Origin of the sequence: Dolichospermum sp. UHCC 0406 (genome assembly GCF_009712025.1) — a bacterium.
In the GTDB taxonomy this organism is placed as follows: Bacteria; Cyanobacteriota; Cyanobacteriia; order Cyanobacteriales; family Nostocaceae; genus Dolichospermum; species Dolichospermum lemmermannii.
The window spans coordinates 104,281-161,951 of the sequence record NZ_VILA01000004.1 but is presented as its reverse complement, the minus strand read 5'-3'; the positions used below and the strand labels follow the sequence as shown (position 1 = coordinate 161,951).

At 37.3% G+C, this 57,671-nt stretch carries 47 protein-coding genes and 1 pseudogene (1 of these 48 running past the window's edge); 15 read left to right on the top strand and 33 right to left on the bottom strand.

Features of this window, described 5'->3' with window-relative positions; all coding sequences use genetic code 11:
• Together FJR09_RS05510 and FJR09_RS05505 are read left to right on the top strand one after the other, a co-directional pair.
• Window positions 1–344, top strand: partial view of an EAL domain-containing response regulator gene (locus tag FJR09_RS05510; RefSeq protein ID WP_015079906.1) — the final stretch only. The gene continues 883 nt to the left of window position 1, outside the view; only the last 344 of its 1,227 coding nucleotides appear in the window; the start codon falls outside the window, past its left edge; its stop codon occupies window positions 342–344.
• A 113-nt stretch (window positions 345–457) separates the two neighbouring features.
• Window positions 458–3,454, top strand: coding sequence for a diguanylate cyclase domain-containing protein (locus tag FJR09_RS05505; protein WP_015079905.1), 2,997 nt, complete (start codon window positions 458–460; stop codon window positions 3,452–3,454).
• 54 nt (window positions 3,455–3,508) lie between these two features.
• On the opposite strand, the gene FJR09_RS05500 is transcribed toward FJR09_RS05505, so the two are convergent.
• The 9 genes from FJR09_RS05500 to dndC form a co-directional block, all read right to left on the bottom strand.
• On the bottom strand, window positions 3,509–4,267 hold the full coding sequence (locus tag FJR09_RS05500) for a HEAT repeat domain-containing protein (protein ID WP_168653174.1): 759 nt from the start codon (window positions 4,265–4,267) through the stop codon (window positions 3,509–3,511).
• 42 nt (window positions 4,268–4,309) lie between these two features.
• Window positions 4,310–4,834: a GNAT family N-acetyltransferase gene (locus tag FJR09_RS05495; RefSeq protein WP_015079903.1), complete on the bottom strand. Its 525-nt coding sequence runs from the start codon at window positions 4,832–4,834 to the stop codon at window positions 4,310–4,312.
• An 18-nt stretch (window positions 4,835–4,852) separates the two neighbouring features.
• The gene (locus FJR09_RS24585; RefSeq protein ID WP_168204386.1) at window positions 4,853–4,990 is read right to left on the bottom strand and encodes a hypothetical protein; all 138 of its coding nucleotides are present in this window, start codon (window positions 4,988–4,990) and stop codon (window positions 4,853–4,855) included.
• 49 nt (window positions 4,991–5,039) lie between these two features.
• Window positions 5,040–6,383, bottom strand: coding sequence for an RNA-guided endonuclease TnpB family protein (locus tag FJR09_RS05490; protein ID WP_015079902.1), 1,344 nt, complete (start codon window positions 6,381–6,383; stop codon window positions 5,040–5,042).
• 311 nt (window positions 6,384–6,694) lie between these two features.
• On the bottom strand, window positions 6,695–7,099 hold the full coding sequence (locus FJR09_RS05485) for a hypothetical protein (RefSeq protein ID WP_015079901.1): 405 nt from the start codon (window positions 7,097–7,099) through the stop codon (window positions 6,695–6,697).
• Window positions 7,084–8,613, bottom strand: a complete 1,530-nt coding sequence (locus FJR09_RS05480) for an AmpG family muropeptide MFS transporter (RefSeq protein WP_015079900.1) — start codon at window positions 8,611–8,613, stop codon at window positions 7,084–7,086. Before FJR09_RS05480 ends, FJR09_RS05485 begins: the two co-directional genes overlap by 16 nt.
• A 15-nt stretch (window positions 8,614–8,628) precedes the next feature.
• A complete protein-coding gene (dndE, locus tag FJR09_RS05475; protein WP_015079899.1) occupies window positions 8,629–9,024 on the bottom strand; it encodes a DNA sulfur modification protein DndE in 396 nt (131 codons plus the stop codon).
• An 86-nt stretch (window positions 9,025–9,110) separates the two neighbouring features.
• Window positions 9,111–11,099 (bottom strand): DNA sulfur modification protein DndD, encoded by a 1,989-nt coding sequence (gene dndD, locus FJR09_RS05470; RefSeq protein WP_168653176.1) that lies wholly within the window; start codon window positions 11,097–11,099, stop codon window positions 9,111–9,113.
• A gap of 210 nt (window positions 11,100–11,309) precedes the next feature.
• Window positions 11,310–12,935: a DNA phosphorothioation system sulfurtransferase DndC gene (dndC, locus tag FJR09_RS05465; RefSeq protein WP_148760508.1), complete on the bottom strand. Its 1,626-nt coding sequence runs from the start codon at window positions 12,933–12,935 to the stop codon at window positions 11,310–11,312.
• A 180-nt stretch (window positions 12,936–13,115) separates the two neighbouring features.
• On the opposite strand from dndC, the gene FJR09_RS05460 reads away from it, so the two are divergent.
• On the top strand, window positions 13,116–14,714 hold the full coding sequence (locus tag FJR09_RS05460; RefSeq protein ID WP_168653173.1) for a DGQHR domain-containing protein: 1,599 nt from the start codon (window positions 13,116–13,118) through the stop codon (window positions 14,712–14,714).
• A 10-nt stretch (window positions 14,715–14,724) separates the two neighbouring features.
• On the opposite strand, the gene FJR09_RS05455 is transcribed toward FJR09_RS05460, so the two are convergent.
• From FJR09_RS05455 to FJR09_RS05435, 5 genes are all read right to left on the bottom strand, one after another.
• A complete protein-coding gene (locus FJR09_RS05455; protein WP_148760504.1) occupies window positions 14,725–15,663 on the bottom strand; it encodes an HNH endonuclease in 939 nt (312 codons plus the stop codon).
• A 35-nt stretch (window positions 15,664–15,698) separates the two neighbouring features.
• Window positions 15,699–16,172, bottom strand: coding sequence for a DNA phosphorothioation-associated protein 4 (locus FJR09_RS05450; protein ID WP_168633477.1), 474 nt, complete (start codon window positions 16,170–16,172; stop codon window positions 15,699–15,701).
• Window positions 16,173–16,285: 113 nt separating this feature from the next.
• On the bottom strand, window positions 16,286–16,846 hold the full coding sequence (locus FJR09_RS05445) for a Uma2 family endonuclease (protein ID WP_015079893.1): 561 nt from the start codon (window positions 16,844–16,846) through the stop codon (window positions 16,286–16,288).
• A gap of 59 nt (window positions 16,847–16,905) precedes the next feature.
• The gene (locus FJR09_RS05440; protein WP_168653172.1) at window positions 16,906–18,972 is read right to left on the bottom strand and encodes an AAA family ATPase; all 2,067 of its coding nucleotides are present in this window, start codon (window positions 18,970–18,972) and stop codon (window positions 16,906–16,908) included.
• Complete coding sequence (locus FJR09_RS05435) at window positions 18,969–19,142, bottom strand: hypothetical protein (RefSeq protein WP_015079891.1); 174 nt, start codon at window positions 19,140–19,142, stop codon at window positions 18,969–18,971. Before FJR09_RS05435 ends, FJR09_RS05440 begins: the two co-directional genes overlap by 4 nt.
• Window positions 19,143–19,433: 291 nt before the next feature.
• Between FJR09_RS05435 and FJR09_RS05430 the strand changes: the two genes are divergently transcribed.
• Complete coding sequence (locus FJR09_RS05430) at window positions 19,434–19,997, top strand: Uma2 family endonuclease (RefSeq protein WP_015079890.1); 564 nt, start codon at window positions 19,434–19,436, stop codon at window positions 19,995–19,997.
• A gap of 246 nt (window positions 19,998–20,243) precedes the next feature.
• Window positions 20,244–22,241 carry an excinuclease ABC subunit UvrB gene (gene uvrB / locus FJR09_RS05425; RefSeq protein WP_168633486.1) on the top strand — a complete coding sequence of 666 codons (1,998 nt, stop codon included), beginning with the start codon at window positions 20,244–20,246 and terminating at the stop codon, window positions 22,239–22,241.
• 177 nt (window positions 22,242–22,418) lie between these two features.
• On the opposite strand, the gene FJR09_RS05420 is transcribed toward uvrB, so the two are convergent.
• The 12 genes from FJR09_RS05420 to FJR09_RS05365 form a co-directional block, all read right to left on the bottom strand.
• A complete protein-coding gene (locus FJR09_RS05420; RefSeq protein ID WP_053540430.1) occupies window positions 22,419–23,030 on the bottom strand; it encodes a hypothetical protein in 612 nt (203 codons plus the stop codon).
• A 3-nt stretch (window positions 23,031–23,033) separates the two neighbouring features.
• Complete coding sequence (locus FJR09_RS05415) at window positions 23,034–23,381, bottom strand: STAS-like domain-containing protein (protein WP_027404595.1); 348 nt, start codon at window positions 23,379–23,381, stop codon at window positions 23,034–23,036.
• 18 nt (window positions 23,382–23,399) lie between these two features.
• The gene (locus FJR09_RS05410) at window positions 23,400–24,314 is read right to left on the bottom strand and encodes a hypothetical protein (protein ID WP_217357023.1); all 915 of its coding nucleotides are present in this window, start codon (window positions 24,312–24,314) and stop codon (window positions 23,400–23,402) included.
• A 282-nt stretch (window positions 24,315–24,596) separates the two neighbouring features.
• Window positions 24,597–25,010, bottom strand: a complete 414-nt coding sequence (gene arfB / locus FJR09_RS05405; protein WP_015079888.1) for an alternative ribosome rescue aminoacyl-tRNA hydrolase ArfB — start codon at window positions 25,008–25,010, stop codon at window positions 24,597–24,599.
• A gap of 171 nt (window positions 25,011–25,181) precedes the next feature.
• Entirely contained in the window at window positions 25,182–25,439 is a 258-nt protein-coding gene (locus FJR09_RS05400; RefSeq protein WP_015079887.1) for a hypothetical protein, read from the bottom strand.
• 74 nt (window positions 25,440–25,513) lie between these two features.
• Window positions 25,514–25,783 carry a hypothetical protein gene (locus FJR09_RS05395; RefSeq protein WP_015079886.1) on the bottom strand — a complete coding sequence of 90 codons (270 nt, stop codon included), beginning with the start codon at window positions 25,781–25,783 and terminating at the stop codon, window positions 25,514–25,516.
• Between the two features lie 140 nt (window positions 25,784–25,923).
• A complete protein-coding gene (locus tag FJR09_RS05390; RefSeq protein WP_015079885.1) occupies window positions 25,924–27,462 on the bottom strand; it encodes an HlyD family efflux transporter periplasmic adaptor subunit in 1,539 nt (512 codons plus the stop codon).
• A 70-nt stretch (window positions 27,463–27,532) separates the two neighbouring features.
• A complete protein-coding gene (locus FJR09_RS05385) occupies window positions 27,533–30,253 on the bottom strand; it encodes a peptidase domain-containing ABC transporter (protein ID WP_015079884.1) in 2,721 nt (906 codons plus the stop codon).
• A gap of 21 nt (window positions 30,254–30,274) precedes the next feature.
• Entirely contained in the window at window positions 30,275–30,871 is a 597-nt protein-coding gene (locus FJR09_RS05380; protein ID WP_015079883.1) for a helix-turn-helix domain-containing protein, read from the bottom strand.
• Window positions 30,872–32,302: 1,431 nt separating this feature from the next.
• Window positions 32,303–32,686, bottom strand: coding sequence for a HetP family heterocyst commitment protein (locus FJR09_RS05375; RefSeq protein ID WP_015079882.1), 384 nt, complete (start codon window positions 32,684–32,686; stop codon window positions 32,303–32,305).
• 2,435 nt (window positions 32,687–35,121) lie between these two features.
• Window positions 35,122–37,509, bottom strand: a complete 2,388-nt coding sequence (locus tag FJR09_RS05370; RefSeq protein ID WP_015079881.1) for a GH116 family glycosyl hydrolase — start codon at window positions 37,507–37,509, stop codon at window positions 35,122–35,124.
• A gap of 302 nt (window positions 37,510–37,811) precedes the next feature.
• Window positions 37,812–38,285, bottom strand: a complete 474-nt coding sequence (locus FJR09_RS05365; RefSeq protein ID WP_158310519.1) for a DUF5320 domain-containing protein — start codon at window positions 38,283–38,285, stop codon at window positions 37,812–37,814.
• Between the two features lie 470 nt (window positions 38,286–38,755).
• Between FJR09_RS05365 and FJR09_RS05360 the strand changes: the two genes are divergently transcribed.
• Window positions 38,756–40,117 carry an NAD(P)/FAD-dependent oxidoreductase gene (locus tag FJR09_RS05360; protein WP_015079879.1) on the top strand — a complete coding sequence of 454 codons (1,362 nt, stop codon included), beginning with the start codon at window positions 38,756–38,758 and terminating at the stop codon, window positions 40,115–40,117.
• Window positions 40,118–40,254: 137 nt separating this feature from the next.
• On the opposite strand, the gene FJR09_RS05355 is transcribed toward FJR09_RS05360, so the two are convergent.
• Together FJR09_RS05355 and FJR09_RS05350 are read right to left on the bottom strand one after the other, a co-directional pair.
• On the bottom strand, window positions 40,255–40,611 hold the full coding sequence (locus tag FJR09_RS05355; protein WP_254433040.1) for a type II toxin-antitoxin system PemK/MazF family toxin: 357 nt from the start codon (window positions 40,609–40,611) through the stop codon (window positions 40,255–40,257).
• Window positions 40,589–40,819: a hypothetical protein gene (locus FJR09_RS05350; RefSeq protein ID WP_015079878.1), complete on the bottom strand. Its 231-nt coding sequence runs from the start codon at window positions 40,817–40,819 to the stop codon at window positions 40,589–40,591. Before FJR09_RS05350 ends, FJR09_RS05355 begins: the two co-directional genes overlap by 23 nt.
• Before the next feature lie 223 nt (window positions 40,820–41,042).
• Here FJR09_RS05350 and FJR09_RS26100 point away from each other — a divergent pair, with 223 nt between their 5' ends.
• Together FJR09_RS26100 and FJR09_RS26095 are read left to right on the top strand one after the other, a co-directional pair.
• Window positions 41,043–41,324, top strand: a complete 282-nt coding sequence (locus FJR09_RS26100) for a transposase (protein ID WP_371416409.1) — start codon at window positions 41,043–41,045, stop codon at window positions 41,322–41,324.
• A gap of 76 nt (window positions 41,325–41,400) precedes the next feature.
• A complete protein-coding gene (locus FJR09_RS26095) occupies window positions 41,401–41,586 on the top strand; it encodes a hypothetical protein (RefSeq protein ID WP_371260327.1) in 186 nt (61 codons plus the stop codon).
• 28 nt (window positions 41,587–41,614) lie between these two features.
• Here the strand turns inward: FJR09_RS26095 and FJR09_RS05340 are convergent, their stop codons facing one another.
• The 3 genes from FJR09_RS05340 to FJR09_RS05330 all read right to left on the bottom strand — a co-directional run bounded on the left by FJR09_RS05340 (window position 41,615) and on the right by FJR09_RS05330 (window position 44,402).
• Window positions 41,615–41,896, bottom strand: a complete 282-nt coding sequence (locus FJR09_RS05340; RefSeq protein ID WP_015079877.1) for a hypothetical protein — start codon at window positions 41,894–41,896, stop codon at window positions 41,615–41,617.
• A gap of 63 nt (window positions 41,897–41,959) precedes the next feature.
• A complete protein-coding gene (locus FJR09_RS05335) occupies window positions 41,960–43,204 on the bottom strand; it encodes a hypothetical protein (RefSeq protein ID WP_015079876.1) in 1,245 nt (414 codons plus the stop codon).
• A 7-nt stretch (window positions 43,205–43,211) separates the two neighbouring features.
• The gene (locus FJR09_RS05330; RefSeq protein ID WP_015079875.1) at window positions 43,212–44,402 is read right to left on the bottom strand and encodes a hypothetical protein; all 1,191 of its coding nucleotides are present in this window, start codon (window positions 44,400–44,402) and stop codon (window positions 43,212–43,214) included.
• Window positions 44,403–44,575: 173 nt separating this feature from the next.
• Here FJR09_RS05330 and ileS point away from each other — a divergent pair, with 173 nt between their 5' ends.
• Together ileS and FJR09_RS26090 are read left to right on the top strand one after the other, a co-directional pair.
• On the top strand, window positions 44,576–47,494 hold the full coding sequence (ileS, locus tag FJR09_RS05325; RefSeq protein ID WP_168653169.1) for an isoleucine--tRNA ligase: 2,919 nt from the start codon (window positions 44,576–44,578) through the stop codon (window positions 47,492–47,494).
• Window positions 47,495–47,542: 48 nt separating this feature from the next.
• Window positions 47,543–48,261, top strand: a pseudogene (locus tag FJR09_RS26090) (Uma2 family endonuclease).
• Between the two features lie 158 nt (window positions 48,262–48,419).
• On the opposite strand, the gene FJR09_RS05315 reads toward FJR09_RS26090, so the two are convergent.
• Window positions 48,420–48,668, bottom strand: a complete 249-nt coding sequence (locus FJR09_RS05315) for a hypothetical protein (RefSeq protein WP_015079873.1) — start codon at window positions 48,666–48,668, stop codon at window positions 48,420–48,422.
• A 344-nt stretch (window positions 48,669–49,012) separates the two neighbouring features.
• On the opposite strand from FJR09_RS05315, the gene ppsA reads away from it, so the two are divergent.
• Window positions 49,013–51,448 carry a phosphoenolpyruvate synthase gene (ppsA, locus tag FJR09_RS05310; protein WP_168652261.1) on the top strand — a complete coding sequence of 812 codons (2,436 nt, stop codon included), beginning with the start codon at window positions 49,013–49,015 and terminating at the stop codon, window positions 51,446–51,448.
• On the opposite strand, the gene FJR09_RS05305 is transcribed toward ppsA, so the two are convergent.
• A complete protein-coding gene (locus FJR09_RS05305; RefSeq protein ID WP_217361111.1) occupies window positions 51,416–51,601 on the bottom strand; it encodes a hypothetical protein in 186 nt (61 codons plus the stop codon). The two genes, ppsA and FJR09_RS05305, sit on opposite strands and share 33 nt — an antisense overlap.
• A gap of 23 nt (window positions 51,602–51,624) precedes the next feature.
• Here FJR09_RS05305 and FJR09_RS05300 point away from each other — a divergent pair, with 23 nt between their 5' ends.
• The 4 genes from FJR09_RS05300 (at window position 51,625) to FJR09_RS05285 (ending at window position 57,642) form a co-directional block, all read left to right on the top strand.
• Window positions 51,625–53,133, top strand: a complete 1,509-nt coding sequence (locus FJR09_RS05300; protein ID WP_148760441.1) for a pyruvate kinase — start codon at window positions 51,625–51,627, stop codon at window positions 53,131–53,133.
• Window positions 53,134–53,729: 596 nt separating this feature from the next.
• Window positions 53,730–56,819 carry a PAS domain S-box protein gene (locus tag FJR09_RS05295; RefSeq protein WP_015079870.1) on the top strand — a complete coding sequence of 1,030 codons (3,090 nt, stop codon included), beginning with the start codon at window positions 53,730–53,732 and terminating at the stop codon, window positions 56,817–56,819.
• A 415-nt stretch (window positions 56,820–57,234) separates the two neighbouring features.
• Window positions 57,235–57,408, top strand: coding sequence for a hypothetical protein (locus FJR09_RS05290; RefSeq protein ID WP_168654028.1), 174 nt, complete (start codon window positions 57,235–57,237; stop codon window positions 57,406–57,408).
• A 30-nt stretch (window positions 57,409–57,438) separates the two neighbouring features.
• Complete coding sequence (locus FJR09_RS05285; protein ID WP_015079868.1) at window positions 57,439–57,642, top strand: hypothetical protein; 204 nt, start codon at window positions 57,439–57,441, stop codon at window positions 57,640–57,642.
• Window positions 57,643–57,671 lie beyond the last annotated feature (29 nt).

Sequence of the window (57,671 nt, the reverse complement as noted above, 5' to 3'; positions counted from 1 at the left end):
TAGGGGTAAAGATTGCCCTGGATGATTTTGGTGTTAGTAATAATTCATTGCTTACTCTCAAGCAATTACCAATGGATACACTCAAAATTGATCGTGATTTTATCCAAAATATTAATGATGATTACCGCAAAGCAGCAATTACAAAAAACTTGATTCAACTAGGACATGATTTGCAGCTAAAAATTATTGCTGAAGGGGTAGAAACTGAAGCAGAACTAGCATTTTTACGAGAAAATAACTGTGATGCTATTCAAGGCTTTATCTGTAGTCCACCATTACCTGCATTAGAATTCCAGAAGCTCTTATTGACCAATAAATCTTTATTTATTTATCCTAATGGTTAGAATAGATTTAAGTAGGTTAGCATTGAAAATCGTCGTTATGGCACTAGGCAAGAGGCAAGAGGCAAGAGTGAAGAGGGTTTGGGCGGCTCGTTTCCCACTTACCGCGAGGTTTTATGAATTCTCCCTCTCTTAATTGGTTCGCTAAAATATTCATCAAAGTCCCGCTAAAAACCTTGTTGATAGTGCCATTTGTTTTGCAAACCGTGGTGGTAGTAACACTGGTGGGTTATTTTTCCTACCGTAGTGGACAGGAGGCTGTGGAAAGTCTAGCAGATCAATTAATTACCGAGGTAGATAATCGCATTGAACAACATTTAAATAGTTATTTAGGCAAAGCCCAGGAAATCAACCGCACTAATATAGATGCTTTCGAGTCAGGAGTCTTAGATTTAAATGATTTTAACGCCCTGGGAAAATATTTTTATCGTCAGGTGCGATCTTTCAATTTTGCCTATGTTAACTTTGGCACTAAAGAGGGAGGATTTATCGGTGCTGGTTATGGGCTGGGTAATAAATTCGACATTGGAGAAATTCCCATATCGGACCAAAGCAAAAGCCTCAGCTACTCAGTAGATAACCAAGGAAATCGCCTCAAGTTAGTAGCTACTCTCAAAAACCCGCAATATAATAATGCTGCCTGGTACTTAGATGCGGCCAAAGCTGGTAAACCGATTTGGAGTTCTATTTATACATGGGCAAATGTACCTGGTCGCATCTGCATTTCCGCCAGCACTCCAGTTTATGACCAGCAGAAAGGATTATTAGGTGTACTTGGTATTGATCTCGAACTTTCGCACATTAGTGAATTTCTGAAAAAACTGGATTATGGAAAATCAGGTCATATTTTTATTATCGAGCGATCAGGGTTGATTGTTGCTAGTTCCCAAGGTGAATCTTCTGCCCCTACTGTCAATGGCAAAGCGACAAGATTACAAGCCCTGCATAGCCGTGAACCTGTGATTCGTGACATAACTCAGGATTTAATCCAGCGGTTTGGCAATTTGCAAGCTATCTCCAAAACCCAACTTTTTCACCCGTCTTTGTCACAAAAACTCTTTGTGAGAGTGACACCATACCGCGACGATTACGGCTTAGATTGGCTCGTGGTGACGGTGATTCCGAAATCGGAATTTATGGCAGAAATTCATGCTAATGCCCACAGAACCCTGATTATCTGTAGTTTATCACTGCTAATTGCTGTGGGAACGGGTAGTTTCACTGCAAACTGGATAGCTAAACCAATTTTACGCTTGAGTCGAGCTAGTCAAGCTATGTCCAAAGGAGTATGGCAAGAGTCTTTATCTGAAGATATAACAATTGCAGAACTCAAGGTTTTAGCAACATCCTTTAACCAGATGTCCACTCAAGTCAAAAAAGCTTTTCAGGAATCAGAAACTAAATTTTCGACCATTTTTCATACTACTCCTGACCCTGTTTGGATTGCCACCTTAGCAGAAGGAAAATTTTTGAATGTTAATGAAAGTTTTTGCCAATTTTGGGGAGATACACCAGAAAATATCCTTGGCAAAACCAGTGAGCAATTAGGATTGTGGAAGAATATAGAGAATTTACACCACTTCAAAGAGAGACTAATTAATGAAGGCAGTATCGTCAATTTTAAACTGGTAATTTGTACTCAATCCCAGCAAACTAAAACCGTTCTCATCTCAGCTAAGGTGCAATACTTGGGTGAACAGGATTGTCTGATTGGTGTCATCAGAGATGTTAGCGATCTCTACGATGAACTTCGTTTACGCAAACAGACAGAAATCGCCTTGCACAAAAGTGAAGCTATGTTGTTAGAAGCCCAGCAGCTTGCTCACATTGGTAACTGGGACTATGATGTGATCACAGGTAAAATTACTTGGTCTACTCAGCTATTCCAGATTTTAGGACGTGACCAGACACTGGGTGAACCTACTTACGAAGAAATTCTCCGGCTTCACTATCCCCAAGATGCCGAACAGTTACACCAGGCAGTTGAGCGATCGCTCTCTACAGGAGAATCCTATCAATTGGAACTGAGGGTTGTCAAGGCAGATGGCTCTTTTCAGTATACAGAAGCTAGAGGCAAGGCCGAACTCAATGCCCAAGGACAAGTGATTCGGCTGTTTGGCACAACCCAAGACATGACTGAGCGCAGACAAATAGAAGATCAACTGCGAGCGAGTCAGCATTTTATTGAACAGATTACAGAACTAACGCCAAACCTACTGTATATTTACGACCATATCGAACAGCGTAATGTTTACATAAATCGTTCTGTTGCCGAAATATTGGGCTATTCTGCCACAGCGATTCAGTCCATGGGAGCTAACTTGTTTCCTATTATTTGTCATCCCGATGATCTATATCTGGTCTATCAGTCCATGCAACAGCTTGATAGTCTGCAAGATCGTGAGTTCGTGGAAGTAGAGTATCGCGTTAAGAATGCTCAAGGGCAATGGTGTTGGCTTTATAGTCGAGATATGGTGTTTTCTAGAACTGCGGATGGTAGGCTAAAGCAAACTTTAGGAACGTCCCAAGATATCAGCAAACGCAAAAAAGTAGAATTAGCTTTGCGAGAAGCAGAATATAACCTCAGATTAGCAAATCAGGAACTGGAAAAACTAGTCAATATTGATGGGTTAACGCAAATTGCCAATCGTCGCTGTTTTGATCATCGTTTAGAGCAAGAATGGCAGCGACTATACCGAGAACAGGAATTTTTATCTTTATTGTTATTTGATGTTGATTATTTTAAACGCTATAATGATGCCTACGGTCATCTACTAGGGGATGAATGCTTGATTAAAATTGCTCAGTCTGTACAACAGGTTATATTCCGTCCGGCGGATTTATTGGCTCGCTATGGTGGGGAAGAATTTGTGGTTATTTTACCCAATACGGACATTGATGGGACGATGGTGATCGCTCAACGAATTCATACTGCAATTCAAGATTTAGCAATTCCTCATCAAGCCTCGAAAGTAAGTAATATAGTTACTATTAGTATCGGCATTAGCAGTTTGATACCTACTTCCGAATTATCACCATCAAACCTGATTGAACAAGCTGATCAAGCACTCTATCGAGCTAAACAACAGGGACGCAATCAGTCTGTACTGTGATTTTTGGGATTTTGATGATTTTGATGATTTTTTATTAATGACTCCTGATTCCTCCTAAAACCATCCTTCTTGTTCGAGGGTTTCGATTAATTGTAAACCGCGAGGATCTCCTACGCCTAGAAGTGAGGCTTTGGTATCTGCTCTCACTCCTAAGTCTTTATCTTCGGCAAAAGCTTGGATTAATGCGTCTATAGCTGTGGCATAGACGACGTTAGATGGTAGTTCTTTACAAAGCTGGCCAATTGTCCAAGCGGAGTTACTTCGCACAGCGGCGATGGGGTCTGTAACTAAGGCTTCAATTAGGGCAGGAATTGCGCCGACGATGGCTTCATAACCTACTTCTGTCATCTGTGCTAGGGCGCTGGCTGCCCAGAGACGGACGGCGGGAATATCGGTTCTCAGGGCATTAGCGAGGGGTGCTAAGGAACGGCGATCGCGGCAATTACCCAAAGCCCAAACTACACCTTTACGAACATAACCATTAAAATCGCGGTTAAGTTGCATAATCAACGGTTCTACGGCTTCCTTGGCGGGGTTGCGGCCAATACCGTAGGCTGCACTGACTCGCACTAGGGGACAATTATCTGTTAGAAGATGGATGAGATAAGGTGTTGCCCGTTCATCTTGAATATCACAAAAAGCACGCGCTGCTAACATCCGTTGTTGAGGCTGGGGATTTTCTAAAAGTACCAGCATTAATTCGGGATCAGGTTTTTCCACTTCTGATTCATCAGCAAGTGGTTCTATTTTATCTAAGGGGCTTCCTAGCTCCGCTTCGGTATCGAGTAGGCTGAGTTCGTATTCGTCGTACATAATTATTTCACTGTAACCCTATTCCCCGTTCCCTGTTCCCTGTTAAGAGTTCCCTAACTCAAGTGATTTTACCATCCAGAGGGATTGTTCTTGATAACCAAGTTGATGATAAAGATTTAATGCGGGTGTATTTGATTGAAATACTTGTAGTCCGATTTGGCGATCACCTTTTTGTGTAGCCCAATCTTCTATATAAGCCATCAATCCTTTACCAATGCCTCTGTGTCTATATTCTGGGATGACATAGAGGAGAAAGATGTGCGGATGGCGATCGCCACTAACCTGATCTATCGCATTCCCCACCCATAAACAAGCTACGGGTGATTGGTAATTGGTAATTGGTAATTGGTGAATAATTTCCTCCCCTACCTCCCCTACCTCCCCTGCCTCTTCATAAACCCACCATACAGGGGTATCACGACAGAAGTATTGCTCAACTGTATGTGCCAAGTGGGAAAAATCTTGATCAGGGAATTGTTCTTGGTAACTCCTTTGCATAAACTTAACCAAGAGGGCTTTATCGAGAGTAGAACCTTGGCGAAAAGAATAGCCTGGAAGTAAATTCACAATAGACCTATTCCCCAATTACTTGATTATCATCCCAATGGGGGCAGGGGCTGCCATATCGGAGGGTAAAAAGATGCGGGCGCTGACTGCTACTAAGGCAAAGGTAAATATCAAGATTGCCAGCATTGGGGCGATGTATTGACGAAGAATAGCCATGTTGTTGATTGTAAATAAATAGCAGAAGTTATTGAACTGATTCTAGCAATTATTTGGGTTTAGCAAAGCATGGCTTTGACACTCTCAGGGAGCCAAGCCACTGAGATTCTGCGGACAGAATAGACTTGGGTAACACCCAAAGCCTGATTCTCGCTACGGTCGTCAAACACCGTCTACCCAGTAAGCCTAAGTCTAAGCTTAGATTGCTGGCTACTTTTTTTAAAATATTCGCACTGCCGTTTAAATCGGCGTTAACTATTGAGCCATTACTTGACTGATATAAGCCACGTTTAAGACGCTTTCCTGATGCTTTCCACCCTTCTGGCTTTTCGCCATACTTGGGTAGGGAGTCTCCATCTAGAAAACTAGCTTTTGACGTATATGCTTCTTCAGTTTCTTGAAATCTAATACCGTGCAAATCACAAAGTTGTTTCAACCTATCTTTGAGTTTACCCAAAGGCATTTGAACGAACTTTTGGTTATTGATTCTACCCATGGTGGCATTAGATTTAAAGCCTTCGTTCCAACCAATTACTAATGTGCCAATGCCATATTTTAAGCAATGGTCAATAATTAGTTTCGCTGCTTTATTAATACCATCACGCATTTGATGGTTACGTTTACGGGTTACACGGTCTAACCAAGCATCCCAATAAGCTTCTGATTTCCCCTCTTTTCTTGTTGATATTTTCTTGTTCCAAAGCTGATTCATGGCTTTCATTGACCGGGCATCAATCAATAGGGAATTACCCAATGTATCAACACAAGCCGCTAAATTATCAGCCGTTCCCAAGTCAATAGACAGAGCTTGATTAATGTCTAAATCATGCTGTTGTTTCTCAACTTCGTAAGACATCTCTAAATAAAAAGTACCATTTTTAGGTATGATAGTAAACTCTTTAACATTTGCTATGTTTAAATTTGACGGCATTGGTAGAAAAAATTCAGAAATTCCAAACCATCTTTTAACTGTTAATCCCAACGAAAATCTAAGTTGTCCATTAACTAGAGTTGGTTTTTGTCCACCGCTATTAGGATAGGCGACTTTAAAAAGTTTAGAACTTGTTAGATATCCGGGTACTTTGGGTTGAAAGTGTAATTGTCCTTTAAGAAACAAAGAACGCAATTCTTTAAATGATTTAAATGCCTCAATTACAGACAATAAAGTTTGTTGTGCGGGTGTAGAAGGCAAAGATTTCGCAACCATAGTTTTAGAAACTGAAGGTTCGTAAGCTAAATCAAATTTACCCGTTAACAACTTTCCAGTTTTAAAAAAAGTTTGTCTAGCGAAATAAATACCGCTGTTGTACAACTTCCCTGACTGCTGACAGAGATAATCTAATACCGCTTTTGTTTCATGATCGGGAGACAACAAAATCTCCTGTACTCCCATTGACTTTTTGAGTTTAGACATTGAGTTTAGACATTGTTTCGACCGCCAATGCTGTGACAATATAATCATATCATATTAATAGCAGATTGAGTGTATGTCTAGAAAAAAAGGAACTGTTATTTATTTGTCTGACGAAGATAAGGCAAAGTTAGAAAGAATTGCCGCAAACTGGGGAGTGTCTCAGTCATCGGCTACGCAAAGATTGATCAGAGAATACAAGCTAGAGTAGAAAATACCACAGCGGTTAAAACCGCTCGTGCCGTTTTCCTCTCAGCACTAAAGTGTCTGAGTTTCCCACTTACCGCGAGGTTCTATGATTGCTGATCCTGGTCTAATTCATTTAAGACTTTTTCACAGTACCAATTTTCTGGCATTCCCGGAACATTTTGTTTGGCTTGTTCAATTAGTCTTTCGGCTGCCGCAACGTCTCCAGATAATCTAGCGATCAGGCGATTCTTGAGGTAGTTACCAGTAACTTCTTCATCTGGTTGGTTGGGGATGGTGGGACTGATGACTTGCAGCGGTTCACGGCGCAGTTGCCAAAATAATACGTAATAAAGTGTCCCAAAAATTAGAATCAAGCTAATAGTTCCCAAGAGTGTGAGGAAATTAAAAGCCAGATTTTGTAAAACTAATTGTGAGAGGACATAGCCCAGTAATAGACCTGTGACTATCAGAACGAATGTACCGACCAGAATAACTACTTGTGTTCCCATATATCTTCTTCTTCTAGTCCTGGTCTAGTTGCTGCCAATACTTTGGGATTCCAAGGGGCAACAATAGGTAATAGTAGCAAACCAGGTAGCGCCGCCACAAGAGAAAGTAAGAAAAATGTCGGCCAACCTGTGGCTTTTGCCCAACTTCCTGCGGGTGCGGAAAGTACGTCTCGACTAATGGCCATGAGGCTGGAGAATAACGCAAACTGGGTGGTTGTGAATCGGTGGTTACAGAGACGCATTAAAAAGGCGACTGTAGCGACTGTGACTAATCCAGCCGAGAAGTTTTCAATGTTTACGGCTATGACTAACAGGGAATAATCTTTTTTATCAGCGATGCCTTCGGCGCGCGGAGCTATCGCTAGGGCATAATAACCTAAGTTACTCAATAATTGCAGCCCCCCAAATACCCACAAACTGCGATTTAAGTTAATTTTGGTCATGATCACACCCCCAGCTAATACGCCGACAGTGGTGGCAAGAAATCCCATCCCAGCTTGAATTGCGCCGATTTCGGTTTTGGTAAAGTCTATTTCTCTCAGAAATAAGTTGGCTGTGATGCCGACGAGGGAATCACCTAGTTTATAAAGTAATATAAAACCTAGTGTTAAACTCGCTTGTTTGATACCAAAGCGGTGAAAAAATTCTTTGAAAGGTAGGAAAATAGCTGTTTGTAAGTTTTCAGGTGGACTATCTTCGCTAACTTCATTTAGGAGGGAGTTTGGTAATAATACGGATGTCGTTATCCAAGCCACTAATAATCCTGCTAATAACCAATAAAATACAGGTTGGGGAATGAAGCCGACAAAAACGCCAGCTATTAACCCTGCTACTAGTAACGTGATCATGACTATAAAAATCACGTCTTTTCCAGAAATGGGGGCTAGTTGTGTTTTATTTTGTAGTTTGTGTTCTGCGGGCGACCACAAAGTAGTAAATATACTTCCCGCCATAATCACTGCCATGAGCAAATATACTACATTCCAAGGTAGATAATCTGCTAACACTAAGGCGAGGGAACTGGTAATAAATAGGGCGATCCGGTAGCCTAATACCCACACAGATGCCCCTGGTTGCGCCTCTAGGGGGTTTAAAATGTCTGTCCGGTAGGCATCACCAGCGATGTCCTGAGTGGCACTGAGGAAGGTAATAATCAGGCAATTGATGGCGAGGATTTGTAATACTTGTTCGCTTTGGGCTGGTTGTTGAAGGGCAAGGGCAGCGATCGCTAATACTAACCCAATTTGGGTAATAATTAACCAACCTCTTCTCCCACCTAATAATGGTGGTGTAAATCTATCTAATAGCGGCGACCAGAGAAATTTTAAGGAATAAGGTAAACTTAATAAACCAAATAAGGTGATTTTGGCAATATCAACTTTGGCATCTTGCATCCATAGTTGTAGGGTTCTACTCGTGAGGAATAGTGGTAAACCTGATGCAAAACCTAGTAATAATAAAGCACCCATTTTCTGGCTTTGGAAGGCCTGTCGGAGTGCTTGAATTTCTTTCATACAATAAGTGCAAAATCAGGATTTTACTTTTTTTGTGGCCTGTTCAATTAGATCTTCAATTTTCTTAATATTCTGATCTCCGGCTAAGTAACCAATACCTCGATGTAAATGTAAGCGAAATTGCGTAATTAGGGTTTCTCTATCTGTATCTAATCCGTCGTTGTAGCAGCGTTGTTTGAGGGCTAAAAGTAAAATATCGGACATTTCTCCCCCAAAAACCCGCCATGTCATTTCGACGTTGCTATCTTGGGGGATAGGTACGGGGGAAGGTGCAGCGGTTTCTGCTAGGGAACGACAAAACGCCCACCGACATAATATGTTCCATTGTTCTATTTTGGTGCTGCGTTTGAGTTTGAGGAGTTGTTCTTTGGCTGTTTGGGAGAGTTTGATTCTTTCTATTGGTGATTCCATGATTTTGGTAAAAAATATGAATTGAGTTTCGCGCAAAGGCGCTAAGGAGCAAAGACGCAAAGGAAGAAATTAAGAGGAGTTGGAGTTTACCAAAAATAACCGGCTTTGATTGTGGTTTCTCTTTTGTTGGAGTTATATTGGAGTAGGTATTCGCGGGCTATGGCTTCGGTTTCTTTCAGGTTTTGATATTCTTTTTTGCCGATTTCGGTGTCAGTGGAAAGGAGGATTACTTGATGGCTGGCTGAGGGAAAGTATCTTTCTACTAGGTTGTTGCGGTGGGAGGAGTCTAGTCTTCCTAATGGGGTGTCTATGGCTATGGGTAAGCGTCTTCCTGATACTTTGGCTAATCCCCACAAAAATGCGATCGCTAATAGTTGTTTTTCACCGGCGGAAAGCCGATGTTTGGGGACTTGTTTTCCGTTTAAATCATATAATGATAAGCCGAAGGTTTTACTATCAATAGCTATGCGATGTACTAGGTCTGATTTATGTAATAAATATAGAAAACAGTTTTTGACTTCTTCTTCTAATTTATTCAATTTTCTCAAAGTCAATCTTTCTCGAAATACTTTTAATGTTTGTTGAACTTTTAATGCAGAATCAATAATATGTTCACTATTTTGATATTTGATATTTTGTACAGTATATTCATTTAGTTCTTGTCTCAATTTTTTGGTTTCTGTATCTAATTCTATCAGTTTTTGAGTCATTATGTCTGACTGAGATTTAATTTTATTAAATTCAGTTTGTGCCTCTTTTACTGCTTTTTGTAGTTTTGTATATTCTTCGGGTGCAGCCGCAGTTTGTACTTGTCTTTCTAAGGTGAGAATTTCTTCTTCATAATTAGTTAATTCATCTAATTGCTTTTGGGCGGTGTTTTGGGAAACCTGTAAACGATAAGTTATATTGTCAAGTAAACTTAAACTTTCTTCATCTCCATTTAACCAATTATTTTCTGTTGATAAGTTATTGGTATATAAGTTATTGATATCTTCAGCTAAAAAAGATTGAATATTAGTAACTTTATTATTTTCTAGATTTAATTGTTGTAGCCAATTCAATAATCTTTCATCTCTAGCAATTAAGACATCTTTCGCTAATTGAATTTGTTGAGTTTTCAGTTCTTTTTCTCCCTGTCTTTGCACTTGAGATAATAAAGGACTAATTAAGGCTAAAGGTAAAACATCAGCAGCTAGTTCACACAAAGATTCACGGACATTATTCGCAACTTTAATTTTCTCTTCCTTTTGTTGTTCTAACTGACTACGTTCAGCAGCAATTTTACCACCTTCATTCACAAATCTATCTAAAGCCTCTTCATGAACTTTTTCTAATTCTGTAACTTGAATATTTATATCTGCTAGTTTTATCTGATTGTTTTCATATTCTGCCTGTTTTTCCTGAAGTCGGGTTTCAATTTCTGCTAATTTTTCTAAATCTTTTGTATCTGCAAATTCTCGTTTTTTGCGATTTACTAATATCTCTAAATCAATTGCCAATTTATCAGCTAATTCTAAACCCAAAAGTCCGTTAATCGCATCTACAACTATGGGCGGGGGTATTTCCTGTTCTGCAAGTTCTTTAACTTGTTCACCGTCAAAGAGAAATAAATTGGAAATGCCTAAAGGTAAAATATTTTCTATATATTCATCCCAAATATTTACTAATGAATCAATTGGCCATGTTTCATCATCTCCTAATATTCCTAATTGGTCTTTTCCGTCTTTAGGATTTTTTTCCCAAGTCCGCACAACGCGATATTTTATTGGTCTATCTTCTTCGATATGTTCAAAAACTAATTCAATTCTGGTTTTTTCTGTGGGGGTACTTTTACTATTCACGCATTGGGTTAAAAAATCACTATAACTCAGATTTCCTCTTGTTGAACATTGGGCGCGTTGTCCATATAATGCAAGGCGAATGGCATCCATGAGGGTGGTTTTTCCGCCGCCGTTCATTCCTCCTAAAAGGATAATTGGGCGGGCGTTATCTTCGTCAATTTCGGGGTTGAGGTTGATGATTTGTTTTCCAGCATAAGGACCGAAGTTTTGCAGGACTAATTCTAGGAAGATCATGGGTTTTTGGGTTGGGTATTCTAGTTTTTTTAAACGAACCACAGAGGCACAGAGGACACAGAGAAAGAGAGAAAGGAGATATTTATCTCGTTCCCTGTCTCTGACAGGGAATGCTGTCAAGAGGCTCTGCCTCGGTTATAATGAGTTGAGGTAGAACCTCAAGATTGGCATTCCCAGCCAGAGGCTAGGAACGAGGGTGGGGAGGATATTCTATTGGTCTGGGTTATCATCTGGGTTCTTTTGTGCATATTTGAAGTTAGCCCAAGTTTGTGGTTTACTCTCTTGTTTTTCGGCGGTATCTCCTAAACTTAATTGTTTGAATTTTTCCCGAATTGTCGCAACATCACCTTCTAATGCTGCTTGTCGTAAATCCCGTTTTAAATGGGCATTTGCGATCGCTTTTTCTGGTGAACGGGAACTTGTATCAAAGCATTTTTCTAGGCTTTCGTAGATACCCACACGGCGAGTTTTTTTCTTAAATTGTCTTTCTGTATCTAATAGTCTGGCCATTAATTCTAGGTGCATTCCGTCACCTTCACAGATTTCTTCTAATACTCCCCATTCATCACTACCAAGTATGCTTTGATCTGCACCAGGACGAGGATCTTTAAATACTTCTCCTGTGACTTCTTCGTATATGCGGGGGACACTATCATCAAATTCGTGTTTTTCTTCTAACCATATTCGGCGAATCTCACTCAATTCTGCTTGAGAAATAAGGGTAATATCGCGCATATTTTCGGGCGCATTTTCACGCATTTCTTTTTGCGCTGTTAATAATTTTCTTAACCAATATTCTCGCCAATATTTTGTATATGGACCATGTATAGGTTCAATAGATGCTTCACCATTTACATTACGTTCAAATAATTGAACTTCTCCCCAGATACGACGGAAATCTCTTTTTTCGCGGTCACGGTCAACATCTAATTCAGCACGAAAATCCACTAATGGTTGTAACCATTCTTTTTCTTCATCATTTTGAATCATTGCTTGCATAGATTTATCACTGTTAACCAATGTGCAAACCCAGCAACCGAAGCGAGAACTTCCACAACTAGGAGTAGAAGTATCAACAACTAAAGGACATTCATTATCTGCTGTTGCACCTCTATACATAGTAAATAAATCTTTATTGCTATATCCCCAAGGGTTTGAAAACTGCATTAAATATAGCCAAACTTCATCAGTTCGCCAATCTTCAATAGGTGTGTAAAGTAGAGAATTTATCAAATTAGGATGAGGACAAAGACGCTCTCTGACCCGACCTGCTTCACGTTTCATCATTATCAAACCGCGAGTTATGCTTTCAGTTTTGCGAGTTCCTAAAATAACTATTGTTTCACCATTAGCCCTCACAACGTCACGAATAAAAAGATTAGAAGGCTCAATTTTTAGCCGTCCGGTACACCAGCGGAATTTATTGCGCGGTGCTGGGTAGCCTTTACCAATTAAACCTGCCCAATATGTTTGTTTAGTTTCTGGTTGCAGCAAATGAGGTTGTATTGGCATTTTTTGCTCTTCAGCCGCTACTTCCATTTGTTTTAATGAGCTTTTTACCCAAGCAGAAACATAGGGATTTTCTACACCTGTATCTGTCGTAATTACATGAATTGGTTTAGTTCTTTTTTCCGCTGGAAGTCCAGAAATTGCATTCCAAATAAGCTGTAAAGTAGCAGTGCTGTCTTTTCCACCTGAATAGCCTACTACCCAAGGTATCTCATCTAAACAATACAATTCTTGAATTTCTGTCGTCAAAGCTTGGATATACTCCACTAACTCTGGTACAGTACGATTCGGCTGATTTTTATTTTCTGGCTGTTGTGTTGTAGTCATTTTTCCTTACCTGTGGATACATGAACATAGAATCAATACTTCCCTTTGGGGGCATGAAATCATCTAGTATATAAATAAATCTAAGCTATGCGTGCAGCATATTTTTAAAAATCGCATCCCTAGTATCCATCTTTTTGGACAATAAAGCAAGATTTAGTCACCAAGTTTTCAAAAATTAACATGAATGATAATACAGATACACTCAATAATCAACTCGCTAACGAGTATTTAGAACGGGAAAATCAGGATAAACAGGTATTAGCTTTACTGCTAGACAGGTTTTTAGAGAAAAAAGACCAAATTCTTGTCCAAAAAACAGAAATGGGTGGTACGGAGGCTTATGTAGGTTCTGTGACATTGGAATGGTTCGCGGGACGGGTACATTTTGCGTCTGGTTTACCCCTGCTGCAAAAAAAGTACAACCCAGAGACAGAGAATATTGAAATTGACGCTGATAGTATTGATGACATTCAACAACGTCCTGTTGATTGGTCGCGTCAAGCACCGTTAGTACAGTATTTAGCAGCGAGGAAAAATCATAAATTTCCGGCTGTGTTGGTGGTAATTAATCAACCTTGGGTAGATAACCCCAAAGCAGCGGAGTGGGATAGTCAAGGACGAGCTAAAAAAGCGACTACTGATTTTATACCTTTAGATAAAGATGGTAAAGTCGGTTTACTGAATATTTCTGAAGACAATGTGACAATTTATGCTTTAGATGGTCAGCATAGATTAATGGGTGTCCAAGGTTTAATGGAGTTAATTAAATCAGGTAAACTGCAACGTTATAAAAAGGATAAAACTGCTGATGATAGTTTTATTACCTTATCTGATTTGATTGAGAAATATCAAGTAGAACCTGCTTATTTACAAAGTTTATCTAAAGAAAAAATTGGCATTGAATTTATTTGTGCTGTGAATACCGGGGAAACTCATACAGAAGCAAAACGACGGGTAAGATCAATTTTTGTTCATGTAAATTTAATGGCTGCACCTTTAACTAAAGGTCAGTTAGCACAATTAAATGAAGATGATGGTTTTGCTATTGTAGCACGAAAAATTGCGGTTACACATCCACTTTTAGAACAAAAACCAAATCGCAATCCCCGTGTTAATTGGAATAGTGCCACAGTAGCCGCTAATTCTACAGTTTTAACCACTCTGCAAGCCTTACAAGATATGTCTGAAAGATATTTGGGACAAAAGTTCCCCCATTGGAAACCTTTGGAAAAAGGGTTAATTCCCATGCGTCCAGAAAATGAAGAAATTCAGGAAGGAATTGCCGATTTTAGACTACTTTTTGATCATTTAGCTAATCTTCCCAGTTATAAAATATTGGAACACGAAGATACAACTGTTTTGCGGCGCTTCCATTTTGAAAAAGACGGAGGTGAGGGAAATATGTTATTTCGTCCAGTTTCTCAAGTTGCTTTAGCGCAAGCTTTGGGAACTTTGGTATTTAAAAAAGGTTTTGCTTTGACGGATATTTTTAAGAAGTTGGAGAAATTTGACCGTCAAGGGGGTTTTAGTAGTATGGAATATCCTCAATCTATATGGTATGGGGTTTTATATGACCCCAATAAAAAGCGGGTACAGGTAGTAGGAAAAGATTTAGCTGTGAAGTTATTCATTTATATGTTGGGAGGAATGACTGAAAAAATGGAAGTTACGGCTTTACGTAAAGCTTTAGCTAATGCTAGGACAATGGAAGAACAAACTATAGGTTTTGATGGAAAATTGGTAAAACCGCAAGATGTAGGACTTCCGATTATTTTATAATAATAGCTAATTATGGCTGAAATATATGATGACGATGCCATTGTAAAGCTTCAATATCTGGAAAATATTTCTCTACTTTCGGTAATATGAGTATTTCCCCATGAAATTCCGTTATTGTTCTAGCATGGGGAGATACTTCTTCTAATTCTTTACTAACGATTATTTTGTATTTATCGTCAACAGCAAACCAACCTCTATCAAAAGCCCAATGATGATTTTTACAAAGTGCTATTCCGTTATGTATTCTACTGTCATAAAAAGCAGAAAATGGTTTTATATGTGCGCCGTCAACAATATTTTGATTACCAGTTTTAGTAACTTTTAAACCACAAAAAGCGCATTGACAATCATATACAGAAACAACCGCTTTTCTAAAAAAGGCATTTCTAATTAGTGTTTTTTTTAAACTCCATTTAGGGTTGTTAGGTAAATTTTCAATATCATCTAGTTTTTCTACTTCTGGATAATCTTGAAAAGTTTGATTAATTTGTAAAAATTCTTCAATTTCATCTTCATTATCCGAGAAAAAAGCGGATACAAGTGCATCAATTAATTCTTTTCGAGAAGATTCATCTTGTAAATAGTTAAATAATTCACTGTCTAAATATGCGTATTCAACAGCCTGTTTTAATTGGTTAGTTGTTTTTGGTTGTAAATTATTAAAACCTGCTTTTATTTGTACGTGCCAAAATCCCTCATTTTGAAGATGAAAAAATGGATAGTGTAAACCTCCTTTATAAGATTGTGAGCCAATAACATTCCAATATTTATTAAAAGCTTGAATTAATTCATCTGAGACAAAAATTTGATTATTGGTAATAACTCCTTTCATAATCAAATCAATTACGGTTAAAAGTAATATTGGTTTATATTGAGCATTACCACGTTTTCGGCTACTACTTACTTTTAACTTAGAAAACTTTTCACAATAAAAACGAAGACTATTCATATCTCACTACTTTATAAAAACGCGAACAAAATGGATTATTTTAAAAATCTAGTTAAATTAAATTCTCCTTCTATATTATTTTCTTGATAATCTATTGCTTTTCTTAAAATCAATAGAAATTGTATTTCATAATCAACAACTCCGCGCAATTCACTTTGTAATATTTCTAATCCCCCATTAGCATACTCTTCAAATACTTGAGTCCGTTTATCCTCATATACATCTTCTCTAGAAGCAAGTATTTGGATATCACTTGTCTCAACAATTCCTAATAATTTGATAATTTTGTCATAACCCAGTGAAGCAAAATTTTCTTGTGGAATTGGAGAAGGCTCTCTTTTTGTAGTATCTCCCAGAGGAACACTTTTTTTATACTTTACTCCTAATGCTGCCGCAAATATCATCACCTCCACATAAGTTTGGAAAAGTCCCGGTGTTTCCTTAGACGCTAGTAACGACTTCACCAACTCAGCCTTATCCTGAGCAATTTTGATTCTATTTGCAGCCATAATTATAAAATATACACCCTTAACATCATAAACCAAACCTAACCTACTAATACTACAATCTTATCCTCTTCTTTGCGCCTTTGCTCCTTAGCGTCTCTGCGCGAAACAAAAAATCAAAAAACATCCTCATAAACCAGAGAAAGAGGAAAAGTAAAATCAACACTAACTAAATGTACATCATCACCCTCAACAAAAGGATGTAACTCCCATAAACCCCTATCATTTAGGCGAAAACAATCCAAACCGATTTTATCAGCACTAATTAAAACATATTCCTGCAAAGTTTGAATCCGTCTATATAGCTGAAACTTACCCCCCCTATCATAAGCCTCCGTACTCGGAGAAAGCACCTCAACAATTAAGCAAGGAAATTGAATAAACTTAATAGCTTGTTTATCCCGTTCATCACAACTTACCATGACATCAGGATAATGAAACGGACCATTTTCCGATATACCCACTTTAGCATCTGCCATAAAAGGACGACAATTACCACCCCGCAAATGATTTTTTAACCCAGAAGCCAAATTTAAAGCAATAGTAGAATGGGGAATAGTTCCCCCAGTCATAGCAAAAACTTCACCATTGATATATTCATATTTAATATCTTGCTGTTCCTCCCATTCCAAATACTCCAGAGGACTCATATAACTTTTCTCAAAATTAGCAACCATTTCTTTCTTCCTCCTTTGCGACTTTGCTTCTTAGCGACTTTGCGCGAAACAAAAATTATTTATTCAACCTCAACAATTTCAGTATATTCAAAACCATTCAAACTCTGACGAACCAAAGCATATCGTTCCCTCCCCAACTCAATAAAATCCTGTTCACAATTAGGCTTAGAAGAATAATAAACCAAAACATATTCCTTCCCAATCTTATCAGCAATTTCCTCCTCAACCTCAACCCTCCACTGAGTCTTAGTCACCAACACAACCAACTGATTTGCTAACTTAGGAATAGTTCGCGCAATGTGACGACGAGAATTAGCATCTAAACTCCCAAAAGGAGAATCCATAACAATAGGAAAAGTGCTACTATCAGGAACCATCATCATTTTCCGCTTCTCACTCCAGTCACGCACCTTATCAATAATACTAGCGATAAAAGATAAACTGAGAATTTGATTTTCTCCCGTAGAAGCTGCGACTGGTGCTTCAAATCCCGTCGTATTTTCCACCAAACTCAACTCATACTTTTCGCTAATCTTGGGAACATAAGGAGTAAAAGAAATATCTGAGAAAATTTCCTGTACCCGCTGTTCCAATTGGAGACGAAACTGATTTTCTTGACGGTTTTTAACTTCCGATAATCTGTCAATTGCATCTTGAGTAGCATTAATGCGACGCTGTGCTAAAGATTGTTTTTCCTCATTTTGTTTTTGCTTAGATATTTGTTTTATCAAAGCATCAATAGCTGTTTTTAGATGAGAAACTTCCTGTTGATTTGCACCTTGTTCTCGATTTAAGTCATCAATTTTAGCTTCAATTTCATCCAGACGTTTTTGTAAACTACTAATTTCCTCATTGGGATCTTTTCGGAGTTGTTCTTGAATAGTTGCTAATTCCAATTCAACTTGATTAAGATTTTCCCGTAACTGTTGAATTCGTACTTGTTCCCTGTCCGCTTCTTCCCAAAAAGCAACTGCTTGTTTATCAATTTCATCAACTTGCGCGCTCATTCTAATTGCGGTTTCTTCTACAGTCGAAGAACCAGATTTTCTCATTAAATTCTTGACATGAAAATGGGTGTGAGTTCCTTCTCTTAAATCTGCACCACAAATACAACGTCCACTATTGAGTAAATCATTGACAAATTCCCGGGAAATTCCCGCAGTTAATTCACCTTTTTGTTTTAAATCTGTAAATATTTCCCGAAACTTAGCGGTAGTTTCCGATAACAGAACAGTATAACCCCGTGCAGAAATAACCTTTTTCAAATTCTCCCGTGTTTTCTTCAACTCTTCCCGCAAACTATCTTTTTGAGATTCTAAACTTTGCTTTCTTTCCTGTAATTCCTTAACAGCACTCAATTCTCGTAACTTGTTACTAACTTCCTTTTTGAAAGTCTGTTGACATTCCAACTCTTGATTTATTTCCGTTTGACGTTTATTAATATTGTCAATTTCCAGTTCTTGCTTTTCTTGCTGATTCAATAACTGTTTAGTTTCCGCGTCACCAATATGTTTTAACTCAGTTTCTAAACTCTTTTTAGCATCTTTCAAGTGTTTAATCGAAAGTTCAATAACTTCCACACCCAAAAAAGTTCTAATGGCTTCAGAAATTTCCGCTTTATTATCAGAACGGACAATTTCTTCAATGCGTTCACCGTCAAAGAAAAAATATTGATGTAAACTTGCTGGTAAAATCTGAGTTATAATTTCCTCAGCTTGCTGAAGTGGGAAATACCATTTTCCGTCATCTCCAGCAACTTGAATTTTTAACTGAGTTTTCCCAGCTTCAATCACATCACTTTCATTTTTATAAACCCGACAACCACGAGTAGCACGATAACGATTACCTTCATGTTCCCAACCAACTTCCACCCAACATTCCACAGGTTGACTAGGTTGAGATTCTGAAATTGCGCGTTTATTTACTAACTGTTCCGTTGACGCAAAAGCCGCACTAAATTTTTCATATAAAACCCAAGTAAACGCATTCAAAATACTAGTTTTACCTGCACCGTTACTACCATAAATCATCGTAGTATTGCGAACATCTCCACCAGCCAAAGTTATCTCTGGAGTTTTCCCATAAAAAGAACGAAAATTACATAATTTAATCGAAGTTAGCTTCATTGTACCGCTTCCTTCACAATAGTGAGAATATCATCATTAATATGACCCTTACTCTTTCTATCTAACCGACTTTTCTCCAACCTCCATACCTTCTCAATAATTTGCTTCACTTCCGGTGGTGCGCTGGTAATTGGTTCTTGAACATCTTCAATATTTGCTTCTGGTATCATTTCAAAACAGCAATAGATTTATTTTCTATTTTAACCAGTTCTGATACTATTTTTATCTATCTGCTCTTATCCCATTGCACTTGATATAATCGGTATACACAACCAGCCTTTAGCATATTACAAATTTTAACGCAGTCAGAAGCCAGAAGCCAGGGAATAAATTCCCTGTCTAATAGCTCAAGTCGGTTAAAACCGACTATTATAGGGGTATGCACTTGGATTAGATACACAGTTGCTGTATCAAATTCAAGTTAAAATCAAAATCGTACCCTAGCTTTAGGAAAACTAACCATGACAGTTACTATTGCTAAATGGAGTTTAGACGACTATCATCGTATGATTGAAATTGGCCTTTTAGCTGGTCGTCAAGTTGAACTACTAAATGGAGAAATTATCAACATGGCACCAGAAGGACCAGAACACGCGCAAATTAATACTGATTCTGCTGAATATTTGCGGGAATTACTCGGTTCAAAAGCACTGGTAAGAGATGCAAAACCGATTACAATACCTAATAGCAATTCAGAACCAGCACCAGATTTAGCAATAGTTGAACCACTGCGTGCTATTTATCGCAGTCACCACCCTTATCCTGAAAATATATTTTGGTTAATCGAATATTCTAAAACTACTCTAAGTAAAGATTTAGAGATAAAACGCAAAACCTATGCTGCTGGATTAATTAATGAGTATTGGGTAGTAGACTTAAAAAATCAACAATTAAAAGTGTTTAGAGAACCAATAAATGGTAATTATTCTAGAGAATTAACCTTTACTTGCGGTGAAATATCTCCATTAGCATTTCCAGAAATTAAAATTTCTATTCAACGATTACTACAAGGATTTTCACAATAAATCAATTGGGTGCGGCTTTTTTGAGCCGGCAAAAATAAATTCAGGCTTTGGGGGTTGACTTGCGCCGCCAGGCGTGATATTATGATAATGGGAATGTGTGCTTTTATAAAAATTTTATCACCACTCCATTATATTAATATAGCACATCGCCGGCGATGTTGCAAGCCAAACCCCGAAAAAAAAATTTCGCGCCAAACGTAAAACTGAGAAATTGTGTAGAATTGCTAGGTGTAACGTTCAAGCTAGATAATGGATTTTAATCTGCAAGCGCCTTTTGTCCCCACCGGTGATCAACCACAAGCGATCGCACAACTTTCTGCTAGTATTCAAACAGGAAATCATTATCAAACATTACTGGGTGCGACAGGAACCGGTAAGACATTCTCCATAGCCGCAGTCATTGAAAAAGTCGGTAGACCTACCCTAGTATTAGCCCATAATAAGACATTAGCCGCCCAGTTGTGTAACGAACTGCGGGAGTTTTTTCCTCATAATGCAGTTGAGTATTTTGTCAGTTATTACGATTACTATCAACCCGAAGCATATCTACCCGTTACTGATACTTATATAGAGAAAACATCAGCGATAAATGAAGAAATAGATATGTTACGACATTCCGCCACCCGTTCCTTATTTGAACGCAAGGATGTGATTGTTGTGGCTTCAATTAGTTGTATTTACGGTTTAGGAATGCCGGCGGAATACCTGAAAGCCGCAATTCGATTACAATTGGGAATGGAAATTGATCCGCGTCAAGTTTTACGGGATTTAACAGCAGTTCAATATACTCGCAATGACATAGAAATGGGGAGAGGAAAATTTCGAGTTCGGGGTGATGTTTTAGAAATTTCTCCTGCTTACGAAGATAGAATTATTAGAGTGGAATTTTTTGGTGATGAAATTGATGCAATTAGATATGTAGATCCTGTGAGTGGGGAAATTCTCCACAGTTTAGAAGCAGTAAATATCTACCCTGCGCGTCACTTTGTTACTCCTAAAGAAAGAGTAGAAATAGCTTGTGAAGATATAGCCACCGAATTAAAACAGCAACAATTAACATTAGAATCAATGGGGAAATTAGTGGAAGCACAACGCATTGATCAACGCACCCGTTATGATTTGGAAATGTTAAGAGAAGTGGGATATTGTAACGGCGTAGAAAATTATTCCCGTCATTTAGCAGGTAGACAAGCAGGAGAACCACCAGAATGTTTAATTGATTATTTTCCCAAAGATTGGTTATTAGTGATAGATGAATCTCATGTTACCGTTCCCCAAATTCGCGGAATGTATAATGGAGATCAAGCGAGAAAAAAAGTATTAATAGATCATGGTTTTCGGCTTCCCAGTGCTGCGGATAATCGTCCTTTGCAAGCCGAAGAATTTTGGCAAAAAGTCAATCAATGTATTTTCGTTTCTGCAACTCCAGGAAATTGGGAATTGGAAATTTCGGAAGAGAATATTATTGAACAAGTAATTAGACCGACGGGAGTAATTGACCCAGAAATATTTGTGCGTCCCACGGAAGGACAAATTGATGATTTATTAGGAGAAATAAAAGATCGAGTTGACCGTCAAGAAAGAACGTTAATTACTACATTAACTAAACGCATGGCGGAAGATTTGACTGAATATTTAGCAGAGAGGGGAATTAAAATCAGATATTTACATTCAGAAATCAATTCCATCCAACGGATTGAGATTTTACAGGATTTGCGAAATGGTGTTTTTGATGTGTTAGTCGGTGTAAATTTATTGCGGGAAGGTTTGGATTTACCTGAAGTTTCGTTAGTTGCAATTATGGACGCAGATAAGGAAGGATTTTTGCGGACTGAACGTTCTCTAATTCAAACTATCGGCCGCGCAGCCCGTCACATTAGAGGAAAGGCAATTTTATATGCTGATAAATTAACAGGTAGTATGATTAAAGCCATTGATGAAACTGATAGAAGAAGAGGAATTCAAACGGCTTATAATAAATTGCATGGAATTACACCGCAACCGATTATTAAAAAACAAACTAATTCAATTTTATCATTTTTAGATGCTTCCCGGCGGTTAAATGCAACTGATTTAAAAATGGTTGATGAACATTTAGATGAATTATCGGTGGAAGATATTCCAGAGTTAATTACAATTTTAGAAAAACAGATGAAGGAAGCAGCGAAGAAGATGGAATTTGAAGAAGCTGCAAAATTGCGCGATCGCATTAAGCATCTTCGAGATAAAATGTTAGGACGTTAGAAAGCTGGAAAATTGCGCGTTAGCCTTGCGCTGCGTCAGCAATCCCATTAAGCATTTGCGAGATAAAATGTTAGGACGTTAGAAAGCTGGAAAATTGCGCGTTAGCCTTGCGCTGCGTCAGCGATCGCATTAAGCATTTACGAGATAAAATGTTAGGTAGATAAAATAAATGTATAATTAACGCCTTACTAACTTCTTTTGCATAGCAGCATCTTGAATAACATATTTATTGCTAGTAAACACCTGAATACCTGGAACAACACTATAATCCATATCATCAGTAATAATCTTAACTGTTCCTGCTCCTGCTTTGCTAATAGCTTCAAGCATCAGCAAATCATAACCATCAACTGCTTGAGTGGTAAATCGGTTAATAGCAGCATCAGTTGTTGCGTCATCTACTGTTAAATCAATAGGAATTGCAATTTTTTTGATTCGTCGCCAAGTAAACTGAACTTCAGCGACTACATTAGCTCTTTCTGTTGGATAATCATGACGGTATTTCTTAAAGTGTAAATATCCATTAGATTGAACATAAATATCATATTCTGTTTTCTCAATAATATGAGCAAGTTCAGCTAAAGTGAGTCCAGAATAAGTAAGAGTAGCTCCATTTTGGCGTGTTTTGTTGATATAGTTGGGATAATCTGTAATTTGGTAACGTTTAGCCGTAAATGCAGCATTTGTATAAGTTTGCCAAAACCAGATGTTGGTATCTACAAAGAAAATGTCACTTTGCTGTGGGGTATCAGTTTTGATATCTATGATATCAGCTTGAATAATCGCCATACTTCAAAAACTTGCAGCCATATCTGTTATCACCGTATCCACAGCATTACGATATTTTTCATCAGAGTAATAACGTTTAGCTCTAGTCATTACGTGATTAATAACATCCCATCCATCAGCATTGAGAGAAGTAAATTCAAGCAATTGATTCAACTTCTCAGATGGGATATCTTTTAACAATTGACCAAATGCAAAATTCACAAATGGAGATGCAAAAACCTTCACTCCTGCAAAATCTAACTCCACAGTTTCATCAGTTAGTAAACATGGATGAATCTGATCATATAACTTTTGTCCACCATCAGGAGTGATGGCATACTCGCCAACTATATCGTAAACTTTATACATCATGTCCTTATCTCCCTCTCTCTAAAGCTTCAGCTTCTTGAGTTTAGGAACTTCTGAAGCTAAACAGTAGTATTTTTCATCACATCGAAAAGCTATATTGACTAGCGTTCCCGAAAAATTAGTACAAACGTTTTCGTATTTCACTCCATTATCCCCTATATTGACATAGCTGTCATTACTGAAAATCATCAGAGTTCCATGATTTTTTCTGACAAATTCCTGTAGTATGTGTAAACCTTCACCCTGGCGGATACCTTGCTGCTTGGTGCTATTTCCCGGCTCAAATGCCCACTTTAAAGCCTCAATAGATGTCATTGCTGCATTTTCGGGTAAAGTACGAACACTATTAGGGATACCAATTCCAAAGTCAACCACCGTTAACTGAAGAGTACCTGACTCAGGATAATGTTGACCGCAAGTAAATACACCTATTGAAGATTGGCTATGTTCAAAGGCATTAAAATATATTTCTACAACTTTACCTGCGATTGCATCCTGTAATCCAGGACTGATATTAACCCAACCTTTACCTAGCCATTTATATCCTAAGTAGTCAGCTATGGCTATAGGGTCATGTTTGATATCTCTTCGATAAGGTACTGAGTTACCATCCCAAGGTTTCTGATTGTGGCTAAAATCATACAGGAATCCATTTTGAGCCAAATTCACACGAATTTTCTCTATAAGCGTATTCCATAGGAACTTGACATTTCCACCCCTGTATTCAAATAGACGAACTATTCCGCCTAAAAATGTAACACCGATGTGTCCCAGGAATCCGCAATAGTGGAAATCAATTATCAATTCTAAGCAATCTTCAGGAAGTTGCAAAATATCATACCAGTCTTGCAGCAGCATTTTTACATGACGAGGATAGTCTTCTACCGTATCCACATACAGAATGGGGGGTTGATTCTTGGTAATTACTAATGACAAAACAACTCCAAATAATTATGATTCTCTATAATTTTGACAATTAGAGCCAATAATACTAGATTTCATAACCTCATTGGTTATTTTTGGCTAGAGTAGTATATTTTTATTCTTCGCATTAAGCATTTGCGAGATAAAATGTTGGGACGTTAATATATAGCATTTATGTACAAGATTTTTTTCAACGAACCACAGAGGCACAGAGAACACAGAGAAAGAGAGAAAGGAGATGTTTGTATTTTATTAGGATTGCTATATATTATCATCACAGTAATAGCATCGTGATTATTCTGTAATTTTTCCTCTAGTCAACTTAATTTGTCCGCGCTTATTTTTACTATCAAGACGTTTTCTTTGAGAATTGCGACTTGGTTTAGTTCGTTTGCGTTTTCGCGGTAAAACAGACACACTTTTAATCAGTTCCTGAAGTCGTCGAAAAGCTTCCTCCTTATTCTGTTCTTGACTGCGGTATTCCTGCGCTTTAATCACCACAACTCCCTCAAGAGTAATGCGGTTATCTTTCAACTTCAAAAGCCGTTCTTTATAGATTTCTGGTAAAGAAGAAGCACAAATATCAAAGCGCAAATGAATAGCAGTAGCCACCTTATTAACATTTTGACCACCTGCACCCTGAGAACGAATCGCAGTAATTTCCATATCGCTATCAGGAATAATTACTGTCTGGGAAATTTCTATCATTTATATACAGTAATTCATACCTACAATACTATATCTTAACATAAAACAATTTTCACATAACTGTAAACAATTATCAGCTATCAGCAAAAACAACAAAAAAGGAAGTTGTTACTTCCTCAGAAATAAGCATTATGGGGTGTAAAGAAGAAAAAACAACCAACTAAAAATTATTCACAATACTAAATAAACAGCACTTCTGGCAAGATCAAGAGTAAAAATCTTATTATCGTAGAAACTAAATGGACCACGATATGCTGTTTCCAGGGTATTTATACCATCATAAACAGTGGTTAAAGCAACATTAGAACCACGTCCACCCAAGAAAGGTAAAGGTAAAATACCAGTACCTAAAATTTGCTGTATTTGCTCTGAATTTAAGTCATCCAAAAATGTCTTTTCCTGTAAGTCAGAAATTATGATTGTAGCCATGATCTTATTGCCTCATCAAACAGTGAATAGTTCTGGTAAACTTGACAAAATTGCCCTTGAATCTGCTAAAATAATTACCGATTTACCCAAGCATTAACTGTCCGAGCGTAATCTATCGTATTAAATTTATTATCATGAAAACTACCGGCTCCTTCATAAGTTGTTGATATGCTGTTTAGTCCATCATAAACGGTGGTTATAAAAACATTAGGACTTAGCCCTAAACTGGGATAGCCTCCCCAAAAACCTCCCCCTAATAAAATACCTAATTTTGATATTTTTAAATCATCAATAAAGGTTACTAAATGACTAGGATATAAGTCATTAATTACTATTTTCTCCATTATCGTATCCTCGAAATCCTTAATTCATTTAACTACTTAATTCTGACATTTTTCTTTTAGGAATAATCAAAAAGTTGCATATTAACGTCTATTAAAAAAGACATAATTTATTGAATTATGTCTTCAGTATAATACCTTATTTAAAGCTCTAAACCATTTTTCTGTAACTTCTTAAATGGATCTAAAATAAAGTCAATAACTCGACGTTGACGAATGATTACTTCCGCACTTGCTGTTTGTCCAGGTGTAAGAGGAATTTGTTTGCTACCAACTTGAATATAAGGATTTTCTAAAGCGATATCTAATTCATAAGTTTCTATTCGGTTAGAACTATTTTCTTGAATTTTAGAGTTAGGTGAAATCCAACTAATCCGTCCTGATACAATTCCATATTCTTGGAAAGGATAAGCATCAAATTTAATTTTTACTGGCATTCCTACCTTGACAAAACCACTATGTTGACTGGGCATACGGGCTTTCAAAATCAAAGCGGTATTTTCGGGAGCAATTTGAGCAATCATTTGTCCTAATTGTACCACAGAACCAGGTTTTTTAATAGGTAATTCAAAAATTATTCCATCAATAGGAGAGCGGACAATTCGCTGTTTTAGTTGTAAATTTAAAGATGCAAGCTGTCCTTTTGTTTGCATCATTTCTGATTGAAGAGAAATTATTTGATTTTGGATGTCTTTAAACTGTTCCTGACTTTTTAATAAAACTAATTCTCCTCCTTGCATAGAACTTTTATAACTATTTTCTTCTTCTTGTAAACGTAGTTTTGCCTGTTCAATATCTGAGCGAACTTGATTCATTAGTGACTGATAACGGCTGACCTCTTCTTTTAGCCGTAACTGTGCTGTTTGCAGATTAAATTTTGCTTCTTCTTGTGAACGTTGACTTTCTTCGGCAATTTTTTCCAATTCTACTACTTTAGTTTGAGAAATTATTCCTTGCTTTAACAACAGCCGATAACGTTCAACTTCAGAAACATCTCGACGTAACCGACTTGTAGCTAATCTATAGTTAGTTTGAGTAGATCGTATATTCTGTTTTACCTGATCAATTTGGGCTAATTTCTCCAAATCCTGGAAATTATAGGCACTTTTTTTAGTCTCAAATGTTTGTTGGGCTTGATTAAGTTGAGCAAGTTTTTCTAATGATTGAGATTGATTTTGCTGACGTTGAATATTAATTGCCATGAAGACTTGATTCTTCAGTATTTCCAGTTGAGATTGTCGATTTTTTAACCCATCTAATTTATCTTTTATTTGCTGTATTTCTGTTTGTAAAACATCAGATTGCATTTCTACTAATACCTGTCCAGCTTTAACGATTGCACCTTCTTTAACATTAACAGCAACTACACTACCAGTTACCGCACTATCTAATTTTTGTGTTGCCCCTTTGGGTTCTATTCTGCCACTAGCACTTCCTGTTTCATCAACTTTAGTTAACATTGCCCAAGGTAAAATAATTGCGGCAAAACTGACTAATAAATACAACATGGAACGAGTCCATACTTTTGGTAAAGCATCTAATAATTCTTCTGTACCATAAAACCAATCTTGGGCTTTATTTAATGTCTGAGTCTGAGGTTGATTTTGGATAAAAGCAGTAGATTCAGTTTGATTCTGCGGCTTTATGGTAGTTGTTGGTTGTGTGTAAACTGACTGTGGCATAAATAATTTTAGAATTCTGGTTATAGATCCCCAACTTCTTCAATAAGTCGGGGATCTGGTTATTAAACAATTAATTTGTTTGTGCTAATTGTTGTTGATTGAGATAGAAATAATGTCCTTTTTTGGTAATTAATTCTTCATGTGTACCGCTTTCTACTAAAACACCACGATCTAAAACTAAAATTAGATCAGCATGACGAACTGTAGAAAGACGGTGAGCAATAATTACACTTGTACGTCCTTGCAGAATTTTTTTGAGGTTGTTCTGAATAATCCGTTCAGATTCAGCATCAAGGTGACTTGTAGCTTCATCTAATATTAAAAGTCGCGGATTTCCCAGTAAAGCCCGGGCAATTGCTAACCGTTGACGTTGACCTCCAGATAACATTCCGCCTCCTTCACCAATTTGGGTTTCATAACCCATTGGCATCCTTTTGATAAACTCATCTGCACCTGCAAGTTGGGCAGCTTCCACAATCTCTTCTAAAGAGGCTTCTGGATGGGCAATTGTGATATTTTCCCGAATTGTTCCGCCAAATAAAAAGGTATCTTGATCAACAACTCCTATTTGCGATCGCAAAGAATGTAAGGAAATACTAGTAACATCTTGATTGTCAATTAAAACTCTTCCATCTGTCGCTAGATATAAACCCAAAATTAACTTAGAAAGTGTTGTTTTTCCAGAACCACTGCGCCCAACAACTGCTACAGTTTGCTCAGGTAAAATTTCAAAACTGAGATTTTCTAAAATATTAATCTCACTTTCGGGATGATAGCGAAAGGTAACATTATGAAAACGGATTCTCCCGATTAATCTCGGTAAAAATTGTCGAGGGTTATGTTCTAAATCTTCCTCTAGTTGTGCTTCCAGTACATCATTAATTCGTTCTGTAGCAACAATCACCTCTTGTAACTGATTCCACAAAATAATTAATCGTTGGAAAGGCTGAATAATATTACCCAGTAACATATTAAAAGCAACTAACTGACCAATAGTAAGTTGATTTTGAATGACTAACCAAGCGCCAAACCAGAGCAACCCTGTACTTGCTAAAGATTGAATAGTAGAGCTAATTAATTGCAGTTGATTACTAATTACTTGACCACTAAAGTTCTTTTTGATTAAATTGTTTAGCAACTCTTCCCAATGCCAACGAACTGTTTGTTCAATAGCCATTGAGCGAATCGAAGAAATTCCCGTCAAGCTTTGAATCAAATAACTATTTTCCAAAGTTCCTGCTGTGAATACCTCTCGACTAATCCGCCGCAAAAATGGTGTGGCAAAGAATGTTAATAACACAAAGGGTGGCACAATTGCCAATGTCATTAATGCCATTGGTGGACTGTACCAAAACATTAATCCCACATAAACAAAAACTGTTAATAAATCCAAGCCAATAGATAGAGCTTCACCCGTCAGAAACCGTTGAATTTTTTGATTTTCCTGAACACGAGAGACAATATCTCCCACATAACGAGACTCAAAAAATGACAGAGGTAAGCCAAATGTATGCTTAATAAATCCCACCATTAAAGCCACACTAATGCGGTTAGCGGTGTGATCTAGTAAATATTGTCTTAACCCATTAATAGCAACCCGAAACAACCCAAAAATTAACAATCCAAACCCGACAGTATTTAAAGTTAAGATGCTACCTTGAACAATGACTCTATCTAATAAAAGTTGAGTAAATAAAGGTGTGATTAATCCAAATACCTGAATTAATACCGAAGCAATAAATACTTCTAAGAGAACCTGAAAATGCGGTTTAACTAAATCAAATAACTGCCAAAATGGCGTGTTAGCTTCTTGCGTTTTTTTGAGTGAAGTTGTAGGCTGTAATAGTAAAGCGTAACCAGTCCAACCTGCAAGAAATTCCTTAATAGTAAGCTGACGTTGGCCAATAGCGGGATCAGCAACAATTACCTGTTTTTTGGTAATTTCATAGACAACAATGTAATGTCTACCTTGCCAATGAGCGATCGCTGGTAAAGATTGTTGGGCAAATTTATCCAAACTGGCTTTCACCGGACGGGTAGCAAAACCAAGGCTTTCTGCTGCTGCACTCAAACTTCGCATGGATGCACCACTCCGGCTAACATTAGCCAGATCCCGCAGCCGATTGATACTCAGGTTTTTTCCCCAATAACGGCCAACCATAACTAAGCAAGCAGCACCACAATCAGCAGCACTTTGTTGTTCAAAAAATGGATAGCGTTTAGTAAATTTACGCCACCAATTACCAACAACTACCGTAGGAATAGGAAAGTATTGAGGGCGTTTTTTTACTTGTGTTGGTGGGGGAATTATTGGTTGAGGTAAATTGGCACTATTTACAGTTCTTGGGGCTTCAATCAGCGGAATTTCTGAAGAATTCGCAGTGTTAATTAGCTCTGCCTTATTCAGCAAAAGATGATAAACACTAGGAAACTCTCCCATTACCTTAGTTAATATTGCTTGGGGAAGATAGGCAACCTTTAAATTCATAGAAGCTCTAGCCACATAACTGCTAAAATCTTGTTCTGGAAATAAAGTTAACTCCCCAAATGATGACCCTGAAGTGAGAGTATTAATTAAATTGTTCGAGCTATCAAGTAATCTCACCTTACCAGTCAGCACAACATAAATTCCCGGCTTTGCTGTTGTCGCTTGCCAAAATTGCTTTGCTACTGGTGGTTCAATAATTTCTAAAGCCTTGGTACAATCTATAACTGCTTGATCTGATAAGCCATCACCCAAGACTTGCCTAATGTGTGTAACTAACTGTTCCTGAGAAAACGCTGATAGCATTTCCTAACCTCCAAAACACTATTATTTATTGGTCTGCATGAGATTCAATGACCAATGAAAACTAGGTTCAGGCGGAGAATGCAAATCACTAATTTTAATTGCTAAATCCTGATTTTCAGTAGTTATCAATGGGGAACTTTTATGTTTAGTAGAAAGTCCCATTTGTTTAAGGAGGCGATTAATGTGGCGATCGCTAATTTGAATTCCCAACTCTTTCGCTAAATGTTTACTCAACCATTGCGCCGTCCAATCACCAAAAGCATAGCCATATTCACGGGGACTAGAATTGACTAATTCCTTCAATCTTTCAATATATTGATGATTAACAATCTTTGGTCTACCCAATGGGCGCTGATTCCATTTGTGAGCCATCCCCGCCTCAGCAGTACCTATCCAATACCTAGCCATCTCCTGAGAACAACCAATCATGTCACAAATATGAGTTTGCGATTTGCCCATATCTGCTAACAACATAATCTCAATTCGTCGCCGATATTCTGGTTGTGAATTGCTTTGTAAATTTTTTAGCAATGCCTTTCGCTGAAAAGGTGTTAAAAACTTACTTTCATAACCATCGTAAATATCAATAACCCGATTTTGATGAGAATAAGATGACATAATTCTTACCAGTTGCCTTCTACTTTCAAATTTGGGCAAATTTATCTGTTACATCGATTGCTCAAAGACAGATGCCAGAAATTTCACAGATATTCAGTATTTAATTTGGAGGATGTTTCATGAGTATTTATGTGATTCTCAATATCTATGCAGCAGGCATAGCTGTTATGTCCCTCAATAAACAGCACTGTCTGGTAAAACACCCATAAATAAAGTCCAAAAAATTCGCTTTCTCATGCCAAATTTATCTGCATTAGTTAATCATTCTCAAAATTTACCTAGCGCATGATACTATCTCTAATTTAGATTTCCAGATATTCGTAAACACTGGTATTGAAGTTAATCAATCCTCAAATATTTAAGTTCATGCAGTTCTAATTACCCAATAATTATGGAACAATTGTACTAAAAATTGCAGCCCCAAAATAGATAAGCTCAGAAAGATGTAATCTATCTCTTACACTAGCCTAAAATGAGAAAACTCTCATCAGCAGACGTTCTTAAATATGAAATCGTCTACTCGATAGCTAAGACTGAGCCATTCAGTTTAGATAAAAAAGTGATGAAGCTTTGATTGTTATCTTTAAATTCTGCTATATCTTCTTCTAAAATTTATATAAAAAATAAAATCTTCATCTAAACTTCATCATCTCTTCATATAAAATTTATATCAACTTAAAGCTGATAAGTAGGTTGGCGTTGAAAATTGTCGTCATAGCACTAGGCAAGAGGCAAGAGGCAATACTTCGACTTCGCTCAGTAACCAGAGGCAAGAGTAAAGAAGTTTTCAGCGATTTTACATTTCTTTACACAGTTTGGTTTTATTGTGTTCACCTACTTATAAATATGGTTAGTAATTTCTAGTAAATCCTATTGTAGAATTTTATATCCATGAAAAAGAAGCTGTAAAATTATTACAACTTCTAATTGCAGTTATATCAATTGCCAGTTGACATAACAGTAAAAATTTGCAAATAAGAGCATGATTTCACCATGACCTTCCGTTTCCTCATCTACCTTGATTACCAAAGTTAGCCAAACCTTAGTCACAGGAAATTTGCTAGAAAAAGTTATCTAGCCATCTCAATTTAATTAGGGCAACCCACCACCCTAATTGAAAACTGCTCAAGCTTCTGAGGAAAAATAACCACCTTTAGTCATGGTTCATCAGTCTTGATGGAGAATTTAATTAATGAAAAACTGAATGCAAAAGCAATCAGCCTATATGTTTCATGTACAGACACAAACAGTTTTTTGGGAAAAATGCAATTTGTCTGCTATGAACCTTTATTTAGGTTGCTATTTCTAATTTATAAGATGTTACCAGTGTATATTTGCCATTGTGGCAGAACTTTACGAAGGATTCAGTAATTGCAGTTACTCACATTGAGCATCATACTGAGTAACAAGCAATTACGATATAATCAGCAACTATGCCGACTTTTTTCCCCGACCATTGGCGCGTGCTTCAGCATGATGCTTGCCGCCAACTTCCATATAAGCTAAATCCTTAATCTTGCTTAAACAGTTAGATGCCAGATTGCCTTCGGATCTTTTCTCTGTGGGTGGTTTAGCAATTTTGAGAGTTTCATGATTTTGTGTATTCAAGCGACTCATGCGAGCGTTTTCTTTCAATATGCGGTTATAAGTGCGATAAGGAATATAGTGCATGGGATTATAGCCCACAAACCGCAACATTAAAACACAAGCCCAAGAATACTTCCCTGCCAAAATCGCTTCGACGACTTGGTCTAACTGTTCAGGATGGATTTTTGCTTCTAAGTTGTTACCACTGCCAGCAATATCTTGATTCATAATCTTAGTTATCTTTGAATTGAGTAAATTAGTCCAGTTGGGAGCAAATGCGATGGTCTTCAGCCAAATTGCTGTTGCGGGAACAACCGGAACCTATAGGTAATCAATTGGTGGCAGATGTTGAGAAAAGTAACAACTTTCGATAAAAGTCCGGTACTTGCGAATATTGATACCTGACGGGAATGGGAATCAGAAAACTGGATCTCTACGATTACCCATTTAACTAAGCTAAAACGCGCATTTGACCTGATGATTTTTTCCATAACCTGACCTGTGATTGAAAACCTGACTATTTTTAATCAAGTCTGTGTACTGCTGTGCCTTGCCGTGTATACCCTGATTTTCTGGGCAGTCTTACAGTTTTCATTTAGTAATATCTATAGATCACAGAAATAATATGTATTAATTGTGTCTGGGCTGTAGATTTATACTTACCAATGAATCAAAGGTAAAAATTTACCTTTTCTGTGGTTTCTACCTAGAGGAATTGAGTTTGGCGTAGCTTTTCGTAGATGCAATTATGTCCTCTTGAAATTTCCAAGTGGAAATTTTCTGCTTCTCCCTAGTTACTGCTGTATAACTTCTTACCATTAATTGTGGTGCTTTTGCTGTAAAAGCTCACAATTACTGAATGGAATCAGGAAAACCATTGATTTCTCAATTTCAAAAGCCACATTTTTATTTATACTATTTTTTGTCGCTAATGTCATCTGCCAAGGTGGCAAGATTTAAGTTAAATTTACTGAACTTATCTAGATATTTACTTATGTCTTGTGCAAGTTTGATTTTTGTCCCCAGTTGGCAAAAAATGAGGGGTGTTACCCCCCACTTTAATCTCAATGGCAGATGTTATCATCGTTATACAAAGCAAAAAAACTACGAATCACCTTTGTCTATGCTCCGTAGCATATAGATAGTCGTCGCAACTATAGCTCAAAAACAAATGAACTTTAATTACCACAAATTTAATTTTTATATAATAATTACTTTAATGAGAATCATTGCTTTGTAGGCACTCTAAAGCTTTAAGTCCTAAAATTCTGACGACAATAAAAATAAATATCAATTACAAAATAATTCCATAATTAACAGTATTGTTTATTGTTAATACTCTGGGTTTCGATATTAATCTAAATTACCAATATGTTTGCTTTTATATAAAAAAATACCTGTAGCTATATCTGGACAGCAAAAACTGGATCACCATGAACCTTTCACTATTATCTTATTTGTTTAGTAAAAGCTATTTGTTTATTAGGGAAAATTGGCATTTAATTAAATAACTAGGTTGGTAATTATATGTATGCAATTTATTAATATAAGTAAGATTACAGTAATATTCATTAAACTGATTCGGTAAGAAGAACCATCATTATTTATGGTCAATTGCCGCAGATTATTCTTGTCAAAGCCGATACTTAGGTAGAAAATAAAGATCAAGTCCGTATGGCTAAGTAATTCTTAACAAATCAAATCTGCTCAAATTTCCGGGTCTCAAACGCTACTATTCAGCTTTGAGAGCGAATTATTAACTTACCTTTGGGGGTTAAAGTCCCCTGCTTCTACAAGCAGCGGGTTTTGCGTCGGGGTAAAATCCCCGTTGCAAAACGTAATTCTAAATTCTAAATTCTAAATTCTGCATTCTTTTAACTGAGATTTTCTCAATAACTTGCCCAGAAATTTATCCGGTAGTTGCTTGACAGATCAGAATGAGGAGGTTATAGTGTAACTCCCAAGCTGTTTAAGTTTTTAAACAAGTTGGGCAATTTTCACAAGCAGTTCGCTAGATCGAAATTTTGACTCTATTACAACTAGCTGGGAACTTATCAGCTAAATTAGGAGTCGTAAAAACTAAGTGCATTTGAACCTGACTAACCTGACATCATAGATTGATAAAGCTCCTGCTGTCCTTGCTTTATTCAACTAGCCTGCATCTACTCATATTACTAAATTTAAGGTCTACTGATAAATTCTCATCTGTTTCCAACCAGAGTAGAGAATATTTTTAGGTTGTTGATTTTAATCTTTTCAATTTCCATAACCCTAAATAAAGTAGGGAATTGGTAATTGTTTTTTGTGTCTTTAAACGTGCCATCATTTTCACAGCCTCGGCAAACGCAATTACTGATGTGATTTATTGCTAATTGCTGACTTCTCATTTTTCAGTGGCTTTGCGAGCGAAAGTCAACCCAATGATACTTGAGCAAAAAATTTATCCATGTTTCCCGGACCGACTAATTTTATCTTGAGTGGGAGTTTAGAAGTTATCTTTGTTGTTAAATCAGGAAAAAGAGGCATATCTTAAAGCATTGGTTTTCAGATTTAAATTCCTCAACTCTTAACCATTACTGATTTTTTCGCCCAATTCCGGAAATAACCGGAAAATAAAGATCCCCGACTTCTCAAAGAAGTCGGGGATGTGAAAAGTATCAAATTTAACGAACTAGCAAATAGATTCCCCAAATAGCCATAGCGCGGAGATAGGTACTAGCGCGGAAAGTGCCATTAGCGGTGATTGCTTCCGGGGTGCGAAATTGCAAACCATTGTCGTAAATTTGCCTCACCACAGCCTCAGTTAACCGCATTGCCTCATTTTTCATGTTCATTTGCACCAGGAAAGCTGCTAGACCAAAATTGATTCCCGTCCAAACTTCCAAAGGATGAGTAGAATTGGGATTTTCGGGTAAACCATTGGGAAGAACACCATTAGCAGCGCCAAATTCACCATTTTGAAACTTGAGAAAACAGGAATCATATACTTTTGTTAAGGCAGACAAAGCGCGATCGCTCGGAACAATATCTGGTAAACTCAATAAACGAGCGTAGAATTGCCCACACAATTGGTCAGCCATAACTACATCAGAACCACTGTCACTATCCAAACGGTAATACTCACCATTCCAAAGCTTCTCCTGATAAATTGGCTTCGATTGACTTAACCAACCTTGATAAATAGACCCTTGCACCTCCACCTCTGCGTCCTCTGCGCCTCTGCGGTTCGTTAAAATCTTAGAAATAGCAATAGCAGCTTCCAAAGCAGCTAACCACAAACCACCACAATAAGCACTCACACCTTGTAAACGCCAATCATCAAAAGTTTGGTCAGGAGCGCCAGAATTTTCTGGTATACTGTCACCATCGAGATCAAAAGTTTTCACATAATCGAGAGTTTGGACAATAGCATCCCAACAATCTGCTAAAAATTGAAGATCATTTGCACCGGTAAACAGAAAATCTCGATATACCTGCAAAACGAAATCACAACCTAAATCTTTCCACAGGTTGCAATCTTGATAACTAGTATAATTGGTTTTTTCCCAAACGTGTTCATTGGGTGCGCCTAAATCGTGGGGTGTCGCACCGGCAATTTTCCGAACTGCGTTGGGACTTTCAGATTTGATAGTTAAATAATAACCGATTATTCTAGTTCTATCATCACTTTGGGGAATTGCCCTAGCAAAAGCCCGAATTACCGATTTTTCCAATTCAGGGAATAACATCAATAACCCAAAAGAACCGTATAACCGCACATCTAAACTTTCATACCAACGATAATCTAAACATTCTAACACGGCAAATTGACCAACGGGATCAATTTCTGAGGCCGCACTCCAGAGAGTTCCTCCACTGGTTAAATCGTAGAGTTCGTTAAATAAAGCCATTTTGAACCAGTCAGGTAAATCTGATTTTGCCAAAATGGGATTTTGCCAATCTTGAATGAGCGATCGCCAATTCTGATATTCTTTAAGAGCAGTAGTGGCAATCTGCCAAGCATTCTCACCATTACAACCAAAAAAGTCTGTATATCTGCGGTAATAGTTCACTCCTGCTGCAAATTCTGTAACGGGAAAATCCCAACTTAGCACCAAGGGAACTTCTAAATTTTCCCCAGGTTGCAAAGTGAAACGCACCGCAATTGCTGCACCTAATCTGGTATTTTCATCTGCGGGAGTTTCATCTATATAATTAGGTAAAGAACCATTTGCAGAGAAACTTTGCCAAACATCTTCACCATTACCCACAGGATTAAATCGGGAATGATAGAATATTTCCACTTGGGGATTTTTAGCAGTCGCAATACACCAAGTTCCGTCTCCTTCTTGGACAGTTTGATGATCAGAAACTTGACCTAAAACACAACCAAAATATTGATGATCTTCTGCTAAACAATTATAATTTCCTTGACTTTCTCCCCAGCGTGGTAGATATTCATAAACAGGACTTCCATCATCTCTAACTCTAACTTCGGGAGATTTTAAAGTATTAGTAAACCAACCGACCATATTTTCCCAAGTTAGCATAATGCTAATGGTAATTGGTGCATTTGTGGGGTTGTGTGCTTTCCACAAGAAAACCGCAACCGGATAACTTGATTCTTGATAATTATCTGCCCAAATTGGCGAAAATTGCTCACAGGTTAATTGAGTTTTTAAGACATTTTCATAAACAAACCAACTGCGGGGATAAAGTGCGTGATATGTACCTGAATTCTGTTCCTGAGACTGTGGATACCATTGCCAAGATTGCAGTGTATGATCTTCTGGAGGTTGGGTAGATAATGCGTAAGCTTGTCCAGATTCAAAAATACTAAATTGACAAGCGGGAACAGTTTTAAAAGTATGTTCTCCCCCGTCAATGTGCCACAGGTTAAAGTCTCCCCGTGAAGAACGTCCTATACACCCTGCACCAAAGCCACCAAGGGGCATTCCGTGCCAGGGACCATCATCAATATTACTGGGATAACGGACGGTGTAGGGGTTCTCCCAGCCTAAGCCAATGGGACGTTTCCAGGTGCAGGGGGGAATTTGTGGGTGGTTTGTCATAGTTTGAGTTTCAAGGTTGACGCTAAGGAAGACTAGCGAAAGATAACAGAAAATCAGGAAATAATGCAATAATTCATTACAAGCTTGATCAACTTACTAACCATTTAAAATCAGACGATAGCTAGGTTCGTAAGTCGTGTAGAAAATCATTTAATGATTCATTTAATGATTTATTAAATGATTTTTTGCAAGACACTAAAAACCATAGTTGTCAGCAAAGGATATTAGGTAAAATAAATAGTCAATAAAAAACCAGCTAGGAACTAACTTAGCTGGTTATTTTTGTGTGTAAAATACCTTACTTACATTTTATCACTAAGTAATTTATTAATCATCTCCTGTTGCTGCTTTAACTGTTCTTTAAGCATTTCTAATTCTGTTTTCTGATCATCTGCTTGTGATTGATTAGCGGGTAATTCTGGATTAATTTGGTTAGCTCTATCAGAGATATCTTGGTAATGCTTCTCTGATACTTTTTCGTTATGTCCACACCACGCTGATACTATTTTTTCATCACGCCCTAAATCAAAAACTTGATGAGTGATGAATGTATGACGGGTATTATAACAAGGCAGGTATTTTCTTAATTTACCCTGCTCTATAAGAGTAGGAATTATGCCTATAATCTTAGAAGTAGAAGTGCCAGTAGTGCCTCTCCAGTTAGCTCTAAGTGTACCATCTTTGACTATTTTCCCGTCAACCTTGAATACTATATCATTATCTTTTCCTTGTGGTATTGACTTTAACAATTCCCATAACTCACCATTCTTAGGCATAGGGAACATTCTAATTAATGAACCATTTTTATGATTCTTTAATGGGTAAAATGACTTGGTAAGATTATTGTAAGTCCTCCTAATCAAAATTCTTTCTCTGTCAAATGAAACATCACACCACATCATCCCAATAGCCTCACCCGTCCTGCATCCTGTAAGAAACTTAAAAGCTAAAATGTCATACCATTTAGCTTTAGTTTTGTGATTACCAGATATTGAGTATTATAGCACCATTGACACCTAGCGCGATGTGTAATTTTTCTCAAGTCATGGGTGAGAACTATATTTTCATTGCTGGAATTTTAGATAATTTTAATTAATAGATATTTTCCCGATTCCTTTTTAATAGTAACTTTGACTACGTTTAGTATTTTTTCAAGAGTTCCAAATAGACGGCAAAATATATTATAATATTGTTACATATTTGTTAAGAAAGGTTACACGACTCTTAACAAAAGGAAATATGGTTTATGGTTGTTCCCCGTGAGAAGAATGCACCACATGAAGTTGTTATCGTTGGTGGTGGCTTTGGTGGATTGTATGCAGCAAAGGCTCTTGCTAAGGCAAAAGTAAATGTTACTCTCATTGATAAACGGAATTTTCATTTATTTCAGCCGCTTTTATATCAAGTTGCCACAGGTACACTATCACCTTCTGATATTTCCGCACCATTGCGATCTGTATTCAGCAAAAGCAAAAATACAAAAGTGTTGTTGGGAGAAGTAAGTGATATTAATCCCAAAGCGCAACAAGTTATTTTGGGTGATGAAATAGTCCCTTATGATACATTAATTCTGGCCACTGGTGCCAACCATTCCTATTTTGGTAAGGATAATTGGAAAGAATTTGCTCCTGGTTTGAAAACTGTGGAAGATGCCATAGAAATGCGTCGGCGGATATTTTCAGCCTTTGAAGCCGCAGAAAAAGAAAGTGATCCGGTAAAACGTCGGGCTTTGTTAACTTTTGTGATTGTGGGAGGAGGTCCAACTGGTGTAGAATTGTCCGGTGCGATCGCTGAATTAGCATACCAAACCCTCAAAGAAGATTTCCGCAACATTGACACTTCAGAAACGAAAATTTTACTATTGCAAGGGGGCGATCGCATTCTCCCACACATTGCCCCAGAATTATCAAAAGTAGCAATAGAATCTTTACAAAAGTTGGGTGTGGTTATTCACACTCAAACCAGAGTCACAAATATTGAAAATGACATTGTTACTTTCAAGCAAAACGGTGAATTGACAGAAATTCCCTCAAGAACTATCTTGTGGGCAGCCGGTGTGCAAGGTTCAGCTTTGGGGACAATCCTCGCTGAACGCACAGATGTAGAGTGCGATTTCTCTGCCAGAGTAATTGTCGAACCTGACTTGACTATCAAGGATTATAAAAACATTTTCGTAATTGGAGACTTAGCTAATTTCTCCCATCAAAATGGTAAACCCTTACCTGGTGTTGCCCCCGTAGCCAAACAAGAAGGAGAGTATGTAGGTAAACTCATTAAACGCCGGCTTCAAGGTCATACTTTGCCAGAATTTAAATACAATGATGTGGGTAGTTTGGCAATGATTGGGCAAAATTTAGCCGTTGTAGATTTAGGTTTCATTAAACTCACAGGTTTCATTGCTTGGATATTTTGGCTAGTAATTCACATCTACTTCTTAATTGAGTTTGACACTAAATTAGTGATAGTAATTCAATGGGCTTGGAATTATATTACTCGCAATCGTCGCTCTCGATTAATTACAGGGAAAGAGGCTTTTTTGGCAACAGAAACTGTTAATAATAGCAGTCATTCCCAGACTACAGAAAAGAAGCAACCAGCCAAACTCTAGAATTTGTGGTTTGTAGTACCACGGCATTAAAATTTATGGGAAAATCCGCCATTCTTTCAACACTGAATTCAATTAGTGTGAGGTGGCGGGTTTAATTGTGAGTGCTACTACGTCCAGTAAATTGGGTGTATTTTTAGTCATTTAATATTCAAAACAATAGCTAAAGCATTACTAATTTCCTGCATAATTTCTTCCGCAACTATTCCCACTTTTTTAATTAGTCGTTGTTGAGAAACTGAACGAATTTGAAAAGTATCTGCTGTGGATAATTTGCTTAAATTATTCTCTGCTGTTGTTTCAATACGTATCATCCAAGGTACTTGTGCAAAAACTTCGTTCCATCCGGTAATAGGTACAATAACCTTTAAGCGTAAAGTACCTATATCATCATTATTAACAATGATACAAGGTCGGGTTTTGCTAATTTCATCCCCTACTGTGGGATCAGCATTATACAGCCAGATTTCACCTCTACGCATAATCTTGGTACTCATAAAAATCTTCATTACAAGTATCAACAAATTCTGTTAAACTGCTTTCTGTTTCATAATAAGAACGCATCATTTCCGCAGCAGCAGTTAAGCTCAGTTTTTGAGGATTTTGCATTTCTTCACGCATGAGTTTTAAGGCAAATTCTATTATCTCTAGTCTTTCGACATTAGGCATTTGTTTAATAGCTTCTAAAATTTGGGGGTTGATCATAATTTGTGGCAATTGTAAGTAGTTTCTATTTTAAAGTAAGATATACTGACTCTGCAACCTTCGTAGGTTGGGTTGTTCGCGTCAGCGTTGCGGAGCAATGGAACGAAACCCAACACCATCCACCAGGATATCATAATTAATGTTGGGTTTCCTTGCGTCAACCCAACCTACGGGGTAAAATCAAGATTATAAAACACAACTTTAATCACAGGATATTTATAGTATGGAATATCGCCGCGCCAATGTGGCAGGAGGAACATACTTTTTTACAGTGGTGACAGATAAAAGACAAAAAATATTATGTTTACCAAAAAATGTTTCCTTATTAAGAGATGCTTTTGGTTATGTAATGCGGAAACATCCATTTATTATAGATGCTGTTGTTATTTTACCGGATCATCTCCACTGTATTTGGACTTTACCAGAAAATGATCATGATTTTTATACCCGTTGGCGGTTAATTAAAAGTTATTTTAGTCGTCAATGTGAAACTATTTCACCATAAAATATATCTATATCTAGAAAAAAGAAAAAACAACGGGCTATATGGCAATATCGTTTTTGGGAACATTTAATTAAAGATGAAATTGATTTTCTTTCATCATGTTGAATATATTCATTATAATTCTGTGAAACATGGTTTGGTAACAGCACCAAAGGATTGGGAATATTCCAGTTTTCACCGTGCAGTGCGTCAAGATATGTATGACATGATGTGGGGTGCGGGTGAGGAAATTATTTTTGATGATGATATTGGCAACGAGTAGGTTGGGTTGAATGAAATGAAACCCAACATTAATTTACACCTTTTAATTCTTGCGGAAATAATTGACGATTAGATAAACGGTTTTCATCTAAAGCATTAATCAAATATTCTCCTGTTTCTTGCTGTTCTTGTTCATCACTTTCATCTATCCAAGACTGAAGCACATTAACTCTTCTCAATTGTTTTTCTTTTTGTAGAATAGATTTTTGGATCAGATCCAATGTATAAGTTTCCACAGAAAGTCCTTGCTGTTGTGCTTCCTGTATTAAATACTGTTCTAATTCTGGTGGTAAGTTAAGCGTTAGTGTCATAAGTTTCTGTTGATTGACTTTATATATTTTTAATTTGTGAAGACTAAAGTAATCGTTGTTAAGTTATGTATTTAACTGTCCATCATATTTATGATACCAGTATTCAATAATTAATAAAGATGCTCTGATAAGTTTATTCCAATGTTTGTCATCCATTGATATTTGTTCAGTTGCAGGTCTAAAATGAACTATAGAATTACGAATCTTATAAATCACCTCACCAAGTTTACTTTCTGTATTGCGATATTCCCATAAAAATAGAATATCAATTAAACGATTGATATCCAGCAAGACCCAAAATAAAAACTTCATTGGTAGTTTATTAACTTGTGAGTTCTTACCTTCAATGAAATTTTTCACGTCTTGTAAAAGCTCAATAGCATCCTTAAGAGAATCCTTCGGTGAGTTAGCTATCAATTTATTAATAGCTTCATTTTCTTTTGGTTTCCAACTAATATCGTCTTCAATTTGAGATGAAAAATTGAGTAATGAATCTTTTATACCTAACTTTTTATGAAAATCTTCTAAAAATGATATTGAGAATAATCTTTCTATACATCTGTACACATCCAGAAAAGAATATCTCCAGTAAACAGATACTAAACTAAAAACTAGATTATCATAAGGTATATTTTTTGCACCTTCAAGAAATAACTTTTCAAAAACAAAAATGGTGTCTTCTTCAAATTGTAAAGACCTTATTTGAGGAGTTTTAGTAATATAAAACCCTGATAATTTTAGAAGATTAACAGTAGTTTTGTCATTTATATCACTATCACTTTCAATAAATGAACAGTCATCTTGAATTTTATAAACAAAGATAGTCTCAAAGAACCTGCTAACTACACTATATTCATATAATTCATATTTAGTTGTTTTTGCTTCAGGTGTGTAAAAAATTTGATTAATGATTTGAAGTGGGTCAGCACTTTGTTTGACAGGAATTTTCAGTTCAAAAATTAAAGCAGTAATCATTCCTCCATTTAATTCTTCTACCTGTATTATTTCCGGCTGCGTTGATAGTTGGGTTGTTGCACCAATAGTAACAAAGTATTTGATAACCTGAGATTCATTAGGTTGATTTTCATGTTTAAATTCAAACCATGCTGTTCTGAATGTTGGCAAAATTATTTCTTCATCTTCATCTTTAATTTTTAATTTCTCCAACCATTTTTGCTCATCCTGAGTGTTTAGTTGAATACGTCGTTCATCATCAGTAGATATAGAAATATTAACATTTTTAGACTGAACAAATTCAGCTAATAACCCAAATATGTATTCATTAGCTTTTTTAATACTTCTGGACATAATAATATTAGTATGCCCTCCAGCATGGATTCATATTTTCAACATCAAAATTTTCTTCTATAAGCACTTCAAAAGTTTTGAGAAAAAATTCTCTTTCATTAGATTTTGCTGGTTTTCTACTAATCAATTCATTCAAAGTGACAAAATCTAAAAACTCTCCAATTTCCTCACTATTAAATCTTTGTAATCTTTGTAGCAATTGTTCAGCATTTATTTTGATTTCCTGCCATTTTTGATTTTGCTTTTCTGGTGTATATTTTTTATTTCCTGGTCTACCTAATGTTGCTAAAGCAATAGCAGTTACAAAACCAACACAGGCTGGTTGACTACTAAATAAATCTTTTCCTTCTTTAAAATATCCTTCTATATTTTCACCTTGATAGGATGCAATGGCATTGTCAAATTTAGACAAAAAATAAATTACTTCATAAAAAATATTTGTAAAGTTTTCATTTGATGTTGATTCAATAAAATCTAATTTTGTAAACTCGTCTGCTAATCTTTCCTGAACATCAATTTTTTCTTTTTTAGCTCCAAATACGAGAAATAATTCAATGACATTATCAGCTTGAAACTGTCCAGAACGCTTGCGCCTTCTCTCTTCATTGATTTCCATTATTTCTATATCTGGATACTTTTGCTGTATTTCCTTAATTATCAATTTAAAAACTGTTTCAATTTGTCTTCTGAGATTCCAAGGAACTTGACCGGTATTTAATACCAACATTCTATAAGTTAAACTATTAATTTGTGAAGCAATCCAGAATTCTATCCGAATTTTACGATTTTCAAGTTCATGATTATCGTCTAATACTTCATTCAATGCCTCATTTAAAGCTGAGGTTCTTTGCATACCATCAATGATAGATATATTATCTGGTGGTATTTGGTTAACAAACCGCAAAAATTCGTTATTATTTTCTATTTTTTCTATTGTTGTTAATTGTTCTAAGGGAATAATCGCCCCAATTACAATTGGAGGTAATACTGCTCCAGATTTTATATCTTGCACCATTCTTTTACGAATACGAATTGCTGTTGTTGTTTTTAATGTATCCCTTTGTTTTTCTAAGCCTCCTCTGTTTTGAAAGGCTCGTTGTACCATATTCAAATACTCTTCTACCGTGAATTGAATAATTACCGAGTAACAATTAACTCTGGCATCTTTAATAATATCTAGCTTGTCTACAATTACCATTGATATTCCCTCCATCTATGAATAAATATGATCTAATAAAATATGACTATCAAATAACTGATTAAGATAGCGATGCCTTCGGTGTGCAAAGCGATCGCTCACCGCACCCTACAATCATACCATCTCTTATAATTGATCGGATAACCTGCACACCTACATTTAGGCATGAACCTGTGACCGAAACTGGAAAATACAAAGATACCGTCAACTTACCCAAGACTAACTTCGATATGCGGGCAAACGCAATCAAGCGCGAACCCGAAATCCAAAAATTCTGGGAAGAAAACCACATTTATTCTCAACTGGCTGAAAACAACCCAGGCGAATTATTTATACTGCACGATGGTCCTCCCTATGCTAACGGCCAGTTGCATATTGGTCATGCTTTAAATAAGATTCTCAAAGATATTATTAACCGCTACCATTTGCTCCAAGGTCGTAAAATTCGCTACGTTCCTGGCTGGGATTGTCACGGATTGCCGATTGAGTTGAAAGTTCTGCAAAATATGAAACAGGCAGAACGGCAAAATCTCACTCCTTTGCAATTGCGTCAAAAAGCGAAAGAGTTCGCACTGAAGACCGTAGACGAACAACGAGAAAGCTTTAAACGCTATGGGATTTGGGGTGATTGGGAAAATCCTTATTTAACCTTAAAACCAGAATACGAAGCCGCGCAAATTGGCGTTTTTGGGGAAATGTTCCTCAAAGGTTATATTTATCGCGGTTTAAAGCCTGTGCATTGGAGTCCTAGTTCTAAAACGGCTTTAGCAGAAGCAGAGTTAGAATATCCTGAAGGTCACGTTTCTCGCAGTATTTACGCGGCTTTTCCGGTGGTGAAGGTTGCGGAAGGGTTAAAAGCTAGTTTGGATGCCTTCTTGCCTGATTTGGGCGTGGCTGTATGGACTACTACTCCTTGGACTATTCCCGGTAATTTGGCTGTGGCTGTGAATGGTGCGTTGGAGTATGGGGTTGTGGAGGTTTCGCGCAAAGACGCACAAGGAGCAAAGGCGCAAAGGGAATGCAGATATCTAATTGTTGCGGCTGAGTTGGTGGAACGGTTGGGAGAGGTTTTGGATTGTGAGTTAACGGTGAAAGCCAAGTTCGCAGGGAAGGATTTGGAAGGTACTATTTACTCTCATCCTCTGTTTGACCGTGAAAGTCCGGTGGTGGTTGGTGGTGATTATATCACTACTGAGTCAGGGACAGGGTTGGTTCATACTGCTCCTGGTCATGGTCAAGAGGATTACATTGTTGGTCAACGTTACGGTTTGCCGATTCTTGCCCCTGTTGATGATAGTGGGAATTTTACGGATGAGGCTGGTAAGTTTTCTGGCTTGAATGTTTTGGGTGAGGGGAATCAAGCGATTATTGATGCTTTAAGCGAGGCTGGTTATCTGTTGAAGGAGGAGGCTTATCCTCACAAGTATCCTTATGATTGGAGAACGAAGAAACCGACGATTTTCCGCGCTACTGAACAATGGTTTGCTTCTGTGGCTGGTTTTCGGGATGAGGCTTTAAAGGCTATTTCATCTGTGCGTTGGATTCCCGCACAAGGTGAAAACCGCATCACGCCAATGATAGCAGAAAGATCCGATTGGTGTATTTCTCGTCAACGTTCCTGGGGTGTGCCGATTCCCGTGTTCTATGATGAAGCGACTGGGGAAATTTTGCTGAATGCGGACACGATTAACCACGTTCAAGCTATTATTGCCGAAAAGGGTTCTGATGCTTGGTGGGAGTTGTCGGTAGAGGAGTTGTTACCGGAAGCATACCGCAATAATGGCAAGACTTACCGCCGGGGTACAGATACAATGGATGTCTGGTTTGATTCTGGTTCTTCTTGGGCGGCTGTGGCGAAGCAAAGACCGGAGTTATGCTATCCTGCTGATATGTATTTGGAAGGTTCTGACCAACATCGGGGTTGGTTTCAATCTTCTTTGTTAACCAGTGTCGCGGTTAATGGCATTGCACCTTATAAAACTGTGTTAACTCATGGTTTCGTCTTGGATGAAAATGGACGAAAAATGAGCAAATCTGTGGGAAATGTGGTAGATCCTCAATTGATGATTCAAGGTGGGACTAACCAAAAACAACAACCTGCTTATGGTGCTGATGTTTTGCGGTTGTGGGTTTCTTCGGTTGATTATTCTGGTGATGTGCGGTTGGGTGGTAACATCATCAAGCAATTAGCGGATGTCAGAAATAAGATTCGCAACACAGCGCGGTTTTTATTGGGTAGTTTGCATGATTTTGATCCTCAGAAGGATGCTGTAGCTTTTGATGATTTACCAGATTTGGATAAGTATATGTTACACCGCATTCGTGAGGTGTTTAATGAGGTGACGGACGCTTTTGATAGTTTCCAGTTTTTCCGCTTTTTTCAAACTGTACAGAATTTCTGTGTTGTAGATTTGTCAAATTTCTATTTAGACATTGCTAAAGATAGATTATATATCAGTTCTGCTGATGCTTTCCGTCGTCGTAGTTGTCAAACAGTTTTGCAAATTGCTTTGGAGAATTTAGCGATCGCCATTGCTCCCGTTCTATGTCATACTGCGGAAGATATCTGGCAATTTATCCCCTACGAAACCCAATATAAATCAGTTTTTCAAGCTGGTTGGGTGCAGGTTGATGATAAGTGGGATAATCCCGAATTAGCAGAATTTTGGAAAACACTGCGACGGATTCGTGGTGATGTTAATAAGGTTTTAGAACAAGCACGGACAGAAAAGTTAATTGGTTCTTCTTTAGAAGCTATTGCATTGATTTATCTTAGTGATGAAAAATTACGCACTGCTATCGAACCTTTGAATGTTAGCGGGAATGGAATTGATGAATTAAGATATTTGTTCCTCACTTCTGAAGTCCAATTATTAGATACTCCTGAGACATTAAAAGGATTGAAAACCCTGCGAGTTCAAGGTGAAGATAATTGGGATATTGGGGTAGTTAATGCCGCAGACTATGAACATGAAGGGAAATCTTATCACAAATGCGATCGCTGTTGGAATTATTCGCCCCATGTTGGTGAATCGGCAGAACATCCATTATTGTGTGAACGCTGTATTCCCGCATTAGCTGGAGAATTTTAAAATCATGTAGGGGTTTAGCAATGCTAAACCCTTATACGATACGCAACAATGTTTTTCTTACCAATGGTTTTAAAAATGCAACCCAATATCATCATGAATGATGATCAATTTTTTAATTTCTGTCAGTTAAACCGTGATTTGAGAATTGAACGTAACCATCTTGGAGATTTATTAATTAGGGACTTCCAGGAAATAAATTATCCCAATAAATAAATGAACAAACGAACCACAGAGGCACAGAGAACACAGAGAGAGAAGAAATAGGGAGGGTTTTTGCGTTAGTTTTGGGACATTTTTTTATTTGGAAGTCTCTTATGTCTCCTACAGATTCAGAAACAGGTGGACGTAATTTTAATTTAATCGGTGAATTAGGTGTTTGGACAAAGCAAAATGGTACAGGAGTAGGATTTGGTTCTAGTGGTGGTTTTACCTTACCCAATGGTGCAGTCCGTTCTCCTGACGCAGCTTGGATAAACCGCACAAAATGGGAAGCAATACCAGCAGAACAAAGGAAAAAATTTGCTCCTATTTGTCCTGAGTTTATTATTGAATTGCGTTCAGAAACTGATAATTTAAAGATTCTGCAAGAAAAGATGCAAGAATATATAGATAATGGTACACAATTAGCTTGGTTAATTGATAGAAAACAACGGAAAGTATTTATTTATCGTCCTAGTCAAGCTGTAGAAGAATTAGACAATCCCCAAACATTAACTGGTGAGAATTTATTACCCGGATTTGTTTTAGATTTAAGTCAGATTTGGTAATAAATAACAGTAGAACCTAGATATTGTAAAAACTAATAAATCTATTAATTTATCCGTCTTTATCTGCGTTCATCTGCGTTCATCTGCGTACCCTTCGGGAAGCAAGCTACAATCATTCTTGAAATCTTATTTGGTAATAAATAAATTGTATTCCAGCTTTAGCGAGAGAATTTTTCCTCTAATCTTGCTTGGAAAGAATTTGGCTGAATTAAGCAGTAAGAACCAAGACGATGTTCTTGTGGGGCGATTTTTTTAGTTAACTTTGCTAAAATGGGTTTTGGGACTTCAGCGGTATGACGTTGGGTTAATACTGGCATTTCTTGCCAACAACTCCGGCAAAACCAGTAATTTTCAGCACCACGGATATGGTGTAAAAGAAAGTCGGAACAGCAAGGGCATTGGGGCATAATAGTTTCAAGTCCTTTGTTAAAAGTGTTCGGCTAAATCCAGTCATGTAATAAATTGAGATAAATTAAAACTTGTTATGTATATTCCTTAATTTTAACTCTCAAGCAGGGGGGAATTATGAGAATACTTACAAGAACAATATATTACGTAATATTTCGCTATATTAGCTATACATTTATTTATACTCTAAACTAGAGTAATCTTAAATGGAGGATGCCATTTAGACATCTGGTAGTCAATCCCGTTCCCTGCTATATATCCTCGCAACATCCTCAAACTCTCCGTGCATAAACAGAATGGGTTCTGAATTAAATAACAGTAGCTATTTAAGGAATCTCAGAATATGTTGGAAATTAAACGCAATCAAGAAAATAGCCAAATTCATCAAGAAGCTTTAGTATTACCCTTTAATGCTGTGGGAATTGCAGATATTCCCCTAGTAGGTGGTAAAAACGCTTCCTTAGGGGAAATGATTCAACAACTAAGTTCCCAAGGTGTGAAAGTTCCCACGGGATTTGCGACTACGGCTTATGCTTATAGATACTTTATTACTGGGGCTGGTTTAGAAGTAAAACTGAGAAAGATTTTTGCAGATTTAGATGTGGAGGATATGGCTAATTTGCAAGAATGTGGCAAACAAGCCAGATCATTAATGTTAGAAACCCCATTTCCGCTAGAATTGCAAGAAGCGATCGCTAGATCCTATCAAAGTTTATGTCAAGAATATAGTATAGATACTGATGTGGCTGTTCGTTCTAGTGCCACAGCCGAAGACTTACCAGATGCTAGTTTTGCGGGACAACAGGAAACTTACCTGAATGTTCATGGCATTAAAAGCGTATTAGAATCTTGTCATAAATGCTTTGCTTCTATCTTCACAGACAGGGCTATTTCCTACCGACAAATGAGAGGTTTTGATCATTTTGAAGTAGCATTATCAGTGGGTGTCCAAAAAATGGTTCGGTCCGATTTAGCCTCTTCTGGGGTGATGTTTTCCATAGACACCGAAACAGGCTTTCAAAATGCCGCTTTAATTACTGCTGCTTATGGTTTGGGTGAAAACATCGTTCAAGGTGCAGTTAATCCCGATGAATATTTGGTATTTAAACCAACTTTAAAACAAGGATATAAACCCATTCTCCAAAAACGGTTGGGAACAAAAGAAATTAAAATGGTTTATGATCTAGGCGGATCAAAATTAACTAAAAATATCTCCGTTCCTCAACTTGAACGTCATCAATTTGCCCTCAATGATCAAGAAATCCTCCAACTAGCAAAATGGACTTGTATCATTGAAGATCATTATTCCCAAGTCCGGGGAATGGCCACACCAATGGATATTGAATGGGCAAAAGATGGGATAACAGGAGAATTATTTATTGTCCAAGCTAGACCAGAAACCGTTCAATCTCAAAAATCAAAAACCGTCCTCAGAACTTATCAACTCCAGGAAAAAAGTCAAGTTTTATTAACTGGTCGTAGCGTAGGCGAAATGATAGGTCAAGGTAAAGCTAGAGTTATTCTAGATGTGCCAGATATTAACCTATTTCAAGCCGGAGAGGTGTTAGTTACTAACCGCACAGACCCAGACTGGGAACCGATTATGAAAAAAGCCAGCGCTATTGTCACTAACTCTGGGGGGAGAACCTGTCATGCATCAATTATTGCCAGAGAAATGGGTATTCCTGCTATAGTTGGTTGTGGGAATGCGACTACAGTTTTAGAAACTGGACAAGAGATTACTGTGAGTTGTGCGGAAGGGGAAACAGGTCAAGTTTATGCAGGTTTATTAAACTTTGAAATTCAAGAATTACCATTAGATAATTTACCTCGAACCCGCACTAAAATTATGATGAATGTGGGTAATCCAGAAGAAGCTTTAGGTTTGACAGCAATTCCTAATGATGGTGTTGGTTTAGCGAGAATGGAATTTATCATTGCTAATCATATTAAAGCCCATCCTTTAGCATTATTACATTTTGACGAATTAGAAGACGAACTTGCCAAATATAAAATTAGCGAATTAACGGCACAATATGAAGATAAAGCCGAATTCTTTATTGCCAAATTAGCGCAAGGTATCGGCACAATTGCCGCAGCATTTTATCCCAAACCTGTAATTGTCCGTTTATCTGACTTCAAAAGTAATGAATATGCCAACCTTTTAGGAGGTAGACAATTTGAACCCAAAGAAGAAAATCCGATGATTGGTTGGCGTGGTGCTTCTCGTTATTATGATCCTCGTTATCGTGAAGGTTTTGCTTTAGAATGTCAGGCAATGAAACGGGTAAGAGAAGAAATGGGTTTAACCAATATGATTCTCATGGTTCCCTTTTGTCGTACTCCTCAAGAAGGAAAACAGGTATTAGCAGAAATGGCAAAAAATGGCTTAGTCAAAGGTGAAAATGGCTTAGAAGTTTACGTCATGTGCGAGTTACCAAGTAACGTTTTATTAGCTGATGAATTTAGTCAGGTTTTTGATGGTTTCTCCATTGGTTCTAATGATTTAACCCAATTAACATTAGGATTAGATCGAGATTCTGAATTAGTGGCACATTTATTTGATGAACGCAATGAAGCTGTTAAAAGAATAATAGCAAAAGCCATAACTACTGTTAAACAAAATAATCGCAAAATTGGTATTTGTGGACAAGCACCCAGTGATTATCCAGAATTTGCTCGTTTTTTAGTTGAACAAGGTATAGATTCTATTAGTCTCAACCCTGATTCTGTGATTAAGACAATGTTAGAAATTGCGAAAGCAGAAACAGGGGAATAGGGGAATAGGTAATTGGTAATTGGTGATTGGTAATAGGTAATTGGTAACAGTTTTACAACTAACAACTGACAACTGTACGGGCGAAGCATTTGGAGAACTATTTTTGGCAATGACCGATAATTTATCTTCCAAATGCTTCGCCCCTACTGACAACTGACAACTAACAACTGACCAATATGCAAACAAAAAATGTAGAGTTGGATCTCTCAGATCCTTGTTTTTTACTTACCACATTACAAGAACTTCGTCAATCTGTTGATCAGGAAGGCAGGGAAATATTTGAACGCTGGAAAAAGCAAATTCACCGACAATCTTTTATTAATAGTAGTCTCAATCTTGCCTATTATTTGGCACTGAGAAGACACGATTTACGAGAACTGCAAGCGGCTTTAATGCCTTGGGGTTTGTCCTCATTGGGGAGGATAGAAGCTAAGGTTTTACCTACCTTAGATGCGGTGATTGCCACCTTACAGGCAGTTTGTCACACAGATAATGATTCTATCATTATACATCCACCTTTGGACGCATTTTTTGAGGGCGATCGCCTTCTCCAACAAAATACCGAAGATTTATTTGGTAACACCCTCGATAACCGTCGAGTTAGAATCATGGTAACGTTGCCAAATGAAGCCGCTACCAATTACGAATTTCTGCGGGATATCATTCGGCAAGGGACCAATTGTGTGAGAATTAATTGCGCCCATGATACCCCCGGTGAATGGTTAGCCATGATTAACAATGTCAAACAAGCAGAATTAGAATTAGAATCTTCTTGTAAAATTCTCATGGATTTGAGTGGTCCCAAAACCAGAATTAAATTTGTTCTTACCCCCAGTCCCAAACAACGAATATTTAAAGGTGAATCTCTCCTCCTTACCCATGAGTTACCCACTACTATTGATTCTGAATTTTTTCAAGCCAGTTGCACAATTCCAGAAGTATTAAAACAACTGAAAATTGGTACAATAGTCTGGATTGATGATGGCCGGATTGGTGCTTGTGTTGAGTCAATTACATCTGAGGGAGTATGGTTAAAAATTACCCATGCCCGTCTTAAAGGTGAAAAACTATTACCAGAAAAAGGCATTAATTTTCCTGACACTGAATTACATTTGAGTTCTTTAACAGAAAAAGATCAACAAGATTTAGATTTTATTACCACTCATGCTAATCAAGTTAATATTATCGGCTATTCCTATGTGCAAACACCCGCAGATATTCAGCTTTTACAACAGGAATTAGCGGTAAGATTACCAGAAAATTCTCCCACACCTGCCATAGTGGCGAAAATCGAAACACCCTTAGCCGTTAGCAATTTGCCAGAATTAATTATTCAAGCCGCTGGAAAACAACCCTTTGGAATTATGATTGCCAGAGGAGATTTGGCGCTGGAAATTGGTTATCAACGACTGGCGGAAATTCAAGAGGAGATATTATGGTTATGTGAGGCTGCCCATATCCCCGTAATTTGGGCAACTCAAGTCTTAGAAAATCTCGTCAAACATGGAATGCCTTCACGGGCAGAAATCACTGATGCTGCCATGTCAGAACGGGCAGAGTGTGTCATGCTCAATAAGGGTGATTATATTATTGAAGCTGTGGCTATTTTAGATGATGTTCTCACCAGAATGCAAGCCCACCAAGTTAAAAAAACACCCCAACTACGGGCTTTACATTCTTGGTAATTGGTAATAGAAAATAGACATCTGGTGAAAATTAAATATGCGTGACTTACAACCCTTGTAGAGATGTTCCATGGAACGTCTCTACGTTCTTTTGTGGAGATGTCTAAGAGGTTGTTTGAAAAGTATTAGATGAAACCGATAATCTCCAAAAACCTAACCCCCCAGCCCCCCTTCCCTACGAGGGAAGGGGGGTTTCAAAGCCTCTCCCCTTGCAGGGGAGAGGTTTGGAGAGGGGTCAGTCTATACATTCAAAACTTTTCAAACACCCTCTAATATATCCAAAGTTCTCTCCTGTCAATGTGGTTACAAAACTATATATTTAAATTGTGAATACTTACTATTTGAAATGTTTACAAAATTAAAGTTTCATATATAGAATATTCAGGGTACAATCTAATTAATTGCTCAAAAATCAATTAAATGATATTTATATTACCAACAACAATCATTTGGTTAAATTGTACGTAATTTTTTGAAATAAATTTTCTCACTCCAAACCCTTGCTATCCATATCTATCAAATTTATTAACTAATGATTTGTAGATTTTAATCGGTATGACATTAGTTACAGTATCATCTACTAATCAGATTAACCAATGGACGCATTCACTAACAGATTTCACCGAAAATTGATTAATTTACCTAATTTACATCAAATTATTCATTATTCTCCCTTAACTATTAGTCCTGATAGTTGTGTGATGGATGCTATTAACTTGATGAATCAACAACAAGATCATAAAGTTACAGTTAATAACCCGATCCATCAAGTAACCGACTATGTTTTAGTAGTAGAGGGAAAGCAATTACAAGGAATATTTACTATTAAAGATGTATTGAGAGTAATTACCTTAAATACCGACCTATCAGCGGTAAAAATGGCAGACGTGATGACTCAGCCGCTAATTACTCTCAAATATTCAGCATCTGAGCATATTTTGACAGTGTTTGCACTTTTACAGCAGCATTCTATTCACTATTTACCAATAGTAGATGATAAAGACAACTTAATCGGTATTGTCACTGAAGCAAACTTGCTGCAAGCCTTAAATATAGAAAAAATGATTGGTGTGGTTGAGGCATTGCAGGAAAATTTGCTAGATTTGAAGACAGAACACATACCAATTAATGAACAACTGGAAGTAATCCGTAAGCAAACTCATAATCATTTACAAGAATGGGCAAAAAAACAAGTTGACGAGAATTTACAAATTAATCGAGAACTGCAAGAAACTTTAGAAGAACTGCAAATTGCCGAAGAAGAACTACGTCAACAAAATGAACAACTAATCTATTCTCGGCAAATTACTGAAGCAGAACGACTGCGTTATCAAAATTTATTTGAATTTGCACCTAATGGTTATTTAGTAACTGATGCTTTAGGGATAATTCAGCAAGCTAATCATGGGGCAGCATCCTTACTATCTGTCCGTCAAGATCATCTTGTTGGCAAACCATTAGTAGTTTTTATTGCTGAAGAAGATCGTTCTCAATTTGTATCCCGGTTAAAAAAATTGCATGAATTACAGGAATGGGAAATGAATTTCCAGTCCCGTAAAGGTTTACTCTTTTCTGCTAGTGTGAGAGTAAATTCTATGGTTGATAATGAGGGTAAACGGACTGGTTGTTTATGGTCAATATCTGATATTAGCGACAGGAGAAAATTAGAAGCAGCACTCCGTCAAGATAGCGATGTCTTGGAAGTTCGGGTAAAAGAACGCACGGCAGAATTAGTGATTGCCAATAAGCGATTGCAAGAAGAAATCATTGAACGGCAACATATTCAAGCGTCCTTACAAGAAAGTGAAGCCCGACTCACCTTAGCACTAGAAGCAGGTAATATTGGGATCTGGGATTGGCATATCCAAACCAATGAAACTCTCTGGTCTCCTACCATGGGTTTAATGTATGGTTTACCTCTCAATAGTTCCTGTCCTAGTATTGAAGACTTTCTCAATTTAATCTATCCTGAAGACCGTCAGCATTTTCAAAACTGTGTCAGTCATTCCCTGGCGAAAAAAGTTGATTTTGTCTGTGAACATCGGATAGTGGATTGTGATGGTATCCTACATTGGTTGAGTTCTAGAGGAAAAGTTTACTGTAACGAAAATGATCGGCCAATCCGCATGATTGGCACAACTAGAGACATTTCTGAACGTAAACAAACGCAACGGCAAATATATGAACAAGCGGCCCTATTAGATATTGCGACTGATGCAATTTTTGTCCGAGATTTTCAAGCCCAAATCGTCTTTTGGAATCAGGGGGCAGAGAGGATATATGGTTGGGAACGTCAGGAAGTTTTAGGTAAGAATCCCAAGGATATTTTTTACGATTCAACTTCCCATGAACAAGAGATAATCGCCCTAAAAACTGTAGTTACATCGGGAAGTTGGGAGGGTGAGTTACGCAAACGCACACAATCAAACCAACTAATTATTGTTCAAAGTCGCTGGACATTGATGTTAGATACTGATGGACAACCTAAATCTATTCTCACAGTAGATACTGATATTACAAAAAATAAACAACGAGAAGAGCAATCTTTACGCGCTCAAAGAATGGAAAGTATTGGAACTTTAGCTGGAGGCATTGCCCACGATATCAATAATATCTTAACACCAATTTTAGCATCTGCTCAATTACTCAAAAGTAGTAGATTATCTGAAGAAAAACATAAAGATCGTCGTCAGCAAATGCTGACAATTATTGAAAATAATGCGAAACATGGTGCAGAACTAGTCAAACAATTGTTATCCTTCGCCAAAGGTGTTGAAGGCAAACAGACGATTGTGCAGATTAATGATTTGATCAGCGATATTATCTACTTGGTCAGTCAAACATTTTCCAAATCCATCACATTTTCTAAGCATATTCACCCTAAATTATGGACAGTGCTTGCGGATAAAACCCAACTGCATCAAGTATTAATAAACTTAGTGGTTAATGCTGCTGATGCTATGCCTGACGGTGGATGTCTCTCTGTTTCTACAGAAAATTTGTATCTTGATGAAGAGATGATCCAGATAAATCATCATGCTACAGTTGGGAATTATATTGTGATTACGGTTAGAGATACGGGGACGGGAATGTCACCGGAAATATTAGAAAGAATATTTGAGCCATTTTTTACCACTAAGGATTTTGGTAAAGGCACAGGATTAGGACTATCAACAGTATTAGGAATTATTAAAAGTCATAAGGGGTTTATTAATGTTGAAAGTCAAATTGGACTTGGTAGCGTATTTCAGATATTTTTACCATCAGTTAACCAAGAAGTTTCCCCTTTAGAATCCGATCATCAAGAAATATCTCAAGGACAGGGAGAACTAATTTTAGTAGTAGATGATGAAGCCCATATCCGGGAAGTTACAACAACCATTTTAGAAGCCTACAATTATCAAGTTCTTACCGCTAAAAACGGCGTGGAAGCAATCAATACTTACAACCAATACCGGGATCAAATCAGAGTAGTATTGATGGATATAATGATGCCAGGAATGAATGGAAATTCCGCCATTTGCAAGTTAAAAGAAATCAACCCCCAGGTGCTAATAATTGCTTGTAGTGGATGCAATATAGAGAATATGTTAGAGCCAAATAATGAATCTCAAGTTACAGCAATTTTATCAAAACCCTATACTAATGAAGAGTTATTGGCAAAATTAAATTTTGTCCTCAAGTAAGTTGTCAGTAGGGGCGAAGCATTTGGAAGATAAATTATCAGTCATTGCCAAAAATAGTTCTCCAAATGCTTCGCCCGTACAGTTGTCAGCATTTGGAAGATAAATTATCGGTCGTTGCCAAAAATAGTTCTCCAAATGCTTCGCCCGTACAGTTGTCAGCATTTGGAAGATAAATTATCAGTCATTGCCAAAAATAGTTCTCCAAATGCTTCGCCCGTACAGTTGTCAGCATTTGGAAGATAAATTATCGGTCGTTGCCAAAAATAGTTCTCCAAATGCTTCGCCCGTACAGTTGTCAGCATTTGGAAGATAAATTATCAGTCATTGCCAAAAATAGTTCTCCAAATGCTTCGCCCGTACAGTTGTCAGCATTTGGAAGATAAATTATCAGTCATTGCCAAAAATAGTTCTCCAAATGCTTCGCCCGTACAGTTGTCAGCATTTGGAAGATAAATTATCGGTCATTGCCAAAAATAGTTCTCCAAATGCTTCGCCCGTACAGTTGTCAGTTGTCAATTATTCATTTTTGAATATTTTGAACAGATTTTTGGGGATTACAGCACTTATGCTCATAGAATTGACCGATTGATGAGACTTTTACTTTTTTTTGGCAAATTTTATGACACCTCAAGAGTTTTTAGAAAAGTTGGCAACAGCCGCAACAGACCCCGAAAAACTGATAGTTTTTGCAGAATACTTGGATACAACTGCCTTGGATCATGCCACAGCCCCAAGATGGAGAAGTCTTTCTTATAGTAACGAAATTGAAATGGCGCTTAAAAATGTAGCTTTTCATCTAGAAGCGCTCGCTGAAGCCGAGTAATACGTAAGGGGGGCAGGAGGTAGGGAGTA

What these genes read in the sequence shown, in the direction of transcription:
- FJR09_RS05505 (WP_015079905.1), top strand. Translation starts at nt 458, where the DNA reads ATGAATTCTCCCTCTCTTAATTGGTTCGCTAAAATATTCATCAAAGTC.
- FJR09_RS05500 (WP_168653174.1), bottom strand. Translation starts at nt 4,267, where the DNA reads ATGTACGACGAATACGAACTCAGCCTACTCGATACCGAAGCGGAGCTA.
- FJR09_RS24585 (WP_168204386.1), bottom strand. Translation starts at nt 4,990, where the DNA reads ATGGCTATTCTTCGTCAATACATCGCCCCAATGCTGGCAATCTTGATA.
- FJR09_RS05490 (WP_015079902.1), bottom strand. Translation starts at nt 6,383, where the DNA reads ATGGGAGTACAGGAGATTTTGTTGTCTCCCGATCATGAAACAAAAGCG.
- FJR09_RS05485 (WP_015079901.1), bottom strand. Translation starts at nt 7,099, where the DNA reads ATGGGAACACAAGTAGTTATTCTGGTCGGTACATTCGTTCTGATAGTC.
- FJR09_RS05480 (WP_015079900.1), bottom strand. Translation starts at nt 8,613, where the DNA reads ATGAAAGAAATTCAAGCACTCCGACAGGCCTTCCAAAGCCAGAAAATG.
- dndE (WP_015079899.1), bottom strand. Translation starts at nt 9,024, where the DNA reads ATGGAATCACCAATAGAAAGAATCAAACTCTCCCAAACAGCCAAAGAA.
- dndD (WP_168653176.1), bottom strand. Translation starts at nt 11,099, where the DNA reads ATGATCTTCCTAGAATTAGTCCTGCAAAACTTCGGTCCTTATGCTGGA.
- dndC (WP_148760508.1), bottom strand. Translation starts at nt 12,935, where the DNA reads ATGACTACAACACAACAGCCAGAAAATAAAAATCAGCCGAATCGTACT.
- FJR09_RS05460 (WP_168653173.1), top strand. Translation starts at nt 13,116, where the DNA reads ATGAATGATAATACAGATACACTCAATAATCAACTCGCTAACGAGTAT.
- FJR09_RS05455 (WP_148760504.1), bottom strand. Translation starts at nt 15,663, where the DNA reads ATGAATAGTCTTCGTTTTTATTGTGAAAAGTTTTCTAAGTTAAAAGTA.
- FJR09_RS05450 (WP_168633477.1), bottom strand. Translation starts at nt 16,172, where the DNA reads ATGGCTGCAAATAGAATCAAAATTGCTCAGGATAAGGCTGAGTTGGTG.
- FJR09_RS05445 (WP_015079893.1), bottom strand. Translation starts at nt 16,846, where the DNA reads ATGGTTGCTAATTTTGAGAAAAGTTATATGAGTCCTCTGGAGTATTTG.
- FJR09_RS05440 (WP_168653172.1), bottom strand. Translation starts at nt 18,972, where the DNA reads ATGAAGCTAACTTCGATTAAATTATGTAATTTTCGTTCTTTTTATGGG.
- FJR09_RS05435 (WP_015079891.1), bottom strand. Translation starts at nt 19,142, where the DNA reads ATGATACCAGAAGCAAATATTGAAGATGTTCAAGAACCAATTACCAGC.
- FJR09_RS05430 (WP_015079890.1), top strand. Translation starts at nt 19,434, where the DNA reads ATGACAGTTACTATTGCTAAATGGAGTTTAGACGACTATCATCGTATG.
- FJR09_RS05420 (WP_053540430.1), bottom strand. Translation starts at nt 23,030, where the DNA reads ATGGCGATTATTCAAGCTGATATCATAGATATCAAAACTGATACCCCA.
- FJR09_RS05415 (WP_027404595.1), bottom strand. Translation starts at nt 23,381, where the DNA reads ATGATGTATAAAGTTTACGATATAGTTGGCGAGTATGCCATCACTCCT.
- arfB (WP_015079888.1), bottom strand. Translation starts at nt 25,010, where the DNA reads ATGATAGAAATTTCCCAGACAGTAATTATTCCTGATAGCGATATGGAA.
- FJR09_RS05400 (WP_015079887.1), bottom strand. Translation starts at nt 25,439, where the DNA reads ATGGCTACAATCATAATTTCTGACTTACAGGAAAAGACATTTTTGGAT.
- FJR09_RS05395 (WP_015079886.1), bottom strand. Translation starts at nt 25,783, where the DNA reads ATGGAGAAAATAGTAATTAATGACTTATATCCTAGTCATTTAGTAACC.
- FJR09_RS05390 (WP_015079885.1), bottom strand. Translation starts at nt 27,462, where the DNA reads ATGCCACAGTCAGTTTACACACAACCAACAACTACCATAAAGCCGCAG.
- FJR09_RS05385 (WP_015079884.1), bottom strand. Translation starts at nt 30,253, where the DNA reads ATGCTATCAGCGTTTTCTCAGGAACAGTTAGTTACACACATTAGGCAA.
- FJR09_RS05380 (WP_015079883.1), bottom strand. Translation starts at nt 30,871, where the DNA reads ATGTCATCTTATTCTCATCAAAATCGGGTTATTGATATTTACGATGGT.
- FJR09_RS05375 (WP_015079882.1), bottom strand. Translation starts at nt 32,686, where the DNA reads ATGAATCAAGATATTGCTGGCAGTGGTAACAACTTAGAAGCAAAAATC.
- FJR09_RS05370 (WP_015079881.1), bottom strand. Translation starts at nt 37,509, where the DNA reads ATGACAAACCACCCACAAATTCCCCCCTGCACCTGGAAACGTCCCATT.
- FJR09_RS05365 (WP_158310519.1), bottom strand. Translation starts at nt 38,285, where the DNA reads ATGCCTAAGAATGGTGAGTTATGGGAATTGTTAAAGTCAATACCACAA.
- FJR09_RS05360 (WP_015079879.1), top strand. Translation starts at nt 38,756, where the DNA reads ATGGTTGTTCCCCGTGAGAAGAATGCACCACATGAAGTTGTTATCGTT.
- FJR09_RS05355 (WP_254433040.1), bottom strand. Translation starts at nt 40,611, where the DNA reads ATGAGTACCAAGATTATGCGTAGAGGTGAAATCTGGCTGTATAATGCT.
- FJR09_RS05350 (WP_015079878.1), bottom strand. Translation starts at nt 40,819, where the DNA reads ATGATCAACCCCCAAATTTTAGAAGCTATTAAACAAATGCCTAATGTC.
- FJR09_RS26100 (WP_371416409.1), top strand. Translation starts at nt 41,043, where the DNA reads ATGGAATATCGCCGCGCCAATGTGGCAGGAGGAACATACTTTTTTACA.
- FJR09_RS26095 (WP_371260327.1), top strand. Translation starts at nt 41,401, where the DNA reads ATGAAATTGATTTTCTTTCATCATGTTGAATATATTCATTATAATTCT.
- FJR09_RS05340 (WP_015079877.1), bottom strand. Translation starts at nt 41,896, where the DNA reads ATGACACTAACGCTTAACTTACCACCAGAATTAGAACAGTATTTAATA.
- FJR09_RS05335 (WP_015079876.1), bottom strand. Translation starts at nt 43,204, where the DNA reads ATGTCCAGAAGTATTAAAAAAGCTAATGAATACATATTTGGGTTATTA.
- FJR09_RS05330 (WP_015079875.1), bottom strand. Translation starts at nt 44,402, where the DNA reads ATGGTAATTGTAGACAAGCTAGATATTATTAAAGATGCCAGAGTTAAT.
- FJR09_RS05315 (WP_015079873.1), bottom strand. Translation starts at nt 48,668, where the DNA reads ATGCCCCAATGCCCTTGCTGTTCCGACTTTCTTTTACACCATATCCGT.
- ppsA (WP_168652261.1), top strand. Translation starts at nt 49,013, where the DNA reads ATGTTGGAAATTAAACGCAATCAAGAAAATAGCCAAATTCATCAAGAA.
- FJR09_RS05300 (WP_148760441.1), top strand. Translation starts at nt 51,625, where the DNA reads ATGCAAACAAAAAATGTAGAGTTGGATCTCTCAGATCCTTGTTTTTTA.
- FJR09_RS05295 (WP_015079870.1), top strand. Translation starts at nt 53,730, where the DNA reads ATGGACGCATTCACTAACAGATTTCACCGAAAATTGATTAATTTACCT.
- FJR09_RS05290 (WP_168654028.1), top strand. Translation starts at nt 57,235, where the DNA reads ATGCTTCGCCCGTACAGTTGTCAGCATTTGGAAGATAAATTATCGGTC.
- FJR09_RS05285 (WP_015079868.1), top strand. Translation starts at nt 57,439, where the DNA reads ATGACACCTCAAGAGTTTTTAGAAAAGTTGGCAACAGCCGCAACAGAC.